Here is a 57,671-nt window from a genome sequence, read left to right on the forward strand (position 1 = left end):
CGGCACCGCACCGCCCCGACTGGCCGTCTGGTCCGACTTCGGCGGCGTCCTCACCCCTCCGCTGAGCCACACCATGGCGAGGTTCTGCGCCGCGGCCGGCCTCGACCAGCAGGGCGTCGCACGCGCGGTGGCCACCGTCACCGCCCGGTACGGCACCACCGACATCATGGAGCCCATCGACACCCCGCTGGTCACCGAGGAGGAGTGGCTCCGCGAGATTGGTGACGTGCTGGAGAGCGAGCACGGCGTCACCCTCCGCCTGACCACGATGGCCGACGCCTGGTTCGACGGCCGGGAGACCAACCACGCCTGGGTGGCGCGGCTGCGCAAACAGCGGGACCGGGGCGCGTTCGTCGGGATGCTGTCCAACATGGTGCCCACCTGGGACCGGCACTGGCGGCGGATGATCGACCCCGCCGGGCTCTTCGACGAGGTGCTGCTGTCGTTCGAGGTGGGCCACCGCAAACCGTCCCCCGGCATGTTCGAACTCGCCGCCGCGCGGGCCGGCGTCCCCGCGGAGCGCTGCGTCCTGGTGGACGACCTCGCGCACAACTGCGCCGGCGCCGAGGCGGCCGGCTGGCGGGCGGTGCTCTTCACCGACGCCGACAGCGCGGGCGCCGAGCTCGACGCCCTGTGGGACGCGGCCGGATGAGCCGGCCGGACCCGATGCCACCAGCAGGCCCGCAGCGACAGCGCAGAAGCAGAAGGAGACGCACATGAGCCGGTCCGTCCTCGTCACCGGTGGCAACCGGGGCATCGGACTCGCCACGGCACGGGTCCTGGCGGCCGAGGGCCACAAGGTCGCCATCACCTACCGCAACGGGGAACCGCCGCCCGGCTTCTTCGCCGTACGGTGCGACGTGACCGACCCGGCCCAGGTCAAGGCCGCCGTGGAGGACGTCACCGTTCAGCAGGGCGCCGTGGAGATCCTGGTGTCCAACGCCGGCATCACCCGCGACCAGCTGCTGATCGGCATGCCGGAAGAGGACTTCCGGGCCGTGATGGAGACCAACTTCCAGGCCGCCGTCGGCGTCACCCGTGAGGTCGTACCGGCGATGATCAAGGCCCGGTGGGGGCGGCTGATCTACATGTCGTCCATCAACAGCATGTCCGGCGCACCCGGCCAGACCAACTACGCCTCCGCGAAGGCCGCGCTGATCGGCTTCGCCCGGTCGCTCGCCATCGAGGTGGGCCGACGCAACATCACCGTGAACGTGGTGGCCCCCGGCATGATCGAGACCGACATGGTCGAGAACGTCACCGACGCCCGCCGGCAGGCCGCCCTCGCCAGGACCGCCCTGGCCCGCACCGGTACGGCCGAAGAGGTCGCCGCCGCCGTGCGCTTCCTGGCCGCCGACGACGCCTCGTACGTGACCGCGGGCGTCATCCCGGTCACCGGCGGACTGGGCGCCGGGCACTGAGCCCGGCCGCCTCCGCCGCCCGCTGACCCACCGTCACACCAACCCGTTCCGCACCTTCCGTTCCGCACCTTTCTTCCACACACTCCTGAGGAGAACCGTCATGAGCGAGGCTCTCGACCTGTCGATGAACATGGGCCTGATCTTCAACGACCTCGACGAGGAGGCCGCCCTGAAGTACGTCGCCCCGGAGTTCGTCGACCACGAGGCGCAGCCCGGCGTGCCGAACGGCCCGCTCGGCTACCTCGGCACCGCCCGCTGGGTGCACAGCGCCTTCGCCGGCGCCACCTGGGAGCACCTGGACAGCTTCTCCGAGGGCGACCGCGCGGTCCTGCGGCTGCGCTTCACCGGCAAGCACACCGGTGACTTCCTCGGGATCGCCCCGACCGGGCGCGACGTGGACGTCGAGCAGACCCACATCTACCGCATCGAGAACGGCAAGGTCGTCGAGCACTGGGGCTTCCGCCAGGACCTGCTGATGCTGACCCAGCTCGGCGCCATCACCCTCAAGCCGCCGACTCCGGCCGCCGCCTGACCCCGGGGACGTCCGCCGCGCGCACCTGTGCGCCGCGGACGTGCGCCGTCGAAACAAACCGACTGACCGACCCGCCCGACCGACCACCGAACGACCCACGAAGGGACCTCTCATGACCGTGCAGAGCATGGAACCGGCCACCGACCTCCGGCTCCGAGTCATCGACATCGTCAACGAGGAGCTGGAGCTGGAGGACGGTGAGCTGACCGAGGACGGCCACTTCATCGAGGACTACGACAGCGACTCCCTCACCCTCATCACCGTCGTGTCCCGAATAGAGAAGGAGCTCGGCCACGTCCTGCCCAAGGAGGAGCTGGAGTCCCTGACCACGCTGCGGGCGCTGCTGGCGGCCGTCGAGGGAATCGCAGCCCCGAATGCCTGAGTCCGCCCCGCGCCGAGTCGTCATCACGGGGCTCGGAGCGGTCAGCCCGGTCGGTATCGGTGTGGACGTCTTCGCCGATGCCGTCCGGGCCGGCCGGGTCGGCATCGGGCCGATCCGCAGCTTCGACGCCACCCCGTTCCACAGCCGCAAGGCCGCCGAGGTCGACGACTTCGACCCGGCCGCCGTGCTGCGCCACCTCGACCCCGAGCGGTGGGGCCGCAGCGCGCTCCTCGCCGCCGCGGCCTCCCGCCTCGCGGTCGAGGACTCCGGAATCGACCCCGACACCCTCTCCGCCGGCCGGTCCGGGTCCATCATGGGCACCACCAGCGGCGAGTCCGCCGTCGCCCAGAGCCTGGGCGGCCAGTGGGTCACCCAGGGCCTCAAGGGTCTGGAGCCCCGCCTGGTGGGCCAGTTGCCGGCCGGTCAGATCGCCGGCGCCGTCAACGCCGAACTCGGCCTGTGCGGCGACGCCCAGACCATTCCCACCGCCTGCTCGGCCAGCAACTACGCGCTGGGCTACGCCTACGACATGGTGCGCTTCGGCGAGGCCGACTTCATGCTGGCCGGCGGCGCCGACTCGGTGAACCGGCTGACCCACGCCGGGTTCTACGCCCTCGGCGCCATGGCCACCGACCTGCCGCAGCCGTTCGACGCGAACCGCTCCGGCATCATCACCGGCGAGGGCGGCGCCGCGCTGCTGCTGGAGCCCCTCGACCACGCGCTGGCCCGCGGTGCCCGGATCTACGCCGAGGTGCTGGGGTACGCCGCCAACTGCGACGCCGACCACATGGTGCACCCGGACGCCGGCTCCATCGCGGCCTGCATCGAGACCGCCCACCGCAACGCCGGCGTCACCCCGGACCAGATCGACTACATCTGCGCCCACGGCACCGGAACCCCGACCAACGACGCCACCGAGGTGCGGGCCGTCCGGCAGGTCTTCGGCGACCGGCTGCCGCCCATCAGCTCCATCAAGTCGATGCTCGGCCACACCATGGGCGCGGCCAGCGGCTTCGGCGCCATCGCCTGCTGCACCGCACTGGAGCAGGGCTTCCTGCCGCCCACCGCGAACCTCGTCGAGACCGACCCCGAACTGGGGCCCGGTGTGGACTGCGTCCCCGGCCGGGGACGGGACGCGCGGCCGGCCATCGTGCAGAACCACGGCTTCGCCTTCGGCGGCAACAACGTCATCACCATCCTCGGGAGGTACACGTGACCACGGCCGCCCCCGTGCGTCCCCTGGCGGTCGTCGGCGCCGGAGTGGTCTCCAGCGCGGGCTACGGACTGGCGGCCCTGGGCGGGCTGCTGGACCGGGAGCCCGCGCCGGTCCCCGACACCGACGCGGACGCGGCGTACCCGCCCCTGCCGGTCCGGCCCGTCGCCGGCTTCAGGGCCGCCGACCACCTGGGCCGCAAGGGCACCAAGAACCTCGACCGGCTGGCCGGGCTCAGCCTGGTCGCCTGCCGGCAGGCGCTCCAGGAGGCCGGGCCGGCGGCGGACGGCGGCCGGCCGGACCGCACCGGCGTGGTGCTCGCCACCAACACCGGTTCCATCGCCGGATACTCCGACCTGCTGTACGAGACGCTCACCCTGGACAAGCCGTATCTCATCAACCCGGGGAAGTTCGCGGGCAGCGTGATGAACTGCAGCGCCGGGCAGATGGCCATCCGGCACGGGCTCAAGGGCCTCAACGCCACGGTGGCCGGCGGGCGCAGCGCCAGCCTCTACGCCTTCCGGCACGCCCGGCTGGCGATGGCGGCCGGGCGTGCCGACCGGCTGCTGGTCGGCGGGGCCGAGGAGCTGAGTGCCCCGGCGGCCTGGGCCTGGCACCACGCCGGGACGCTGCGGCCGGCCGCCTCGGTCGGCGAGGGCAGCGCCGTGTTCGTCCTCTCGGCCGCGGCCGAGGAGCCGGCGCCGGCGGACCTGCTGGCCTGCGAGGTCGGCTTCCAGGGCTGGACCGGGACCACCGGGCGGGCGGGGCGGCGGCAGGGCCTCGCGCAGGGACTGTCCGACGCCATCACGCGGGCGCTGGAGCGCAGCGGGGTGAGCGCCGACGAGGTCGGTGTCGTGTCCCTGGGCGCCACCCACCACGTCGGCCTCGACCGGCTGGAGGAGCGGGCGGTACGGCTGGCGCTCGGCCGGGTGCCGAGGCGGCTGCGGGTCACCGAGGCGCTCGGGGAGACCTACAGCGCCAGCGGTGCCCTCCAGCTCGCCGCGCTCCTCGCGCACTGGCACACCCACCCGCCCCGCCCGGACGGCCCGCCCCCCGTCGGCCTGGTCACCTCCATCGGCCACGACGGCAACACCGGCGCCCTCCTGGTCCGCGCCCGCCCCTGACCGGCGCCCCGCACGCCGACGACGACGGGCCGCGCCCGGCACGGACGTGAGCCCGCACGGACGTGAGCCCGCACGGCCGGCCCCGGCCGGGGCCGGAGGGCGTCGGGGTGCCGCCGCCGTCGGCCGGCCGGGGCGGGCCTCCGCGCGTCGTCGCGGTGGCGCCGGACGGGGCCGGCTCGCCGGCGGGTGCCGGCCGTGCTCGGGTCAGCGGACGGCGGAGTCGTCGTCGCCGCGGTCTGGCGAAGGCGCCGGTCGGCCGTCGGCGGCGGCCGGGCGCCCGCACGTCCCGCGGGCTGTGCCGCATGCGGTGGCGTCGTCGACGCGCCGGAGCGGCCGGGCGCCCGCGGCCTCACCCATGTCCCCCCGGAGCCCCCATGAGCTCCCTTCGGACTTCCCCGGGAGCCCCCGCGGGAGTCCGGGGATCCGCACTACGAGAACAGGATGGTTGACCTGCATGCTGAAGCGGGACGAGTGGGACGCCATTGTCGTCGGGAGCGGCATGGGCGGGCTGGTGTGTGCGGCGTACCTGGCCGTGAGCGGCCGGCGCGTCCTCGTGCTGGAGCAGCACGACGTCGCCGGCGGCAACAGCCATGTCTTCCGGCGCCGCAGAGCGTACGAGTTCGATGTGGGCGTGCACTATCTGGGCGACTGCGGACCCGACGGTGTGCTGCCGGCGATCTTCTCCGGGCTGGGCCTCGGTGACCGGGTGACCTACCGCGAGATGGACCGGGGCGGCTTCGACCGGATCGTGCTGCCCGGCCTGACGGTGGATGTGCCGGTCGGCTGGGAGGCGTACACCCGGCGGCTGACCGAGGCGCTGCCCGGGGAGGCGGAGGGGCTCACCCGGTTCACCGCCGTCTGCGAGGCGGTCGCGCAGGAGACCCGGGGGCTGCTGCTCTCGGACGGTGAGCTGTCCGTGGCCGACCTGATGGCCCGCACGCCCGTGAGCGCCGAGTGGGGGCGCCGTACCCTCGCCGACCTCTTCGACCACTGCGGTCTCGGCCCGCGCGCCCGCACCGTACTGGCCGCCCAGTCGCCCAACTACGGGATCGGCCCGCGCGAGGCCGCCGTCTCCACCCACGCGGCGGTCACCGACCACTACCTGCGGGGCGCCTACTACCCCGAGGGCGGCGGTCAGGTCCTGGCCGCCGCGCTGGTCGAGGCCCTGGAGGCGCACGGCGGGGAGCTGCGGACCAGGAGCCGGGTGGCCCGCATCCTCGTCAAGGACGGCAGGGCCACCGGCGTGGGAATGACCGACGGCGAGGTCCTGCGCGCCCCCCTGGTGGTGTCCAACGCCGACTACTCGAGGACCGTGTTCGACCTCGTCGGCGAGGAGCACTTCGGCCGCCGCGTGGTGAACCGGACCCGCCAGGCCCGGATGGCGCTCCCCCTGGCCACGCTCTACATCGCGCTCGACACCGAACTGCCCGCGCGTCCCAACGCCAACCTCTGGTGGTACCGGGACGACGACATCGAGGGCTACTACGACCGGGTGGCGCGGGAGAGCATCACGCCCGTGCCCTTCCTGTTCGCGTCGTTCGCCTCGCTGAAGGACCCGGGCACCGCCGCCGTCTGCCCGCCGGGCCACAGCAACTTCCAGGTGATGACGCTGTGCCCGCCCTCCTACGAGTACTGGGGTGTGGGCGCCGGCCCCGCGGCCGGTGAGCGCTACCGCCGCAACACGGTCTACCAGCGGCGCAAGGCCGAGCTGACCGAGGCGATGCTCGGCGCGGCCGAGGAGGCGCTGGGGCCGTTCCGCGACCACGTCGTGCACCTGGAGACGGCCACCCCCATCACCCACGAGCGCTACATCCTCGCGACCGGCGGCACCCCCTACGGCCTGGCCCAGTGGGGCGGGGTGGGCAACCGCCCCGACACCCGCACCACCGTCGAGGGCCTGCACATGGTCGGCACCAACACCCGCTACGGCACCGGCATCACCGGCTCCGCCGTCGGCGGGATGGCCTGCGCCGCGCAGATCCTGGGGCGCGGGCTGCTCGCCGAGGTCCACCGGGGCGCGCTGCTCGGCGACCCGGACCTGCTGCCGGCGCGCGGCGCCGACTGGGACCCGCTGGCGGTGTCCCGGGGCGCCGGCCGCCGGAGCGCCCGCGGGCTGGCCCGTATCGGCTGACGCCCCGTGTGCGTGGCGCGCATCCGCCCGGCCGGGGTGACCCGGCCGGGCGTCCGGCGTGCGCGCGTCCGGCGGGGCGCACGCGAAACGGTCCGTGAGCCGGAGATGTCCCTCCCGCTCACGGACCGGTGCCGTCCTGCGTGCCGTGCCCGTCGTGGCTGCCGGGCCCGTCGTGCGTGCCGTACCCGGCGCGCGGGCCCGCTACTTGGGCCGGCCGGTGCCCAGCTGGCCCGCCCAGCCGCCGTCGACCCGCAGCAGCTCGCCGGTGACGTAGGAGGAGTCCGGGCCGGCCAGGAAGGACACCGCGCCGGCGACCTGCTCGGGCGTCGCGAACTCGCGCAGCGGCAGCTGGCGCTTGATGGCGCGGCCGCCGTCCTTCTCCAGCAGCCCGCCGATGAGTTCGGTCGCGGTGAAGCCGGCGAGCACGGCGTTGACCCGCACCTCGAAGCGGGAAAGCTCGATCGCGGCGGCCCGGGTGAACGCGTTCACGGCCCCCTTGGAGGCCGAGTAGTTGGACTGCCCGATCCAGCCGCCCTCGCCCATGACCGAGGAGATGTTGACGATGTTGCCGTCGCGCTGCGACATGAAGTGCCCGGCCACCGCCCGGGTGCAGTGGTAGACGCCGCCGAGGTTGACCTTCAGCACCTCCCACCAGTCCTCGGGGTCCTGGTCGTGGACGAGCCCGTCACGGGCCACCCCGGCGTTGTTCACCAGGATGTGCAGTCCGCCGAGGCCGGCCATGGTCTCCCGCACCAGCCGCGCGGCCTCGTCGGCGTCCGCCACGTCGGCCCGCACGGCGACGGCCCGCCCGCCGCGCGAGGTGATCTCCTCCACCGTGCGCTCGGCCTCGTCCTTGCGGGAACGGTAGTTGACGGCGACCGCGGCGCCGTCGGCCGCGAGGCGGACCGCGACGGCCCGCCCGATGCCCCGGGAGCCGCCGGTGACCAGAGCCACCCGACCTTCGAGCGTCATCAATCGTCTCCTTCTCCAGTCGCGTCGACGAATCCGGCCGATTCATCGAGGGGTGAAACAGAAGGTGAAACAGAAGGGTGAAACAGGGATTGCATCCACGCGGCCGATCAGAATGCGCCGATCCACCGTAGCGAGTTTCCCGGGCGCCGCGGCGTTCCGGCCAATGCCACCTTGGCGAGACCCGTGTTCCTTTCGAGGTATTTCCCCTGGCAGCGGGTGTTCCAGGTGGACTGCCGCGGGCTGCGGGAAATGGTCTGGCCGGTTTTCCCGGGTCGCTGGGAAGGTCGTTTCAGGACGAAATCGAGGGGAGGTACATCGACGATGAGCGGGAAAAGCGAAATGCCGTCCGTGATCATCGGATACGGGCACGCCGGCCGCGATCTGCACCACCGCGCGCTGCGGGACGTCACCGGCGGGCAGCCGCAGGTGATCGCCGTCGACCCCCGGCCCGCCGAGGTGGCGGGCGGGCAGTGGGTGCCGGACGTCAGGAGCGCCGTCACGGCGCTGTGGGCCGGCGGACACCGGGTGGCCGACGCCGTCTTCCATGTGACGGTGCCGCCGGACGCCCACCGGGACTGCCTGGAGCAGCTGGTGTCCGTCGGCGCCCGGCACTTCATCCTGGAGAAGCCGATCGCGGCCACCGTGCAGGAGGCCGCGCACCTGGTGGACGTCGCGGAGGTCACCGGTGCCGTCGTGCTGCCGATGAGCGTCTGGCCGGCCAGCCGGGTCACCGAGGCCGCCGAGGACCTGGTGGCGGCCGGGCGGATCGGTGAGCCGGTCTCGTACCACATGGAGCAGAGCAAGCCCCGGTTCCGCCGTTCGCTGCAGACCCGGGGCCACGCCAGCGCCTTCGAGGTGGAACTGCCGCACCAGCTGCTGCTCGCCCTGCACCTCGCCGGGCCGGTGGCCGAGGTGAGCGCCGCGCGCGGCTGGGACCTGCCGCTGCCGTCCGGGTCGCTGCCCCGGCTGGGCGGCGCCGAGGTCCGGCTGCGGCACGACTCGGGCGCGCTGACCACCCTGTACACCGATCTGTCCTCGCCGGTGCGCCGTCGCCGGCTGCACATCCAGGGCACCGAGGGCACCCTCGTGGCGGACTACCCGGTCTCCGGCGACGACGACTTCGGCCAGGTCCGGATCGCCGGCCGCCCGGTCCACCAGGTCGTCCAGGACGCCCCGCTGACCCGGTTCGTCGCCCAGGCGTACGCCCACTTCCGCGGCGAGGGCCCGGCACCGCACTGCGGGCTCGCCCAGCACCTGGAGTCCATGGAACTGCTCGACACCGCCCGGTCCGCCGCCTTCCCGGACGCCGGCGTCCCGGGCCCGCAGGAGGGCGAACCCTCGGGGCCCGCTCAGGAAGGCAGGGCGGCATGAGTACCGTACTGATCGTCGAGCCCCGCTCCTCCGGGCTCGAACTCGTGGTGCGCGCACGGGAGCTGGGACACACCGTGCTCGTCCTCGCGGCCGGCGCCGCGCACGGTGGCGGCGGCCACATCCACACCGAGGCCGGACGCGAGGCCCGCGCCCGCGCCCACCGGGTGATCAGCGCCGACACGGCCGACCGGGCCGCCGCCCTCGCCCGGATCCGCGCCCTGCACGCCGATACCCCGCTGGACGCGATCCTGCCCGGCTTCGAGCACTACGTGCAGCTCGCCGCCGACGCCGCCGCGGCGCTGGGCCTGCCCGGCATCGACCCGGACGGCGTGGCGCCCCTGCGCCACAAGCACCGCATGCGCCGGGCCCTCGACGCGGCCGGCCTCGACCAGCCCGGCCACCGGGCCGTCTCCTGCGAGCGGTCCGCGGCCGCCGCCTACGCCGAGCTGGGGCCGGTGTGCGTGGTCAAGCCCGTCGACCAGTCGGGCAGCCTCGACGTACGCAAGGTCCGCTCCGCGCGGGAGGCCCGCGAGGCGTTCCGCGGTGCGCGCCGCTCCGGCCGGGCGGGCGGGACGCGCGGCACCGGCCTGGTGCTGGTCGAGGAGTACGTGGAGGGACCCGAGTACAGCGTCGAGGGGTACGTCGAGGACGGCCGGGCGCACGTGCTCGGCATCACCGAGAAACTCCTCGGCGCCGAACCGCACTTCGTCGAGGTCGGGCACATCGTCCCGGCCCAGCTGACCGCGTCCCCGGCCCGCCGGATCGAGTCGTACATCACCCGGGTGCTCGTCGCCGTCGGGCTGCGCATCGGCCCGTTCCACGCCGAGGTGCGGATGTCCGGGCGCGGCCCGCTGCTGATGGAGGTCGCCGCCCGGCTGCCCGGCGACCGCATCCCCGACCTGCTGCGCCTCGCCCGCGGCCACGACCTCTACGAGATCATGCTGCGCTGCTACCTGGGCGTGCCCAACCCGGAGCCGGCCGCGCCCCGCGGCAGCACCCGCGCCGGCATCCGCTACTTCCTGCGGCCCGGCCTGGACAGCTACCGCGAGTTCCGGGTCGACCCCGAGCTGCGGTCCGACCCCCGGGTGCGGGAGATCGGGGTGCTCCTGCCGCCGGGCAGCGCGCTGCCCGACCCCGGCAGCTCGGCGGGCCGGCTCGGCTACGTGCTGGCGTCCGGCGCCTCGTACCGGGAGACGGCGGGGCTGCTGCAACGCGCCGAGGCATCCGTCACGTTCAGCTGACACGCCCCGCCGCGACCGCCCGTTCCCCACCGATCCGGAGTCCGGAGACCCCATGAACCGTCACGTACTGATCATCAACCGCTGGGCCAACTCCTTCGCGGAGTACCACCGCTACCTGGACCACACCACCGACCGCTTCGCCTACCTGACCACCGAGGCCGGGCGCGCGCCGCTCGACGAGCGCCTGGCCGAGGACATCCGGGTGCTGCCCGACCTGGGCGACACCCGGCAGGCCCTGGAGCTGACCGCCGAACTCGTCGCCCGCCACGGCCCGTTCACCCACGTCCTCGCGCTCTCCGAGTTCGACCTGGAACTGGCGGGCGAGATCCGCCGCCGCTTCGGCGTGCCGGGGCGCGGCCCCGACGAGGTCGCCGCCGTGCGGGACAAGGTCGTGATGAAGGGCCGGGTCGCGGCGGCCGGACTGCGGGTGCCCGCCTTCCGGGAGACGCCGACCGCCGCCGCCGTACGGGAGTTCGCCGCGCTGCACGGCCTGCCGTTCGTGCTGAAGCCGCGCGCGGGCGCCGACAGCCAGGGCGTGCACGTGGTGCGCTCCGCCGCGCAGCTCGACGGCCTGCTCCAGGACGACGACACCGTCGACCTGGCCGAGGCGCAGTGCGAGGAGTTCGTCGACGGCGTGCTCTACCAGGTGGACGGGGTGGTGTCGGGCGGTGTGCTGCTCACCTCGCGCTCCTGGCGGTGCGGCGGCAGCTGCCTGGACTTCGCCACGGGTACGGCCTTCAGCTCCGTCGCCAACGACGACCCGGAGTTCGAACGCCGGGTGACCGACTTCGCCGAGCGGGTCTGCGCCGCCCTCGGCATCACCGACGACGTCTTCCACCTGGAGGTGTTCCGCACCCCGCCCGCCGCCGGCGACGACCTGGTGTTCCTGGAGGTCGGGGCGCGGGCCGGCGGGGGACAGGTCCGGTACGTCTGGGACGAGGTGTACGGGGTCGACCTGGTCGCCGCCTCCGCCCTGGTCCAGCTCGGGCAGGAGCCGAGCGTCGCGCCGACGGACCTGTCCGGACCGGTCGCCGGATACCTGATGATGCCCGAACCGCCCGTCCGGCCGGCCGTCGTGGACGCGGTGACCTCGCTGGTGGACCGGGTGCCCGGGATGTACGCGGAGACGCTGCCGCCGCCCGGCGCGGTGCTCAGCGGCAACGGCGGCGCGGTGCACACCGCCGGTGTCTTCCGCTACCGCGCGGCCCGCTCGGCCGACGTCGAGGAGGCGATCCGGCGCACGCTGGCGGCGTACCGCCTCGACTGGCACCCGCTGCACACGGCGCCCGACCCGATCCTGCCGGAGGCCGCCGATGTCCGCGTCTGAGCTGCTCGACGCACCCGCGGCCGAGGCGGAGCCGGAGCGCCACCGGGGACTGTGGCACCACCGGGACTTCCGCCGGCTGTGGGCCGGGCAGACCGTCGCGCTGCTCGGCTCCCGGGTCACCGAACTCGCCCTGCCGGTCACCGCGATCGTGCTGCTGGACGCGGGCCCGGCCCAGCTGGGGCTGCTGAACAGCGCCCAGTACCTGCCGGTGCTGTGCGTCACCCTGCTCGCCGGGGTGCTGGCCGACCGGGTACGGCGCCGCCCGCTGCTGATCACCGCCAACCTCGGGCGGGCCGCGATCCTCACCGCCGTGCCGCTGCTGGCCTGGCTGGGCGGCCTGGGCATCGGGGCGCTGTGCGCGGTCGCGTTCGCCACCGGGGTGCTCACCGCCCTGTTCGACGTGGCCTACCAGGCGTACCTGCCGTCCCTGGTGCGCAAGGAACAGCTGGTCGAGGGCAACAGCAAGCTCCAGGGCAGCCGCTCGGTCGCGGAGACCGCCGGGCAGGGGCTCGGCGGCACGCTGATCCAGCTGCTCACCGCGCCCTTCGCGATCCTGCTGGACTGCTTCGGCTACCTCTTCGCCACCGCCATGCTGCTGCGCATCCGCACCCCCGAGGCCCGGCCCGCCCGCCCGGCCGGCGGCCGCTCCTCGGTGCGGGCGGACGTCGTGGCGGGGCTGCGGATGACGCTGCGCAGCCGGCTCCTGCGCGTGATCATGCTGCACGCGTCCCTGTACAACCTGCTCTGGGACGTCGTCCTGGTCGTCTTCCCGCTGTACGGCCTCCGCGAGCTGGGCCTCGGCCCGGCCGGGCTGGGCCTGGTCATCGCGGCCGGCAGCGTCGGCGCGTTCGGCGGCGCCCTGTCCGCGGGAACCCTCGGCGTACGGCTCGGGACGGGCCGCGCCATGGTCGTCGGCATGGCCGTGGCCTCCGCCGCGACCCTGCTGCTGCCGCTCGCGCCGGGCTCCGGCAGCACCCTCGGGTACGCGCTGCTCGGCACCGGCTACGTCCTCAACGGCTTCGGCATCGCCGTCTTCAACATCCACTCCGTCACCCTGCGCCAGGCCACCGTGCCCACCGAGCTCATCGGCCGGGTCAGCGCCACCTTCCGGTTCGTCACCTGGGCGGTGATCCCGCTGGGCGGGCTGCTCGGCGGCCTCCTCGCGGCGGCCGTCGGCCCCCGCGCCGCCCTCGCCGTGACGGCGGCCGGCCTCACCGCCGGAGCCCTGGCCTTCCTGTGCTCGCGCACGGCCACCCGCTCCTGACCGGCGGTACCGCCACCCCCGCCACCCACCCCTGTGCGAGCATCGGGCTCGTCACCGACCAGGAGGAACGAGGAACACATCGTGTACGTCAAGGTATGCGGCCTGAGCCGGCCGCAGGACGTGGCGGCCGCCGTGGCCGCCGGGGCCGACGCGGTCGGGTTCGTCCTCACCCCGAGCCCCCGGCAGGTCGGCCCGGCCGCCGCCCGCGCCCTGGCCGCCCTGGTTCCGCAGGGCGTCGCCACGGTCGCCGTGTTCCGGGGCGAGCCGGTCGAGGAGGTGCGCCGGGCCGCCGCCGCGGCGGGCGTCGACACCGTCCAGCTGCACGGCGGGGAGCCGCCGGAGGCGTTCGCCGCGCTGCGCGCCGACGGCTTCCGCCTGATCCGCGCCGCGTCACCGGGCGGTCCGGCCCCCCTCGACACCGGCGCCTACGGCGAGGAACTGCTGATCGTCGACTCGCCCGTGCCCGGCTCCGGCGAGCGCTGGGACCCGGCCGCGCTCGGCACCCCGCCCACCGGGTCCTGGCTGCTGGCCGGCGGACTCGGCCCGGACAACGTCGCCGAGGCGGTCACCGTCCTGCGGCCCTGGGGCGTGGACGTGTCCAGCGGCGTCGAACGCTCCCGGGGGGTGAAGGACCCCGCCCTGATCGAACGGTTCGTGACCGCCGCCAAGGCGGCCTCCTGACCACCGCGTTCCCGCGCGGTACTCCCCCCAGGGCACAACCGCCTGTCACCTAAGGCGGATTGAGGGCGCGGCGGTGCGGCCCGCAGTATCGGATGGCCGTCTCCCGGACGCGTACGGGCGCACCCAGGCACGCCTGGTGCACGGCACTTCCGTCCACCGCACCCGCCGAACCACCTGGGGGAAACCATGTGGCTGCCCACGTCCGGGAAGTACCGCGACTTCACCGAGCGCTATCTGACCCTGCACGACCGCTACACCGCCGGTGAGCTCGGCGAAGGCGAGTGGCGGGAGTGGGCCGAGCGGCAGCTGCGCACGGTCGTCGCGCTGGCCCGCGACGGCTCGCCCTTCTACGCCCGCCACCTCGCGGACGTGACCCCCGGCGAGCTGACCCTCGACGGGCTGCGGCGGCTGCCGTTCACCACCAAGGACGACCTGCGCGCGGCCCTGCACGACATCCTCAGCCGCGACCTCGACGAGGCGTGCTTCTACTACGAGACCACCGGCACCACCGGCCCGGCCACCCCGTGCCCCCGCGACGCCCGCGAGGTCATCGCCTCCAACGCGCACGTCACGGAGAGCTGGCGCGACATCTTCACCGACGTCTTCGGCGACCGCGCCCCGCGCGTCGGCATCATGGGCCCCACCGAGGTCCACTCGCTCGGCGACACCCTCGGCGACGTGGCCCGCAACGTCGGCTCGGCGGTCGCCAAGATCTGGCCGTACTCCCCGGTCATCGGCTTCCCCAAGGCCCTGCAGCTGATGCGGGACCTCGCCCTGGACGTGGTCTTCTGCACCCCCAACGTGGCACTGTCCCTCGCCAAGGCCGCCCTCGCCGAAGGGCTCGACCCGCGCCGCGACTTCGCCGTGAAGGTCTTCCTCGTCACCGGCGAGATGTGCACCCCCGACCTCGCCCGACAGATCGACCAGGCGTGGGGCGCCCGCACCTACAACGCCCTCTACGGCGCCCAGGAGACCCTGGTCATCGCCTCCGCCTGCGCCCGCGGCCGGCTCCACCTGGCCCGCCCCAACTACGTCGCCGAGATCGTCGACCCGGACACCGGGGCGTCCCTCGGCGCGTACGGCACCGGCGAACTCGTCGTCACCATGCTGATCGAGGGCGTCAAGCCGCTGATCCGCTACCGCACCGGCGACCTCGTCGAACTGAGCCGCAACGACTGCGGCTGCGGCATCCGGGGACCCGTCGTGCGGGTCGTCGGCCGCACCCGCGACCGGATCGCCCTCGGCGGCCGGCACTTCCAGGCCTGGCAGATCGAGCAGGCCGTCCTGGACGGCGTCGACCACGCCTACGGCTACCAGGTCGTCATCGACCGGGACGAGGCCGGCGACGACGTGCTCACCGTCCGCCTCGACCTGCCCGGCGGCTCCGCGCCCGGCCGGGACGCCGCCCACGCGGCCCGCGTCGCCGGCGCGCTCGGGGTGCGCTGCCGGGTCGAGGCACTGGCCGAGCTGGACCCCGTCACCACGACCGGCGCCTTCGTCAGCTGGAAGGCCGCCCGCATCCACGACCGGCGCGGCCCGCTCGACCACGAGGCCGCCGCCGCCCGCCGGCTCGCCGGAACCCGGGGGCACCGCGCATGACCGAGCCCCTGCCGGCCGGCCCGGCCACCACCCTGTCCGACCCCGACCTGACGCCGTTCCCCATCCTGTGGGAGCCCGCCCGCATCCCGCACTCGCCGCTGCTGCGCCCCGGCACCCTGCGCGTCGGCACCCTCGGCCCCCACGGCACCACCTCGATGGTCGCCCTGGACCGGCTCGCCCGCCGCCTCGCCCACCTCGGCGGACCGGTCGTCGACCCGGTGCCCTACGACTCGTTCGAGGAACTGCTCGCCGCCGTCGGCAGCCGCGGCGGACCCCGCTACGCGCTGGTGCCCGGCGCCGCCGAGTGCGCCACCCGCTTCTTCTGGTCCCCGGCGCTGCGCCTGGACGCCACCTTCTCCACCCCGACCCCCCAGTACGGCATCGCCACCCGCGCCCCCGGCCTGACGGAAGGCGTGCTGCGGCTGGCCACCCTGCACGAGACCCGACGCCTGGTGGAACTCCTCGACGGCGTCGAGGGCGGCCGGGGCGGCTACGAGGTCGCCTGGGTGTCCGCCGAGTCCACCCTGCACGCCGCCCAGCTGGTGGCCGAGGGCCGCGCCGACGCCGCCGTCACCAACGAGCCCGGCCGCGCCGCGCACCGCCTGGTCTTCCAGGCGTCGCGGCCCGGCGTCCCCATGGTGTGGATGGTGTTCGGGCCCGCCGTGCTCGACCGACCCGCCGCCTACGCCACCTCAGGAGCCGACCACCGTGACCGCTGACCGCCGACTGCTGCTGCACGACGTCACCGTCCAGGAGGGCCTGGGCCGCGCCTCGCGGCCGGCCCGCTCCGTCCTGCTGTCCGGCGAGCGCGTCGAGGCCGTCCTGCCGGCCGCCGAGGCGCCCGCCGAGGGCGACTTCGTCCGCTGGGACCTCGCCGGGGCGACCGTCATGCCCGGCATGACCCTCGGCCACACCCACATCGCGTACGTCAACGTCACCAACGGCCGCGAGACCCTGTTCAAGTACCGGGTCCCGGAGGTCGCCCTGCACGCCGCACGGCACGCCGCCGACCTGCTGACCTGCGGCTACACCGCGTTCGTCGGGGCCGGTTCGGTCGCCGGGATCGACATGGCGCTGAAGAACGCCATCGAGGCCGGCGTCATCCCCGGCCCGCGCGTCACCCCGTGCAGCCGCGACCTGATGGTGTCCGGACCGCCCGGACGGCGCAGCCCCGACCTGAAGCAGCGGATGCCCCGCGAGCTGATGCCGGTGGTGGACGTCCTCGGCGACCTGGTGAAGTACACCGAGGAGGAGATCGACGAGGGCGCCGAGATCATCAAGGTGTTCTCCTCGGGCGACGACACCTTCCCCAACGCCCGCTCCGAGGAACTGCTGTTCAGCAGGGAGGAGCTGACGCAGGTGGTGCGGACCGCGCATGCCCGCGGTGCCCGGGTGCGGGCCCACTCCCGCGGGCTGGACGGCATCCGCAACGCGCTCGCCGCGGGCGTCGACGTCATCGACCACGCCACCTACGCCGACGACGCGGCGCTGGAACAGATCGCCGAGCGCGGGGTGTTCGTCGTGCCGAGCCTGTTCCAGCCGGACCGGCTGCTCGCCCTCGGCGAACGGTTCGGCAAGGCCCCCGACTACCTGGAGGCCCTCGACTTCGAGAAGGAGATCGAGAACACCCTGCGCTTCCTGCCGCTCGCCGAGGACCTCGGCCTGAAGATCGTGCCCGGCGACGACTTCGGGTTCGCGTGGACGCCGCACGGCACCTACGCCGACGAGCTGGTGATGTACGCCGAGCGGGCCGGCATCGCGCCCGAGACGGTCATCAAGTGGGCCTGCGCCCACGGCGCCGAGCTGGCCGGGCGCGGCCACGACGCCGGGACGGTGGCGCCGGGCCGCCTCGCCGACCTGGTGGTCTGGGACCGCGACCCGGCGGCCGACCTGCGGGTGCTGCAGGACCGCGGCGCACTGCGGTCGGTGCTGATCGGCGGGCGGCACGCGGCGGGCCCGCTGGCGCCGCCCGTGCGCTGAACGCGCCGCCCCTGTCCTGCGACGGGCTGGTCACCCCGCCAGGGTGAGCAGCCCGTCGCGCTCGTTGCGGGGCAGCGACAGCAGGCGTGCGGTGTCCTCCCGGCCGCCGTGCGGCAGCAGCAGCACCCGCAGCAGGTCGATCATGCGGTCGATCAGGCCGCGCGCCGCGGCCATGCCCTCGTGGTCCTCCTCCGGCGCGAACTGGTCGTGCACGAAGGCGGGGAAGCCGCTGCCGGCCACGATCATCCGGTTGAGCAGCACGTTGTCGATCAGCTGCCCGTACACCCGGTCGTGGCTGTAGCGGCGGCCGGTGACCACCACGCCGGCCACCTTGTTGGCGAGCGGGCGCTCGAAGCGCAGATGCCCCACCCCGGCCCGCTCGATGAAGTTCTGCATGGCGCCCGCCAGCCCGAACCCGTGCACCGGCGCCGCGTACAGCACCCCGTCGGCCCGCACCAGCCGGTCCACCAGCGCCGGGACGTCGTCGTCGACCGCGCACGGCACGGGCCGCACGTTGCAGTCGCCGCACGGCCCGCACGGCGTGATCCGGTACTCGGCGAGCGGGATCACGTCCAGGTGCACGCCGTGCTCGGCGGCCGCCGCCGCCAGCACGCGCAGGACCCGCGCGGTGAGACCGTCCGGCCGCTCCGAGCCGTTGAGCGCGGCTATGGTCGCCCAGGGGATGTCACTGGCCATCGCTGTATCCCTCCAAGGAAGTTGTCGACGAAGGCCGCTCCCGACCTCGTCGTGATGCTCTCGGGGTGGAACTGCACGCCCTCCACCGGCAGCCGGCGGTGCCGCAGCCCCATCACGCAGCCGTCCTCCCGGGCCCGCGCGGTCACCACCAGCGCGTCCGGCGGCGGATCCGCCACGGCCAGCGAGTGGTAGCGGGTGACCTCGGTGCCGCCCGGCAGGCCCGCGAAGACACCGGTGCCGTCGTGGGCGAGGCGGCTGGTCTTGCCGTGCACGGTCCGCGCCGCCCGCTCGATCCGGCCGCCGTAGGCCAGCCCGATCGCCTGGTGCCCGAGGCAGATCCCGAGCAGCGGCACCCGGCCCGCGAACCGGCGCACCAGCTCCACGTGGCCGGAGTCGGCCGGATGCCCGGGACCGGGCCCGAGCACCACCGCGTCCGGGCGGCGGGCGGCCAGCTCGGCGGGGGAGTACGCGTGGGAGGCGACCAGCTCGGTGGCCGCTCCGCGTCCGCGCAGGTAGTGGTCGATGATGTGGACGAAGCTGTCGCGCGCGTCGACGAGCAGGACCCTCACGCCGTCAGCTCCTCGCCCGTCAGGGCGGTGTACACCGCGCCCATCTTGACCAGTGTCTCGCGCCACTCGCCGTCCGCCGTGGAGTCGGCGACCACGCCGGCCGACGCCTGCAGCGCGTACGTCCCCGTCACCGGGTCGTGCACGGCGGTGCGGATGCACAGGGCGAGCGTCGCGGCCCGGCCGCGGACGTCGACCAGGCCGACGGCGCCCGCGTACGCGCCGCGCGGCCGGCCCTCGATGTCCAGGATCAGCTCCATGGCGCGCACCTTCGGCGCGCCCGTCATGGTGCCCGCCGGGAAGGTGGCCGCCAGCGCGGACCACACGTCGGCGCCCTCGGCCATCTCACCGCGGACCGTGGAGACCAGGTGGTGAACCCGGGCGAACCCCTCGACCGCCGTCATCCGCTCGACCGCGACGGTACCCGGCACGGACACCCGGGCCAGGTCGTTGCGGCACAGGTCGACGAGCATGATGTGCTCGGCCCGCTCCTTCTCGTCGGCCCGCAGCGCCGCCACCCGGCGGTCGTCCTCGGCGGGGTCCGCCGAGCGCGCCGCGGTGCCCGCGATGGGCCGCATCACCAGGGACCGGCCCTCCAGCCGGAACAGCAGCTCGGGGCTGGCGCCGAGCAGGGTGCGGCCCGCCCACGGCACCAGGTACATGTACGGCGACGGGTTGGCCCGCCGCAGCCTGCGGTAGGCGTCCAGGGCCGGCAGCGGCGTGGTGACGTCGAGGCGGTGGCCGATCTGGATCTGGTAGACGTCGCCCGCCCCGATGTGCTCCAGACAGCGGCGGACGCGGGCGGTGAACTCCTCCCGGCGCACGGTGTCGCGCACCGCGGTGGGCCGGGGCGCCGTAGGCACCGGGGCCTCCTCGGCCGGCAGCCCGTCCACCAGAGCGGTCAGGTCGGCGCCGAGGGCGCCCGGCCCGCCGAACTCGGCTGCGTCCGCGTACAGCTGACGGGCCTCGCCGGTGTCCAGGTTGTAGCGGACGACGTACCGGAACAGCGTGAGGGCGATCTCCGGGGCGCCGCCCGGGGCGCGGGGCGGCAGCCGCTCCAGGTGCCACGCCGCCTCGTAGCCGAAGACCGCGAGGAACCCGAACGCGTACGAGCCGAGGGGGACGTCCGTCGTCACCGCGAAGCACCGGTCCAGTGCGCGCAGCAGCCGGGGCACGTCACCGGCGGCGTCGCGCACGGCCGTCCGCAACCGGTCGGCGAGCGCGGGCCGCCCGTCCACGGCGGGCCGCCCGTCCCGGACCGTGACCCGGGCCAGGACGTCGGCGCCGACGGCGGCGAACCGGCAGTCCTCGTCGGGGCCGGCCAGGCTCTCGAAGAGGAACACCTGGTCGTCGCCGAGCAGCCGGCGCAGCTCGGTGCACAGGGCGAGCGGGGCGTGCGGGGGCAGAGCGGTCCGCGCCACGGTCACCCGCAGGGGTGCGGTGTCCGCGCGCGGTGGTGCGGGCGCGATGGCGGTCATGGTCATCGTGGACGGTTCCTCTTCGGTCCGAGGGTCGGTTCAGCGGCGTACCGTCAGCCAACCAACACCCCCGGAACACGGGGCAGTCCACTGGCCGGGGGCGGTGCCGTACCACTTCCCCGCCCGGCCGTGACCCGCCGCCCGGCCGGGCCGGCTACACCGGGCCGCCCAGCAGGGCGGCCGCCTCCAGCAGCGCGTCCCGGCAGGTGTCCTCCTCGACGCCGGGCACCGCGCAGGCCAGCAGCAGCACCCGGCGGGTCCCGGGGGTCACCGCCTGGTGGACGCCGTCCCGGTGCGCGAACAGCGACAGCACCCGGGCGTCGTCCGCGAGCACCGGCCGCCCCGCCTCCGGCACCACCGGCCCGTCCGCGCCGAGCGCGGTGAACTCCTCCGTGCCGTCGGCGAGCCGCAGCCGCACCTCGCCGGTCAGCTGGTCCCGGTCGAACAGGCCGAGCGCGACCAGGGTGCGCACCGCGACCGCGTTGACCGCGTCGACGGCCGGGTTGATCCGCGGCCAGGACCCGGCCGGCTTGCCGCGCAGCCCCCGGTCGATCAGCGCCTGCACGGACGGCGGCTGCTTGTCGGGGTGGGAGCCCAGGCGCCGGCTCAGCTCCCGGTAGGCGGCCACGGCCGGCGCCGACCGCACCTCCGACCGGCTGGCGCCGGTCCACCGGGCGTGCGCCTCGGCCCACACGGAGTCGGCCGCGGCGACGCCGCCCGGGGCGATGTCCGCCTCCAGGGTGAGCACCTGCACCCCGGGCATCAGGGCGCGGGCCTCGGGCGAGACGTCGATCTTGCGGAAGGTGGGGGTGCGGCGTACGGCGCCGGTCATCGGGTGCCTCCGGAGAAGGTGAGGGTGTCCGCGGTGTGCAGGTCCAGGTCCTCGGCGGTGAGGACGCGGTCGGTGTCGATGAGGATGTTGTAGTGGTTCGGCGCGTGGCACTCGTCGAATCCGGCCACCCGCCCGATCGGCCCGCCCGGCCCCGTCACCAGGTCGCCCCGCTCGATCACCGTGCCCGCCGGGAACTCCGCGAAGCCGAGGAACCCGACGTGGTCGACGCGGTCCCCGGTGGTGGCGGGCCGGTCGGTGGTGGTGACCAGTTCGTGCACGTCACCGGCGCGCACGCACCGCGACCGCCACGGCGACAGCCGCATCCCGCGGTCGGTGCGCCGGTGGAACAGCAGCTTCACCAGCCGCGCGCCGACCGGGTCCTTGGCCGGCATCCGCAGCCGCTCCTCCTTCGTCCGGCCGACGGCGTACGCCTCCTCGACCAGGTCGACGATGTGCGGGCCGCGGTCGGGCTCGGCCCGGCCGTCCCGTACGACCCGGTGGAAGTCGGCCATGATGCCCGCGTACTCGTGGTCCAGGGACGACTTGAACTCCTGGAAACCGTCGAGCATGTCGGCGCGCAGCTCCCGGCCGTCCTTGAGGTGCACGGTGATGTCCTTGCGCTCGCCGCTCTCCAGGGCCCAGTCCAGGTCGACCCGCACCGGGATGCCGTCCTCGGTGGCCAGCCGCAGCTCGGCGCAGAACTCGACGCCGGCCCGCACGTCGCCGATGGTGGCGTCCTTCAGGGTGAGCGGGCCCAGCACGGTCTCCAGGGCGTCCAGGGCGTTGGGTCCGTTGTCGATGACGCAGCCGCCGCCGCACCGGTCGATGTCCTGGTACCAGCGGTCCGTCCCGGTGTGCTCCTCGATCTTCTCGTCGTAGTGGCCGGTGACGTGCGAGATCAGCGCCCGCTCGGGCAGCCGGGCCGCCAGGTCGAGGACGTGGACGTTGTAGCGGCGGTGGAAGGCGGTGAACAGCGTCGCGCCGTGGGCGTCGGCCAGCGCCGTCAGGGCGTGCGCGTCCTGCGCGGCGACGGTCAGCGGCTTCTCGCAGCACACGTGGACCCCGGCGCGCAGCACGTCCGCCACCACGGGGGCGTGCGCGTGGTTGGGCAGGGTGACCACCACGCCGTCCACCAGGCCGGAGGCGAGCAGTTCGCGGTGGTCGGTGAAGAGGGCGGTGTCCGGGCCGAACCCGGCCAGTTTCCGCTCGTCCAGGTCGCACACGGCGGTCAGCCGCAGCTCCGGGTCGTCCTCGACGGCCCGCAGGAAGAAGGGCGCGATGACGCCCAGTCCGATCACTCCGATACGCATGGTCGTGGGCTCCTTCTGGGATGTGCCGTCGTCCGTCGGGGGAGTGCCGCGGCGGTTCACGCCGCCGCTCGCAGGTCCTGGGCGGCCAGCGCCCCGGGCGCGGTGACCCCGAGCCGTCCGGCGAGCGCGGTCAGGCCCTCCGCGACCGGCAACGGCAGCTCGACGCCCTCGCGCCGCGACCGCTCGTAGCGGGCTGCCTCGGGGGCCCCGGGGTAGGTGACACCCCGCGTCGCGTACGCGGCGGCCGGGGAGTTCGCGACGGTGTCCAGCAGGACGCGGTTCTCGGCGGCGATGTCGTGGGCCGAGCCGAAGGCCGACGGGTCGATCACGATGGCGGTGTGGCCGACGTTGTCGTCGCCGGCGGGCTGCCCCTCGAGCACGCCGGGACGCGGGCCGTACGCGGAGCCGGACAGCGGGCCGCACAGCAGGTCGACCAGGAGGGCGAGGCCGAAGCCCTTGGCGCCGCCGGTCTCCCCGGGCCCGCCGAGCCAGGCGACGTCCGCCTCCTCCGCCATGAACGCGGCCGGGTCCGTGGTCGGCGTGCCGTCGTGCCGCACCAGCCACTCGCGGGGCACCTCCCGGCCCTCCCGGTGGGCGGCCTTGATCTTACCGGTGGCGACCACCGTGGTGCTCATGTCCAGCACGAACGGCACCCCCTCGGTGACCGGTACGGCGGCGCTGATCGGGTTGGTGCCGAGCATCCGCACCGTGCCGCCCAGCGGCGGTGCGACGCCCTGTGCGCCGCAGTTGGTCATCGCCAGCCCGATCAGCCCGGCCGCCGCCGCCTTCTGCGTGTAGTAGCCGGCGCTGCCGAAGTGGGTGCTGTTGCGGACGGCGACCATGCCGATGCCGGTCTGCCGGGCCTTGTCCATCGCGATGTCCATCGCGAGGTCCATGGTGACCAGGCCCAGCCCGCGGTCCCCGTCGAGCAGGGCGGCCCCGGACGTCTCCCGGACCACGCGCGGCGCGGCGTCGGCGGCGATCCGGCCGTCCAGCAGGCGGGGCGCGTAGATGTTCACCAGCCCGTTCGTGCCGTGCGTGGTGAAACCGTGCGCGTCGGCGTACGTGATCACGTCGGCGGCGGTGCCGGCGGCCTGCTCGTCGAGGCCGCACTCGGCGAGGACGGAGCGGACGAAGGAGGACAGGTCGGCGAGGGGGACGCGGACGGTCATGGCGGGTTCCTTCTCTCTACGGACGACGAATGTGTGGGTACGACAGGGAAACGGGGGGAGGAGGCCGGTCAGGCGACGCGGGCCGCGAACGCGTGGACCAGGTCCTTGACGCGCTGCGCGTAGGCGTCCAGGTCGTCGAGGTCCACGAACTCGCCCGGGGTGTGCGCCCCGTTGGCGTCCAGCCGGCCCGGCCCGCAGGCGGCGACGTAGCGGCCGGGGCCCGGCGCCCAGATGGCGTCGCAGGTGAACGCGGAGCCGTCGGCCAGCCCGTCGTGACGGACGAACCCCGCCTCGGACAGCACCAGTTCGGCCTCCGGGTCGCGGTTGCGCAACGTGGGCAGCCCCTGCTTCAGCCAGTCCAGGCGGACCACCCGCCGCCAGTCCCGCACCGTGCGCCGGTTGAACGGGTCGTGGGCGTGCAGCTGGGCGAACTCGGTGCGCGCCTCCTCGATCAGCACCTCCAGCGAGGCGGCGAGCAGCTCCGCCTGCTCGGTCGTCGGGTAGGCGATGTTCAGCAGCAGCCGCCCGTCGCCGTACACCCGGTTGTGGGCGGTGCCGGTGTGCAGGCCCGACACGCAGAGCTTGGCGCCCATGCCGTGGGCGAGCGGGCCGAGCCGGCGGGACAGGAAGTCGGCGAGGAAGCCCAGCAGCACGGTGGCGTTGTGGCCGTCGCCCGGGTGGTCGTCGGTGGAGTCCTCGCCGTGCACCGTGATCAGCGGGGTCATCGCGGCCGTGCAGCCGTCCATGAAGGTGCTGCCGGTGGGCTCGGCGAACACCATCAGGCGGCCGGTGTACCCGGCGTCGACCAGGGCGCGGGTGCCGTACGTGCCCATCGCGCCGCCCTCCTCGCCGGGCACCGAGGCGATCTGCACCTCGACCCGACCGTCCAGGCCCGGGTCCTCGGCGAACGCGGCGGCCACCCCGACGGCTGCGGCGATCCCGGGCCCCTTGTCGTCGACGGCGCCCCGGCCGTGCAGGACCCGCCCCTCCAGACGCGGCGGGACGTGGGGGCCCACCGTGTCCACGTGGAAGTTGACCACCAGGCGCCGCTCCTCCGGCTGCGGCGACCCGAACCCGACGACCACCGAGGGCTGCCCGGCCAGGAAACCGGGCAGATCCCGGCCCGCCGCCTCCCGTACCGGCGCCGGCACCTCGGGCCGCTCCAGCAGCTCCGGCGCGGGGGACTGGTGCAGCACGGTGGTGAAGCCGCGCTCGGCCGCACCGGCCAGGAACACCCGCTGCGCCCGCGCCGCGCCGTCCAGGGGACCGCCCTCCAGGGGCGACACCGAGTCGACGGCCATCAGCTCGGTCAGCCAGTCCACGTCGGCGGCGCTCAGGCCGGTGCCGGTGCGGGCCGTCCGGGTCGACTCAGCCATGGTGGCTCTCCTTCCAGTACAGGGCGCGGGCGGTGGTGTCGACACCGAGCAGCGCGGTGAGGCGGTGGGCGTACTCGCGGTATCCGGCGGCGAGCGCGCCGGGCTCGCCGGTCAGTCCCAGGTGCGGGATGCGGGCCAGGTGCGGCTCCAGGCTGTAGTGGCCGCGGTAACCGTGCTCCTCCAGCAGGCGCACGCACCCGGCCACGTCGGCCGTGCCCTCGCCCGGCATGGTGAACTCGGCGCTCCCGTCGGGCCGTACCACGCCGTCCTTGATGTGCACGTGGTCCACCCACGGCAGCACCCGCCACAGGAAGTCCAGCGCCTCGTAGCCGTAGGCCAGCCCGTTGCCGGTGTCGAACAGCAGGCGCAGCCGGGGGCTCGCCACCTCCTCCAGCATCCGCACCGTGTGCTCGGCGCTCTGCCCGCCCCAGCCCTGGCAGTTCTCGTGCAGCAGGGTCACGCCCAGCCGCTCCGCCTCACGGGCCAGCAGCCGCATCCGGCGCAGCGCCTCCGTACGCCACTCGTCCGGCGGGCGGCCGTCGTTCGGGTACGACATCACCCGCAGCCGGGAGCAGCCGAGCAGGGCCGCCACCTGGGCGGAGCGCTCCAGGACCGCCAGCTCGGCGTCCATGTCGCCGCCGACGGTGGTGGACCAGGAACCCACCGGGGTGTCCACGACCGGCACCCGCAGCCCGGTGACGATGGTGCGCCGCGCCAGGTCGGCCGCGTCACCGGTGGGCAGCTCGTGCAGGCCCCGCCCGTCGACGGTGCGCAACTCGATGGCCTCCATGCCCAGTTCGTGGTGGAGGGCCAGCTGGCCGGTCAGGTCGAGGGCGGCCTCGTCACCGATCCCGCACAGCCGGTCGGGGGTGATCCGGGAGCCGTTCAGCAGGGTCACCGTCGCTCACCGGCCCGCCGCGTAGAAGCGCTGGACGGCGTCCACCACCCGCTCGGCAGCGCCCGGCGCCATGTCCGGGTGCAGCGGCAGCGCCAGGGCCTCCCGGCAGAGCCGCTCGGCGACCGGGAAGTCGCCGGGCGCGTGCCCGAGTCCGGCGAACGCGGGCTGCAGGTGCAGCGGGCGCGGGTAGTAGACGGTGGTCTCGATGCCCTGCCCGGCCAGGTAGGAGCGCAGTTCCTCGCGCTCCCGGGCGCGCACCACGTACGTGTAGACCGAGCGCCCGGCGAAGCCGGCCGGCGGGGGCAGCAGCGCGGGGGCCAGCGGGCGCAGCCCCTCCTCGTACAGCTCGGCGACGGCGCGCCGCCGCTCGGCGAGTTCCGCGAGCCGGGGCAGCTTGCGCAGCAGGAACCCTGCGGTCAGTTCGTCCATGCGGCAGTTGAAGCCGAGCAGTTCGTGGTGGAAGCGGCGGCCGGCGGGCTGGCCGTGGTTGCGCAGCATCCGGGCCACCCGGGCCAGCTCCGGGTCGTCGGTGACGATCATCCCGGCGTCGCCGATGCCGCCGGCCGGTTTGGCCGGGAAGAAGGAGTACACCCCGGCGATGCCGTGCCGGCCCGCGGGCCGGCCGTCGACCTCGGCGCCCAGGGCGACCGCGCTGTCCTCGACCAGGTGCAGTCCGCGCCGGGCGGCCAGGTCGGCGAAGGCGCCCATCCGCGGGGAGCCGGTGAACAGGTAGGCGGGCAGCAGGGCCCGGGTGCGGTCGGTGACGGCGGCCTCGGCGGCGGCCGGGTCGAGCAGCGCCGTCTCGTACTCCACGTCGGCGAAGACGGGGCGGGCGCCGCGCAGGGCGACCGTGGAGGCGGTCGAGACGAAGGAGAACGCCGGGGTGACCACCTCGTCGCCCTCGCCGACGCCGAGCGCGGAGAGGATCACGGTGAGCGCCCCGGTGCCGCTGGCCACGGCGACGGCGTGGGCGGCGCCGGTGAGCCGGACGATCTCCGCCTCCAGGCGCTCCACCCGGGACTTCAGGATGAACTCGTCGCTCTCGGCGACCTCGCGGAAGACCTCCACGACGTCCTCGACCCAGTCGGCGGAGCGGGCAGGCCAGTCGGAGTAGGAGATGGCGGGAGTGGCGGCGGTGGTCACGATGCGGCTCCGGCTCCGTAGAAGGCGTGGATCAGGGCGGCGACACGGTCGGCCTGCTCGTCGGTCAGATCGGGGTACATCGGCAGGGCCACGGCCCGCCGTGCGGCGGCCTCGGCGACCGGCACCGGGTGGCGCGAGCCGGGCAGCGGGGCCAGCAGCGGCTGCTCGGTCAGCGCGCGCGGGTAGTAGGTCTCGGTCCCGACCCCGTGCGCGTCCAGGAACGCGACCAGCTCGTCCCGACGGTCGCACTCGATGAGGTAGACGTAGTAGACCGGATCGCTGGGCGCCTTGGCGGGCGCCTGCCAGGGCGTCGTCACCTTCCCGGCCAGTGGCGCCAGCAGCCGGTCGTAGCGGGCGGCCAGTTCGGCGCGGCGCCCGATCTCCTCGGTCAGCCGCTCCAGCCGGTGCAGCAGGAACGCCGACTGGAGTTCGTCGCAGCGGCTGTTGTAGCCGACCTCGTGGTAGACGTACGCGCCGTCGGTGTCCTGGCCGTGCTGGCGCAGCCGCCGGGCGCGGGCGGCGATCCCGTCGTCGTCGGTGAGCAGCATTCCGGCGTCGCCGAGCGAACCGAGTGTCTTGGTGGGGAAGAAGGACAGCACGCCCCCGCTGCCCCACAGGCCGGCGTGTATCCCGCCCGCGACCATGTCGATGCCCTCGGCGCTGTCCTCCAGCAGCAGCAGCCCGTACCGGTCGGCCAGGTCCTTCAGCGTTTCCATGTCGGCCATCTGCGAGAACAGGTGCACCGGCATGATGGCCCGGGTGCGCTCGGTGATCGCCGCCTCGGCGCGCTCGGGGTCCATGGCGTAGCTGCCCGGCAGGACGTCCACCAGCACCGGCTGCGCGCCCACGTGCAGCACCGCCGACGCGGTCGCGAAGAAGGTGTACGCGGGGACGATCACCTCGTCGCCGGGGCCGATGCCGGCCGCCCGGAGCAGGATCACCAGGGCGTCGGTGCCGTTGGCGACGGCCACCGCGTGCCGGGCGCCGGTGCGCTCGGCGATCGCGGCCTCCAGCTCGGCGGTGACCGGACCGGAGGTGAACCGCCCGGAGGCGGCCACCTCCCGGATCCTCGCCGCCAGTCGGGGCCAGTCGCGGCGGGCGGAGGCGGCGCCGCTGAAGAAGGGCACGGTGGTCTCGGTCATCGGGTGGCCGCCTTCAGGGAGGAGATCAGCTCGCTGGTGGCCCGGCGGCGGCCGGCCGCGTCGCGCGCCGCCCCGATCGCCTGGAGCAGCGCGCTGCCGACGATCACGCCGTCCGCCTTGCCGTGCAGCGCGGCCACGTGCTCCGGGCGGGAGATGCCGAACCCGACGGCCATCGGGGTGTCGCCGGCCGCGCGGACCCGGTCCAGGTAGGCGTCGATGCCCGGGTCGAGCTCCGAGCGCACCCCGGTGACGCCGTTCGCGGCGAGGACGTACAGGAAGCCGCGGGAGGCGGCGGAGGCGGCGGCGACCCGCTCCGGGGAGCTGCCGGGCGCGGTGAAGAACGCCTGGCCCAGGTCGGCGGCCCGGGCGTGCGCCAGCCACTCGGCGCCCTCGCCGACCGGCAGGTCCGGCACGACGAAGCCGTCGGCGCCCGCCGAGCGCGCGTCGTCGTACAGCTGGGTCAGCCCGTAGCGCAGGAACGGGTTGCAGTAGCCCATCAGCACGATCGGCGCCTCCACGCCTGCGGCGCGGGCCTCGGCGACCACGTCGATGGTGGCGGCGGTGGTGGTGCCGGTGTCCAGGGCGGCCTGCCCGGTGGCCTGGATGACGGGTCCGTCGCCCAGCGGGTCGGAGAACGGCACCCCCAGCTCGATCACGTCGGCACCCGCCTCCACGGCGGCCCGGATCAGGCCGACGGTCTCGCCGAGCGAGGGATACCCGGAGGTGAGGTAGGCGACCAGCGTCGTCTCCTCCTTGACCCGGTTGTCGGTGAAGGTCTGTTCGAGGCGCTTCATCGGGAGGTCTCCTCACGCTGCTGCAGGGCGGCCATGGCGGAGGTGAGGTCCTTGTCGCCGCGGCCGGAGAGGTTGACGAGGACGGTGCTGCCGGGCGCCATGCCGCGGGCCGTCTTCAGGGCGCCGGCCACGGCGTGCGCGGACTCCAGCGCGGGGACGATGCCCTCGTGCGCGCTGAGCGCGGCGAAGGCGTCCAGCGCCTCGTCGTCGGAGGCGGAGATGTACTCGACCTTGCCGGTGTCCTTGTAGTACGAGTGCTCGGGGCCGACGCCCGCGTAGTCCAGGCCCGGCGCGATCGAGTGGGTGAGCTGGATCTGCCCGTCGTCGTCCTGGAGCAGATAGGTGCGGGTGCCCTGGAGGACGCCCGGGTCGCCGTAGAGCAGCGGGGCCGCGTGCCCGCCCTGGCCGCCCCTGCCCTCGCCGGCGGCCTGGACGCCGACCAGCCGGACCGGGTCGTCGAGGAAGGCGCTGAACATGCCGGCCGCGTTGGAGCCGCCGCCGACGCAGGCCACCACGGCGTCCGGCAGCCGGTCGTTCTCCGCCAGGAACTGGGCGCGCGCCTCCCGGCCGATCACCGACTGGAAGTTCCGCACGATCGTCGGGAAGGGGTGCGGTCCGACCACCGAGCCGAGCAGGTAGTGCGTGGTGTCGGGGTGCGCGATCCACTCGCGGATCGCCGCGTTGATGGCGTCCTTCAGAGTCGCCGTGCCCAGCTCCACCAGCTCCACCCGGGCGCCGAGCAGCTTCATCCGCTGCACGTTGGGCGCCTGCCGCTCGGCGTCGACCCGGCCCATGTAGACGGTGGCGTCCAGGCCGAGGTAGGCGCAGGCCGCGGCCACGGCCACGCCGTGCTGGCCGGCGCCGGTCTCGGCGATGATGCGCTTCTTGCCCAGCCGGCGGGCCAGCAGCGCCTGCCCGATCGAGTTGTTGATCTTGTGGGCGCCGGTGTGGGTGAGGTCCTCCCGCTTCAGCCACAGCTTGACGCCGTTCTCCGTACGGCCGAGCCGGTGCAGCTCGGTGATGGGCGTGGGCCGCCCCACGAACATCTTCAGCAGCCGGTCGAGCTCCGTGGTGAACTCCGGGTCGAGCAGCGCCTTGTGGTACTCCGCCTCCAGTTCCTCCAGCGGGCCCACCAGGGTCTCCGCGACGAACTGTCCGCCGTACTCGCCGAATCGGCCGTTCACGAGGCCACCTCCAGAATCGGGACCCCGGTGTAGGACCGCAGGCGGGCGGCGGGGTCGGTGCTGCTGAGCAGGGACTCGCCGATCAGCGCGGCGTCGAAGCCGTGCGCGGCGATGCGTTCGATGTCGGCCCGGCCGGACAGGCCGCTCTCGCTGACGGTGAGCACGCCGCGCGGGATGTCGCGGCGCAGCCGGGCCGAGGTGTCCAGGTCCACCGCGAAGGTCTGCAGATCCCGGTTGTTGATGCCGACGACGCGGGCGCCGGCGGCCAGCGCCCGGTCCACCTCCTCCTGGGTGAAGGTCTCCACCAGCGCGTCCAGGCCGAGGCCGTGCGCGGTCTGCACCAGGTCCGTCAGCAGCGCGTCGTCGACGGCGCGGACGATCACCAGGACGGCGTCGGCGCCGCTGTCGTGGGCGAGCCGCACCTGGCGGACGTCGACCAGGAAGTCCTTGAACAGGACCGGCACGGTGACCGCCGGGTGCTCCGCGACGGTGCGCACCAGCTCCGCCGAGCCGCCGAAGTACGGCGTGTCAGCGAGCACGGAGACCGCCGAGGCACCTCCGGCGACGTACCGGCGGGCGGTGGGCACCGCCTGCTCGGGGTCCAGCAGCCGCCCCTTGGACGGCGACTCGGGCTTGACCTCGGCGATCACCGAGACCTCCGGCCCGCCCAGCGCGGCGGCGAACCGGCCCGGCTCGGCGGGGGCGAGCCGGCCGCGCGCGGCGGCGTCGGCCGCGGCCGGGCCGCTCCACGCCGCGCGTTTGGCGGCGACTATCTCATCGAGATGCATGGCCATGACGGCCCTCCGGGTTGCTGTCGGTTCGTACGGGACGTGCGCCGGCGGCGCCTGACGTGGTGCGCGGGGCGGGCGCCTCTCCCCGGACCCGGCCGACCGTGGCGCCCGCGGCCCGAGCGCGGCCGGCGCTCCCGGCGGCGGCCGGTTCGGCGGCGCTCCCGCCCCACCGCGCCAGGTGCTCGGCCGGCGCGGCCGGTTCCGGGGTGTCGCCGCGCTGCGGCGCCCGGGGGCGGGCCGGGCCCTGAGCGCGCCCGGCGCTCCCCGTGGCGGCCGGTTCGGCACCTCCCGTACGCCGCCGCGCCAGACGGTCGGCCAGCACGGCCGGAGTGGCCGGGGCCTGTGCGCGGGTGGTGCCCGGTGCGGGGTGCGGGCCGGGTGCGGGGGTGGCCTGCCCGGCCAGGCGGTCGGTCAGGGCGGCCGGGGCCTGCGCGTGGACGGCGTCGCGGGCGATGCCCACGGCGGTCGCCAGGTCGGGGGCGACCCCGGCCAGCAGCAGAACGGCGGCCGCGTTCAACAGCACCGTGTCCAGCAGCGGCCGCGGAGCCGTACCGGCGAGGACCTGGCGGGCCAGGGCCGCGTTCCGCTCCGGGCCGCCGCCCGCCAGCTCGGCCCGGCCCGCCGGGAGCAGGGGCAACTCGGCCGGGTCGACGGTGAATTCAGTGAGGTCGCCGCCGTCCACCTCGATGACGCGGGCGGGCCCCGCGGTGGTCAGCTCGTCCATGCCGTCGGCACCCAGGACCACCCAGGTCCGCCGGTGGCCGAGCAGCGCCGCGGCCTCGGCCAGCACCTCCTGGTCGCGCCGCGTCGCGGTGCCGATGAGCCGGCCGGTCAGCGGCACCGGGTTGGCGAGCGGCCCGGACAGGTTGAACAGCGTGCGGAAGCCGAGCCGGCGGCGGACCGGCGCGATCCTGCGCAGCGCCGGGTGCAGCGCCGGCGCGAACAGGAACGCGAACCGGTGCTCCGCCAGCTGGGCGGGGATGCGCTCCCCGGCGTCCAGGTCGACACCCAGCGCCTCCAGCAGGTCGGCGCTCCCGCACCGGGAGGTCGCCGCCCGGTTGCCGGCCTTGGCGACCGTCGCCCCGGCCGAGGCCGCGACCAGACCGGCCAGCGTGGAGATGTTCACCGAGTCGCTGCCGTCACCCCCGGTGCCGACGACATCGGCCGCCGGGCCCGTCCAGGCGACCGGCCTGGCCACCGCGAGCACCGCCCGCACCGCCGCGGCCACCAGCACCGGTGTCGCACCGCCGACCGCCACCGCGGTCAGGAAGGCGGCGACGTCCACCGGCTCCGTGGCCTCGTCCAGCAGCTCGGCCACCGCGTCCCGGGCAGCCTCGGGCGACACCGTACGGCCCGCCACCGCGTCCCGGGTGACGGCGGGCAGCGCCCGCGCACCGAGGAGGGCCGCCGTCATCACAGCACCGCCACATTGCTGACCGCCGCGAGCTTGTTGTGGGTGTCGAGGACCAGCGGCGGGATGCCCCACAGCACGTCGTGGTCCAGCCCGGGCACCGGCGTGACCAGCACCGCCGCGTCCTGCTGGGCGAGCTCCACCGCCGACCAGCCCGCCTCGGCGACCGGCTCGCCGTCCACGGTCAGGTCCGGGACCAGCGGGTCGTGGTACGACACCCGGGCGCCGGCGGCGCGCAGCCCGCGGATGACGTCCAGCGCGGGCGCGTTGCGCAGATCGGCGACACCGGACTTGTAACTCACCCCGACGATCAGCACCTTGGCGCCGCGCAGCGCCGAGCCGCGCTCCGCCATCAGCTCGGCCAGCCGCTCGACGACCTGCTGCGGGCGGCGCTCCACCCGCTCGTAGGCGGCGGCCACCAGCTTCATGTCCGTGCCGGCCGCCGCGGCGGCCTCGCGCAGGAACAGCGGGTCCACGGGGATGCACTCGCCGCCGACGCCCGGACCCGGGTAGTGCGGGAGGAAGCCGTACGGCTTGGTGGACGCGGCGTCGATGACCTCGCGGACCGGTATCTCCAGCTCCCGGCACAGGTCCGAAAGCTCCAGCGTGAGGCTGATGTTGACCAGGCGGAAGGTGTTCTCGAACACCTTCGACAGCTCGGCGACCTCCAGCCGCGAGGCCGGCACCACCGTCTCGCAGACCTGCTCGAAGAGCAGCGCCGCGCGGCGGGTGCACTCGTCGGTGAGACCGCCCACCACCTTGGGGGTGTTGGCGAGGTGCCAGCCCGCCGTGTTGGCCGGGTCGACCCGCTCCGGGGCCATCGCGACGTGGAAGTCGACGCCCGGCTGCAGGCCGGTGGCGCCGGCCAGCCGGGCCGCCGCGGCCGCCGTGGTGCCGGGCGGCACCGTGGACTGCAGGACGACCAGCATCCCCCGGCGCAGCAGCGGCGCGATCGAGTCCGTCGCCGACTCCACGTAGTCCAGGTTGGCCTGCTGGTCGCCGGTGACCGGGGTGGGCACGCAGACGATCAGGACGTCCGAGCCGGCCAGCTCGCCGGCCTCGGTGGTGGCGCTCAACCGGTCGGCGACCGCGGCCAGCTCGGCGTCGGCGACGTCCGGCAGGTACGACTCGCCGCGCTCGACCTGACCGACCCGCTCGGCGTCCGTGTCCAGACCGCGGACCGGGAAACCGGCGGCGGCGAACCCGAGACCGAGCGGCAGACCCGTGTAACCGAGTCCGACGATTCCCACCCGCAGCGTGCGGCGTCCGATCCTCTGGTCGAAGAGGGCGGCACCGCCGCGCGGATGAATCTCGGGAGCGAGTACGCCAGTCATTTCAGACATTGGGGTCTCCCCTCGGAGTGCTATAAATAAGGGCCGTTGGCGACTTCAATAAGGCCAGTGGACGAGGGGGGACACCCAGACCACTGCGGGGGAAACGGAGCAGACCAGATGGCCTGGCATCTGTCGGTGCAGGTGGACCGGGACTCCTCCGTACCGCTCACCACGCAGCTGCAGAACGCCATCAAGAGCCGCGTCGAGGACCGGGTCCTGCACCCCGGCGCGCGCCTGCCGTCCAGCCGCCAACTCGCCCAGGACCTGGGGCTTTCCCGCAGCGTGGTGGTCGAGGCGTACGAGCAGCTGATCGCCGAGGGGTACCTGGAGGCGGTCCGCGGCTCCGGCACCCGGGTCGCCGGCAAACTGCCCGAACCGGCCGGCGAGACCTCCCTGCTGGACGAGCGGCCGGCCACCGGGGCGCGCTGGGATCTCCGGGTCGGTATCGCCAACCTGGCGAATTTCCCCCGCCAGGAGTGGCTGAATTCCTATACGAAGGTCCTGCAGAGCGTCGGCCGCGAAGGCATGGACTACCCGCCGGTCTCCGGCATCGCCGAGTTGCGCAACGAACTCGCCGGCTATCTGGGCCGGGTGCGGTCGGTGCGTACCGAGCCCGCGCAGGTGATGGTCACCGCCGGGTTCGCGCAGGGGCTGGCGCTGTTGTCCGACTCCCTCCAGCGGCTCGGCATCCACGAACTCGCCATCGAGGAGCCCGGGCACAACGGGCAGCGCCGGTTCATCCTCGACACCGGGATCACCCCGGTGCCGGTGCCGGTCGACGAGGAGGGCCTGGACGTCGGGGCCCTGCACCGCAGCGGCGCCCGCGCCGTCCTGGTCACCCCGGCGCACCAGTTCCCGACCGGGGTGATGCTGTCACCGGAGCGACGCCGGCAGCTGCTGGCCTGGGCGCGCGAGCGGGACGGCTGGATCATCGAGGACGACTACGACGGCGAGTTCTGGTTCGACCAGCTCGCCCGGCCCGCCGCCCTCCAGGAGGACGATCCCGATCGGGTCGTCTACGCGGGCACCACCAGCAAGGTGCTGGTGCCCGGCCTGCGCCTGGGGTGGCTGGCGATCCCGCCGAAGCTGTACCCGCTGATGGAGCGGGTCCGCTCCCGACAGGACCAGGGCTCCGACACCCTCACCCAGCTGGCGTTCGCCGAGCTGATGCGCAGCGGGCTGCTCGACCGCCATCTGCGCCGGGTCCGCTCCCGCTACCGCTCCCGCCGCGAGGCGCTGGCCGCGGCCGTGAGGGAGTCCCTCCCGGAGGCCCGGCTCAGCGGCTGCGCGGCCGGCCTGCACAGCTACGCGCTGCTGCCGCCCGGTACCGACGAGGCGGCGGTGGTGCACGGCGCGCTGCGCCGTTCCGTCCTGGTGCGCGGCGGCGGACAGTTCCGTTTCAGCGGCCCCGCCGGCCCCCCGGCCCTCCTCCTCGGCTACGGCTCCCTCCCCCTGACCGGCATCTCCGACGCCATCGCCGCCATCGGGTCCTCCTACGAGGAGGCCCGCCGCCCCTGACCCTCACCGGGCCGGCAGGGCGGTCACCGGCCGGGCGCGGAGGCATTGCCGCCGGGGAGGGCCGCCGGTGGCGTTGCGCGGGGAGAAGCGGTCACCGGCCCGGCGCGGGACATTGCTGCGGTGAGACAGGCCGGCCGCCACTCCTGCGATGAGGCAGACCGCCCGTCCCGCCTCTCGTGCCCCCGGCGCCGGGGGCACGGTCGGGCCGGCCCGGTTGCCGCTCGGCGGGGTCGGGGCCGGTGGGGGAGGCGGGCGGCCGCCGCATACCCCGGCCGTCGGTGCCGTCGGTGCCGTCGGTGCCGTCGGTCGGGGTCGGTCGGCGTCGGTCCGGCCGGTGGGTGAGGTGCCCGGCCGTTCGCGGCGCGGCGTGGGCGCCGTCAGCGCATGAGGCGGCCCCGGGGGGCCGCGATCAGCTTCTGGGCCAGGGCCTTGTTCACCGCGTCGATACGGGACACCGCGTCGAGCTTGTCGAAGATGTTGCGCATGTGGCGCTTGACGGTGCCCTCGGTGATGCCGAGCCGCGCCGCGATCTGACGGTTGCTCATGGCCTCGGCGACGCAGGTCAGCACCTCCCGCTCGCGCGGAGACATGGGTCCGCCGTCCTGCTCGCCCGCCTGGTCGCCGCCCGTGGTGAAACCGGAGCGCGGGACCAGGATGGTGACCTGGTCGTCCTCGCGGGCGGCGTTGCGCACCGCGCCGAGCAGCGCCTCGCGCGAGACGCTCTTGTGCAGATAGCCCCGGGCGCCGAGCTGCAGCAGCTCGTGGACGAGCGTCTGGTCGTCGTACATCGTGAGGATGATGATGCGCAGCCCGGGGAACCGTTCCAGCAGCCGGCGCACCGCCGCGCGGGGGGAATGGTCCGGCATCTCCACGTCCAGCAGCACGACGTGCGGCCGGTGCCGCTCCACCAGTTCCACCAGCCCGCGCCCGCTGCTCGCCTCCGCCACGACCCGCAGGTCCGGCTCCGCGTTGAGCAGTTCGGTCAGTGCGGTGCGCAGCAGCGTGTGGTCGTCGGCCGCCAGGATCCGGATCGGCTCACTTCGAGGATTCAACGGAATCACCTGCGAAGTCCATCAGCGGGACGGTGAACGTCACCCGGGTACCGCCGATGTCGGGGCAGCTGGTGAAGAGGATGGTGCCACCGAGGAGTTCGACCCGCTCGGTGGCCGACGCGATGCCGTTGGCCCGGCCTCCCGTGGCCACCGCCGACACGTCGAAACCGCACCCGTCGTCCTCGATCAAGGCGTGCAGGCTGTGCGGCGCGATGTCGACCACCGCGAGAACGTGGTCGGCCCCGGCGTGCGCCAGCGAGTTGCGCAGGCACTCCCGCACCACGACGAACACCTCGTCGAGCACCGGCTGGGTGGCCCATTCCTCGCTGCCGTTCACCTGGATGCGCACTTTGGAGGAGGTGATCTCCATCGACTCCAGGAACGCCGCGAACGACGACTCCAGCGTGCCCTCGCGCTCCGCCCGGCGCAGCTGGGTGACCAGATCGCGGATGATCCCGAGCGACTCCGTCAGGGTGTCCTTGACGGCGCCGATCCGGACCGCGACCTCCTCGGGACTGCTCTCCCGGGTCAACTCGTGCAGTTCCAGCTGGCGCAGGGCGAGACTGACGTGGTTGCCGAGGTGGTCGTGGATCTCCCGGGCGAGCTGCCGCTGCGCCGCCGCGTTGGCCTCGCGCACCGTGTTCAGCAGGAACGTGTCGTGCCCGAGGGCACCCGCCTCCAGCCGCATCCCGATGCCGCGCTGCAGCGCCCGCACCCCCGCCTGGAACCGGTCCAGCTCGGCGGGTTCGGCCACCATCGACTCGGCGAGCGCGTCGAAGACCAGGTCGAAGAGGATGACCCCGGCGCGCAGCGAGTGCACCCCGCCGATGCCCTGGGTGGCCCGTTCCGTGCCCAGACCCTCCACCTGCTGTATCAGGGTGCCGCGCACATCGGCCCAGCCGCGGCGCATGCTCTCGGCACAGTCCTGAATGATCCGCTCCGCCTGCAGGGCACAGGTGTGCCAGGTGGCCTCGTCGGCGGTCAGCGGGCTTTTGATCTCCTCAAGCCGACCACGATAGGCCGCGACGATTTCTTTGGAACGAGCCAGGAGTTCTTCGGCTGTCGAACTTCTCCGGCCGGCTTCCGTAAAGCCCGAATGCACCAACGGGGACCCCCACCCCTCCAGAACCAACCCTGCGATCATCACTGTGTGGTTATGGGATGTCAATGTGAGCAAGCGCCCATCTCGCATCCTGAGCCTGATCCGGACATCGGCCACAGAAATGATCTCACGACGGCGTCAGGAGTACTTGTGGCCACGGACCCTACATATCCGTCAGGGCATCGCACCTCGTGGACGTACCAGTCCGCGGGGTCACCGGACCGGCGGGCCCGCCGGGGCCGGCCGGTGCGCGGCGGCCCGACCGACACCGGATCGCGCAGGCCGGTACCGGCCGCCTTCCCCACCGCCTCGACCGCGGTCCACGTACGGAATCCCGCCACCCGGCTCTGCGGCCCCACCTGCGGCAACCGGCTCCAGTCGAAGGCGGGCCGGACCCGTTCGACGTCCACGCCGACCGTGCCGGGGGCCCGTACGAGGCCCACCAGGGCGGCCGCTCCGGAGTGGGAAAGGCTGAACTCCAACTGTGGCCAAGGGCCGGTCAGCAGCACGGGCCGCCCGGCACCGCAGCCGCCGCACACCTCCGGCTCGGGGCAGCGGCGGGCCCACCGGGGCACGTGCGGGGGGACGCCGAGGTAGCCGGCGAGCAGGGTGCGCAGCGCCAGATGCGCGGAGCGGTAGCGGGTGCGGCCGGCGGGCCGCCGGAACCGCGCCGCTCGCGCGCGCTCATGGGGTGACAGGACCGAGTCGTCGGCGTCGAGCCGGACCCGGTCGAGAGGAACGGACCAGACATGGATCTCCCCGTGCGCGAGCGCCGGTGCGCTCGGACGCGGGGACAGCAGGGTGGGCATGAGGCTTCCCGGGGGTCGAAGTGGACCAGGGCTGCCAACGGCCCGTCACGGGAAGCGGATGCCGGAAACACCGGCGACCGCCGCACCTCAGCCAAGCGCGCGCGGGAAAAGAGGAAGCGGTCCACTTCGACGGCGATCCGGCGTACCAGGAACGGAGCCTCGCATTCGACTCGGATTCCGCCCGGATTCGGCGTGGGGCAAACGGACTTGAGGCCTCCGAAGGGGCGTACCACTTTAGGAGTACGAGTGGCACATTTGCGGAGCAGTCAGGGCGGTTCGCGAACCATAGGCTCCTCGACATGCCGATGGTGACGACATGGCCACTCTCCGTAGGTGCGCCCCGAGACCTGATATCCGGTATTCCCAGAACGGCGCTCGACTGCCTGAGGGAAACCCGTCCCGCCGTACTGGCGGCCTTCCAGCTCCGCTATCTCGCCGGCATCGCGCTCGCGATCGGGTCGGGCCCGATCGCCGGTGCGCGGCCGGTGCTCCAAGGAGTGCTCGGCTCCCTGGCGTGGTTCTGCGCGATCCTCTACACGTACCTCTACAACGGATGCACCGACTACCACGAGGACCGGATCAACGGCTCCACCCGGCCCATCGCCTGCGGCCGGCTGTCCCGCCGTACCGCCCTCGCCGTCGTGCGGTGCGCCGCCTGCGCCGCCCTGGTGTTCGCGGCCGGCGCGGGGCCCGGCCCGCTGCTGCTGTGCGTGGCGCTGCTGGGGCTCGGATACGGGTACTCGGCGCCGCGCACGCTGTGGAAGAACCGGACGCCCGCCGCGATGGCCGTGGTCCTCGGCTCCGGGCTGCTCACCTACTGCGCCGGCCCGCTGGCCGTCGGCGTCTCGCCGACCTCGCCGGCGCTGCTGCTGACGGCGTCCGCGATGTCGTTGTGGATGGCGCTGGTCGGCGCGGTCGTCAAGGACCTGTCCGACATCGCCGGCGACGCCGCCGCCGGCCGCCGCACCTGGGCGGTCACCCTGGGCGAGCGGCGCACCCGTGGCCTGGCCGCGCTGGGCGCGTGCCTGGTGGGCGGTGGCTTCACCGCCGGTGCGGCGCTCTGGGCGCCGCGACTGCTGCCGACCGCCGGTGTCGTGCTCACCGGTGCCGTGGTGCTGGCCGCGGTGGTCCTCACCGCACGTCCCGGCGACTCGCGCGGCCGCCGCCGGCGCCCGTACCGCGTGTTCATGACCACGCAGCACCTGGCCCACCTGTTCCTGCTCGCCCACGCCGTCGCCTGAGCGGAGGGGCCGGTGCCGCCGCACGAGGGGGAAGACGTGCGGCGGCCGTTCGGGAAGAGCCGGCTCCGGCTCCTGCATGCAATTCCTCGCGGAATGGCCGGCGGTCCGTCGATCCGCCGGTGTTCCGTCCGGACTCACGGCGACAAAGCTAGGCGTTCGAAAAGCCGGTCGACAAGGGGGAATCGACCAAGGGGACATGCCCCTCTTCCTTGGGCGTATCCGCCCACCACTCAAGTGGAATGCCGGCCGCCGAAACCGCGATCGTGGTGTTTCATCGTCCGGGAAACCCCGGAAAAGCGGCCCGGACGGTGATATCCGGGAACGGGAAGCGTTCGCCCGCCGCGCGCCGGTCCGTAGGAAGGAGACGGAAGACGATGACGACCCTCCGACTGGCGCTCATGTTCCCCGGCCAGGGAGTGCAGCGCCCCGGCATGGGCCTGCCCTGGACCCGCGGTCACGGCTGGTCCGTGGTGGCGGAGGTCGCCGAGGCGGCCGGCCGGGACGTGGCGGACCTGCTCCTCGACGCGGACGCGGCGACCCTGCGCCGCACCGACAACGCCCAGTTGGCCGTCTTCACCCTCGCCCTGGTGGCCCTGACGGAACTGCGCCACCAGCACCCGCTGGCCACGTTCCCCGGAGCGTGCGCCGGACACGGTGTGGGGGAGTACGCCGCGCTGGTGGCCGCCGGGATACTGGACCCGCAGGACGCGGTACGGCTGCTGCTGGTGCGCGGCGCGGCGATGCGGAGGGCCTGCGAACGGGCCGAGGGCGCGATGACCACTGTGGCCGGCCTGGACCCGGCGCGGGTGGAGCAGGTGGTCGACGACGCCCACGCGCGGGGCGGACAGGCCTGGGTCGCCCACTACGACGGGCCGCGCCAGGCGGTGATCGCCGGCCGGACGGCCGACGTGGCGCGCTGCGCCGAGGCGCTGCTGCGGGCCGGGGCGGCGAAGGCGACGCCGCTGCCGGTGGGCGGGGCCTTCCACACTCCGCTGATGGCCGAGGCGGTCGAGCCGGTCGCCGCCGTCCTGGCCGCCGCACGCTTCATGCCGGGCCACACGGCGGTGGTCGCGGGCGCCGACGCCCGCGCCTACCGGGGCGGCCCGCACTGGGCCGAGCTGCTGCGCCGTCAGATCACCGCGCCGGTCCGCTGGGCGGACACGCTGCGCGCGCTCACCACCGACCTGGTCTGTGACCGCCTGATGGAGATCGGCCCCGGCCGGACCCTCACTGCGCTGGCCGAGGCCACCGTCCCCCGCGTCCCCGGCTCCGCGTTCTCGGACCCGTCACGCTCCGCGGTCCCGACCGCCTGAGCCAGCGCGGCGGGCCACGGCGTGCGCCAGGGGGCGGGACCGGCCGGGGTCCCGTCCCCGTCGCATATGACGGCACGTCATGTCGGTCGCGCTTCCAACCTGTTACGTCCGTGCGGGGCCCCTTGTGCAATTCCTGTGGAAGCCCCAATCTTTCGGCTGACGCACGCACCGCCCCGATTGTCATGGGCATGCCCATCCGGTCCGTCGGGGTCGTGCCGCGCGCACTCCCCACCAGCGCACCACCGATTGAGGAGGATCCCTCAGATGGCAGTGATGCGTTCCAGCAGGCGAAGAATGGCCACGATCAGTGCGGCGGCCACCGCCGTACTCGCCGCGGGTCTCGTCTCCGCCCTCCCCGCCACGGCCGCCCCGCAGGGCACCATCCAGTACGAGGGCGCCGCCGACGCGGTCGCCGACAGCTACATCGTGACGTTCAAGCCCGGCGCCACCCGCGCCGGCACCGCCCAGGCCCAGGCCGTCACCACCAAGTACGGCGCCACGATCGAGCGCACCTACCGCAAGGCGCTCAACGGCTACGCGATCGAGGCGTCCAGGATCGAGGCGAAACGTCTCGCCGCCGACCCGGCCGTCGCCTCCGTCGTCCAGAACCGCCTCTTCCACGTCGACGGCACCCAGCCCAGCCCGCCCTCATGGGGCCTGGACCGCATCGATCAGAAGGCGCTGCCGCTCAACAACTCGTACACCTACCCCGACTCCGCCGGGCAGGGTGTGACCGCCTACGTCATCGACACCGGCGTACGCATCACCCACAGCGACTTCGGCGGCCGGGCCTCCTACGGCTACGACGCCGTCGACAACGACAACACCGCCCAGGACGGCCACGGCCACGGCACGCACGTCGCCGGCACCATCGCGGGCGGCTCCTACGGCGTCGCCAAGAAGGCGAAGATCGTCGGCGTACGGGTGCTGAACAACTCCGGGCAGGGCACCACCGCCCAGGTGGTCGCCGGCATCGACTGGGTCGCCCAGAACGCCGTCAAGCCGGCCGTCGCGAACATGTCGCTCGGCGGTGGTGTGGACAGCACCCTCGACGCGGCGGTCCGCAACGCCGTCGCGGCGGGCGTCACCTTCGCCGTGGCCGCCGGCAACGAGACCGACAACGCCTCCAACCACTCGCCCGCGCGCGTGAGCGAGGCCATCACCGTCGGCGCCACCACCTCGTCCGACTACCGGGCCGGTTACTCCAACTACGGCTCCGTCCTCGACCTGTTCGCGCCCGGCTCGTCCATCACCTCCGCGTGGAACTCCAGCGACACGGCGACCAACACCATCTCCGGCACGTCGATGGCGACCCCGCACGTGGCCGGAGCGGCGGCCCTCTACCTGGCCGACCACCCGACGGCGACCCCGTCCCAGGTGAGCGACGCCCTGGTGGCCGCCGCGACCAGCGGCGTCGTCTCCAGCCCGGGCAGCGGCTCGCCCAACCGCCTGCTGTACGTCGGCGACGGCGGCACGACGCCCCCGCCGCCCACCGGTGACCGCTTCGAGAACACCACCGACTACGCGATCAGCGACAACTCCACGACCAACTCGCCGGTCACCGTCAGTGGTGTCTCCGGCAACGCGCCGTCCGACCTCGCCGTGGAGGTGCACATCGTGCACACCTACATCGGTGACCTGCGGGTCCAGCTGATCGCCCCCGACGGCACGGCGTACACCCTCAAGGCGTACGGGACCGGCGGCAGCAGCGACGACATCGACACCACGTACACCGTCGACGCCTCCTCGGAGAGCGCCGACGGCACGTGGACGCTGCGGGTCAGTGACAACGCCTGGCTGGACACCGGCCGCATCGACGCCTGGGCGCTGCAGTTCTGACGCGCGGCCGCGCCCGCTGACACTCACCCGGCGCCCGGGGGCTGCTCCTCCGGGTCGGGGGACTCGTCCTCGCGGCAGGGCCTGGGGTCGGTGACCCCTCCTGCCGCGAGGGCGAGTTCGGCCCTTTTTGTGAGCATTCATTCAACTTCGTAGGCGTTCAGGTCCAGGGCGGCTGCCACGGGAGGAGGACCGGCAGCGGTCGCACCCCGGCGCGTGGCGGCTGGGTGGCCGGCGCGGCGACCGCCCGGATCGTCGTGTTCGCGACCCGCATACCCGCCCCACGCGTCACACGCTTACCATGCGCCCTGTCGTCTGTCGCAGGTCGCACACCAGTTCCGGCGCATCGGTTCCGGTACGCCCGTCTCCGCGGCAGTGCCCACCGCTGTTCGAACCAGGAGCCCGGTACCGGTGTCCATACCCCCGCCCGCCGACCCCCAGCAGCCGGAGGACCCGTTCCGGGCGCCGCAGTCGCAGCCGCAGGGGCCGTCGTGCAGTCCGGCCCCTCCGCCCCCGGGAGCGGCCTACCCGCCGCCCGGCGGCCCCGGCCCCGGTCCCTACGGGGCGCCGGCGCCTTACCAGCCCTGGGCGCAGGGTTACACCCCGTTCAACCGGCGGCCGGCGGTCAACGGCGTCGCCATCGCCGCACTCGTCCTCGGCGTGATGTGTTTCCTGCCCGCCGTGGGACTGGTCCTCGGCGTGATCGCGCTGGTGCAGATCCGCAGGCGCGGCGAGCGCGGCAGGCCGATGGCGATCACGGGGGCGGTGCTGTCGGCGCTCGGCCTGGCGCTGTGGGTCGTCTCGCTGTCCACCGGGGTGGCCTCCGACGCCTGGGCGGGCTTCAAGGAGGGCTTCCGCGACGGATCGGTCACGGCCCTGCAGCAGGGCGACTGCTTCGACGTGCCCGGCGGCGGCAAGAACTTCGACGACTACGTGGACTACGTCGACGAGGTGCCCTGCTCCCGCCGGCACGACGCCGAGGTGTTCGCCGTCGTCCCGCTCGACCAGTCCGCCTACCCGGGCAGGAGCGGGGTGTGGGAGATCGGTGACGACAAGTGCTCGGAGCTGAGCGCCGCCTACGCCATGGACCCCTGGGCGGTCCCCGAGAACGTCGAGGTCTCCTACCTGTGGCCCACCAGCGACAGCTGGGAGTACGGCGACCACGAGATCACCTGCGTCTTCACCTCCGGCTCCGAAGCGGACGCGCTCACCGGCTCGCTGCGCGCCGACGCGACCACCCTCGACGCCGACCAGATGCTCTTCCTGGCCACGATGGCCAAGGTCGACGACGTGCTCGCGGAGGAGCCCGAGGACCTCGCCGAGGACGACCTGAAGGTCAACCAGGAGTGGGCCCGGGACATGCAGGGCAGGATGGCGGCGGAGGCGGAGGTGCTGCGCGCGCGTACCTGGCCGTCGGCGGTCCAGGGATCCGTCGACGCCCTGATCGAGGACATGGGGGACGCCGCCGCGGAGTGGGGCAAGGCCGCCGGCGCGCGCGGAGTCGACAGCTTCTACGAGCACTACGACACCGCCTACGGGTACGTGGACGGCGACACGACGGTCGAGGTCCGCAAGGCGCTCGGTCTGGCCACCACCCCGCCCTACGGCGGCGGCTTCGGCGGTGGCTCGGGTGGCGGGGACTCCGGGGACTCGGAGGACCGCCTCGACGTGTGAGTGCGCCTGCTTAAACGCTGGCCGGGGCACAAGTCATCACATCGAGTGATTCCCTGGCCTTTGCTTGCACGGCCCAACCCACGGTTGCCACGCTGTTGCTGTCTGTACAACCTGATGGGAGCGGCCAGTGACATTCGGTGAGCAGCCGGCGTACCTGCGGGTCGCGGGTGATCTCCGCAAGAAGATCGTCGACGGTTCACTGCCCCCGCACACCCGCCTCCCGTCGCAGGCCCGGATCCGCGAGGAGTACGGCGTCTCCGACACCGTCGCGCTGGAGGCCCGCAAGGTACTGATGGCCGAGGGGCTGGTCGAGGGCCGCTCCGGGTCCGGGACGTACGTCCGGGAGCGGCCCGTGCCGCGCCGCGTCGCGCGGTCCGGGTTCCGCCCGGCGGGCGGCGCCACCCCCTTCCGGCAGGAGCAGGCCGACGCCGAGGCGCGCGGCACCTGGGAGTCCGGCAGCGAGCAGACTCCGGCGAGCGTCCAGATCGCCGAGCGGCTCGGTATCGAACCGGGTGATCGTGTCATGTGCACGAAATACGTGTTCCGGGAGGCCGGCGAGGCGATGATGCTCTCCACCTCCTGGGAGCCCCTCTCCGTCACCGGCCGTACACCCGTGATGCTGCCCGAGGAGGGCCCGCTCGGCGGCATGGGCGTCGTCGAGCGCATGCGCGCCATCGACGTGATCGTGGACAACGTCACCGAGGAGGTCGGGGCCCGTCCCGGCCTCGCCGAGGAACTCCTCGCCCTGGGAGGCGTCCCGGGTCACGTCGTGCTCGTCGTCCAGCGCACCTATTACGCCTCCGGGCGCGCGGTGGAGACCGCCGACGTGGTGATCCCGGCGGACCGGTACCGGGTGGCATACCACCTGCCCGTGAGATGAGAGCGGGTGGCACGGCCGGACCCGTCCGCGCGGCGCGTACGCCGCGCACAGGCGCACGACCTTCGGGGCGGCCGCCTCCGCCGAACGGTGCCTCACCGTCCTCTTCCAGCCGGTGGATTCCAGTCGTTTCCGACGGTTCCCGCAGGTCGCCCGCACTCTGCCCGGCACGCCCCCGACCGGAGGCGTCTCCCTCGGTGCACGGCGCGTTTCCTCCCGTGCGCCCCCTGCGTTCTGGCTGGTTGCGTACCTCTTCGTGAAAAGGCGTGTTCGGTGCGTAAAGGTAAGGCGTACGCTCGGGCATATGCGGATTGCGGTTTCCTTAGACGGCGGGGTGCGGGCTACTTCCGAGCGGGCCGGAGCAGGGAGGGGGCGAGGGGCGCAATGAGTGACGGCACCTCACTTCCCTGGCTCGTCATACGCCAGGACGACAACGGCAATCGCTACCGCGTGGGCCGCTACGCGACCCGTGCCGAGGCCCAGAAGATCGCGGACAGCCTCGACCGCCGTGGCCACAAACAGCTCTACTGGGTCGAACGGATGGGCCAGACCCGAGCGGGCGCCCAGAACGCGGACAACACCCGCAACTGACGGAGCGGACCGCGGCCTGACCCCGACTCACCGGTGACCGATCACCGGTGCCCGATCGCCGGCGCGGCCGACCGGCGGGCGACCGATCGCCGCGCTGCCGATCACGCATGGCCCGCCGAGGCCGACCGCGCTCCGGGCGGTGACCGCGCTCCCGGCGGCCCCCGGCTCGCCCGGCTTGACCGCTCGCCCGACCCGACCCTTCGGCCCCCGGCCGGCGGGGCCGAGGCGGCGCCCGGGACGGCCCGGCCCGGCCGTCCCGTAGGCTCCGGCTCCATGACGGAACGCATCGTGGTGGTGGGGGCCGCCCTGTTCGACGGGGGCCGACTGCTCGCGGCGCGCCGCAGCGCACCCGCCGACCTCGCGGGCCGCTGGGAGCTGCCCGGTGGAAAGGTGGAGCCCGGCGAGCGGCCCGAGGCGGCCCTGGAGCGTGAGCTGCGGGAGGAACTGGGCGTCGACGCCGAGGCCGTTGAGCGGGTCCCCGGTCAGTGGCCGCTGCGGGAGCCCTACGTCCTGTGGGCCTGGACCGCCCGGCTGCGCCCCGGCTCCGCCGCCCCGCAGCCCCTGGAGGACCACGACGCACTGCGCTGGCTCACCCGCGACCGGATCTGGGACGTCGACTGGCTCGACCAGGACGTACCCGCCGTCCGCCGGGTCGCCGACCGGTGGGACCACGGGGAGCACGCCGAACTCCGGGCCGCACGGCAGGCGCACCCCCCGAGGCGATAGGACGCTCCGGCCGGCGGACCAGCGGGGCTCGCCATGCGCCGTTCGTGCCACGGTGCGCCCTGTGGCGCGGTACTCGCCTCGCTATACCGGGTATGTGGCCATTAACCCCACGAAATCGGACATGGGGGCGCCTCGTAGGCCCAGGAAGTGATCGGCGTGAGCGACACCGAAGGCGACCGCGCCGAGTGGAGCTTCCCCGCGGACCCCGGCGCCGTACGCACCGCCCGGGCCGTCGTCCGCCGCCAGCTGGGCACCTGGCACCTGGACGGGGTCAGCGACACCGCCGCCCTGCTGGTCAGCGAACTCGTCACCAACGCGCTGCGGCACGCCACCGGCCCCATCGGCGTCCGCCTGATCCGCCCGGCGCCCCGGTCCGGACTCGGGGACATCCTGCTGGTCGAGGTCTCCGACCCGCTGCCGGAGCCGCCCCGCGAGCGCGAGGCCCGGCCGGACGACGAGAGCGGACGCGGACTCCAACTCGTGGCGTCCGCCTCCCGCCGCTGGGGCAGCCGGCTCGATGACACCGGGAAGACGGTGTGGTTCGAGCTCGTCCTGCCGGGCTGAAATCCCGCTCCCGCACGGCCCGATCGGGGCGGACGCGGCCCGACTCTCCGCCGGGTCGCCGCACTCCGCCGGCACTCCGCCGACCACACGTGTCCGAGTGTGTGATTCGACGACGTGTCTGCTGGTTAGAAGAGTGGAAGTGTTCTGGCAGGACGGTCCAAAAAACGCCTGGACCGTGCTGTGATCGTGAACACCGTGTCGTGCGGCGCCGTAGTGCTGGATACTGCGGGCAGCCGCCTCCGGTGACCGGTGCCGGACGCGGTGAGCTGGAGGGGACGGTTCGCGTGAGCGAGATACCAGCGAAGGCCACGGAGTCCGAGGACTCGTCGGAGGGCGCGAGGGCGAAGTCCGCGGGCGGACCCGCGGCCGAGGCCGCGCGCGCGTTCGCCGCCGACGGGACGACACCCGGTGAGGCCGTCTGGCAGAGCAGTCCGCCCGGCTCGATCTACGACTACATCAAGGTCGCGTCCTTCTCCATCGGCGCCGACGGTCTGGTCGACCAGTGGAGCCTGCGCGCCGAGCAGATCTTCGGTGTCCCGGCCGAACGGGCCGTCGGCATGGACCCCATCGAGGCGTTCGTCGACCCCGACCTGCGCGACCGCGGCCAGCGCAAGATGGCCGAGATCCTCGACGGACGGGAGTGGACCGGCGTCGTCCCCTTCCGGGTGCCCGACACCGTCGGCGGCGGGCGCGGCGAGGAAGGCCTTGCCGAGGTCTACGTCATGCCGACCCGTACCCAGGACGGCGACCACGCCGCCGTGTGCATCGTCGTCGACGTGCGCACCCTACGCAGCATCGAGACCGACCTGGCCGCCTCGCAGGCCATTTTCGGTCAATCTCCGTTCGGGTTCCTGCTGATCGACCCCGACCTCAGAGTCCGCCGGGCCAACCGGCGGTTCGCCTCCATCTTCGGCGGCACTCCCGACGACCACCGCGGCAGGGGCGTCCACGACTATCTGCCCCGGTCCGAGGCCGAACGCGTCTCGGCGGTGCTGCGCAGAGTGCTGGAGACGGGCGACTCCGTCACGGACATGCACGTCACCGGGTACGTACCCGGCTCCGACGAACGCCGCCACTGGTCCATCAACCTCTACCGCGTGCACAGCGGCAGCGGCCGTCCCATCGGTATCGCCTGGCTGGGCCTCGACATCACCGCCCGCCGCGCCGCCGCCCGCGAGGCCGCCGCCGCACGGCGCAATCTCGCCCTTCTCAACGAGGCGGGCGCCCGCATAGGGAACAGCCTCGACCTGGAGACCACCGCCCGCGAACTCCTCGGCGTCGTCGTCCCCGGCTTCTGCGACCTCGCCACCGTCGACCTCTACCAAGGTCTGCTCGCCGGCGACGAGACCCCGCCCGGACTCGCCGACGGCAGCGCCGAGGTGCGCCGGGTCGCCTTCTCCTCCGCCGTCTCCGACGTGCCCCTCGCCGGCGCCGACACCCCCGTCCCGGTCGGCGCCGTGCACCACTTCCCCTTCAACTCGCCCTCCGCCGCGGCCCTGCGCACCGCGCGCCCGCAGACCGTCCCCGGCGAGGACGGCGGCCTGGTGCAGTCCACGCTCGCCGTGCCGATGGTCGCCCACGACACCGTCGTGGGACTGGCGCGGTTCTCCCGGACCAAGGGAAGCGAGCCGTTCGGCGACCGCGACCGGGACCTGGCGGTGGAGCTGGCCGCGCGGGCCGCCGTGTGCATCGACAACGCCCGGCTGTACCGGCGCGAGCACGAGCGGGCGCTGATACTGCAACGGTCCCTGCTGCCGCCGGGTGACCCGGTCGCCTCCGGCCTGGACATCGCCTGCCGCTACCTGCCCGGGAACGTCTCCACCGGGCGGCCCAGCGAGGTCGGCGGCGACTGGTTCGACGTCATCGAACTGCCCGGCCACCGCACGGCGCTCGTGGTGGGCGACGTGATGGGCCGCGGCCTGCGCGCCGCGGTGGCCATGGGCGAACTCCGCACCGCCGTACGCACCCTGGCGCTGCTGGACCTGGAACCGGCCGAGGTGCTGTCCGCGCTGGACGAGATCGCCCGCGGGCTGGGCACCCCCGGCGGCGTCCAGCAGGCCACCCGGGCGGCCCGCCGCCCCCGCGAGGCCGACCTCTCGGAGGTGTACCTGGCGACCTGCGTGTACGCCGTCTACGACTCCGTCACCCGCCGCTGCACCTTCGCCAACGCCGGCCATCTCCCGCCGGTCCTGGTCGAACCCGGCGAACCGGCGCTGATGCTGGACGTGCCGCCCGGCATGCCGCTCGGCGTCGGCGGGGAACCCTTCGAGGAGGTGGAGGTCGAACTCCCCGAGGGCGCGCTGCTCGCCCTCTACACCGACGGCCTGGTCGAGTCCCGCGACCACCCCCTCGACGAGGGCCTGCAAGCGTTCGTCGGGGCGCTCACCGACCCCGCCCGCCCGCTGGAGGACGTCTGCGACCACGTCCTCAACACCCTCGACACCCACCACGGCGAGGACGACATCGCCCTGCTGATGGCCCGCGTCCAGGGACTGCCCGCCGACTCGGTCGGCGACTGGACCCTGCCGCGCGAGCCGCGCAGCGTGGGCCGTGCCCGCGAGTACGCCCGTGCCCAACTGCTCAGCTGGGACATGGACGCGCTCGTCGACACCACCGAACTCCTCGTCAGCGAACTCGTCACCAACGCCCTGCGCTACGGCGAGGGCGACATCCGCCTGCGGCTCCTGCTGGACCGCACCCTGGTCTGCGAGGTCTGGGACGCCGGCCTCGTCCAGCCGCGCCGCCGCCGCGCCCGCGACACCGACGAGGGCGGCCGCGGCCTCCAGCTCGTCGGCCTCCTCTCCGCGGCCTGGGGCTCCCGCCGCACCCCCCGCGGCAAGACGGTCTGGTTCGAACTCCCCCTGCCCGACGGCGAGACGGGCCTGACGGATCCGGCGGAGGCGCTGCTGAGTCTGTTCTGACGGCAAGGGCCGGGACCGGACGCCGGGCCCGCAGATGCAGCAGGGCCGTGCTGGACATGAAGCCTCGGCTCAACTCGCCGTTTCAGGACGCAACAAGAGCCTTTTCGGGAGCCTCGCCGCCCCGAACCCATGCCAGGGCAACCTTCCCGGCTGCGGCCCCGTAGAGGACGAGGTCGTCGCCCGAGACCGCCCCTACAGCGAGCCGCCGCTTGTCATCCTTCGGCCGGCGTTCTCGATGAACCGTGCCGCTTCGATCTCCGAGATCGTGACGTGATCGATCTAGTTGTGCCCGAGCTCGTAGCGTCGCAGGTACTCGGTCGGCTCCCAGCGGAGGTTCCGGGTGAAGGCTTCGTCGTACGTCCGGTCCTCGTCGGTTCGACGCCGCACGATGCCTCGCGGGCTGCTGCGTGGGAAGCCCCCGTGCCGCGTCGGGGCCGTACGCCCGGGCCCAGGCCGCCGAGCGACGCAGCTACTCCCGTATGAGCAACGCACGCGAATTCGCATGCTCATACGCGGCCGAGTCGTCACCCCAGTCGATGACCCGGATCCGGTCGAGCCGCGCACGTGAACGATCCTCGATCACTTCAGGTCCCACCGTGACACAGCTTCAGGACTGCACCAGCAGCTTATCGGGAGCCGTGCCGTCGCGAAGCCATGCCACAGCGACCTTCCTGGCCACCGCCCGGTACAGCATGTCCTCCGCTCCGTCTTCGGCGGAAGTCGTCTCGGAATCCTTGTCGAGTAGCAGAATGCGCTCCCGGCCGGAAATATCCGTGTACCTGTACCGAACTTGGTGATCGTCTTCCTGGATCTTTTCGATCTGCGCGTACAAAGCCATCGGTTACTTTTCCCACGTATAACTCTCGCGCCCGGGTGGTGCCACGTTGCTCGCCCAGTCCGCGACCTCTGTCGCTGCGGCGTGCGCCTCAGCATACGTGGAGCCTGGATGGGTCTGGTAATACCGGTGTTCCGCGAGTTAATGCTCGAGCAAGAGCAGGTCGGACTCATTGTGCTTGCCCGACCTCAGTCGAATCCAGGCCTCCGCCATGTCGGGGTTCGGGTCATAACGCGCATCTCAGGGGAAGCGTCTTCCCTGACCTTGCCGGATACACCGGCGTAGGTGGCAAGAATGTCCCCTAATTCGGCGGAATGGGCTGTCGATCCCGACCCTCAAACAAATATTGATACAAATCGCGCAGGTACTCGTACAAGTCATCCTCATTGTCGAACTCAATGTCCGTGAGGTGCTCATAATCTGCGGGTGATATTTCCCTCGTCCTCAACGCTGTCTCCAGTCCCGTTCGGACACCGTTGACATACTCCTCCTTGAAGGCATGCAACGTGGGCCGAAGGTAGCCCGTGGTGTCATAGGCCTGTTCCGCATTCAGGTATACCTTGATGAATTTTTCGAGTTCTCGATTCACAGATTCAACCTCGGTCACGGGTGACGGCCTGGTGCAGGATTGGCGTACATGGTTATGAGCTTCCAGTCGCCATCCTCCATGCGATAGACCGGCCGGATGCCACCGCCCTCGAAGTCTACGGGCAGGAACTCGTTCAGGTTCGCCGGGTTTCGATAGAACCCGGTGAAGCGCTTGTGGCCTTCGGGCCCGAGCAGGTCTTCGATCGGCACATCCGCGTCCGGGGGCTCACCGGTACGCGCAATCTCATCGCGGAAGTACTGGTCGGCCCGCACCATGTCTTCGGCGTTGTCGAACCTGGTGGCGTATGGCCCCACGCGGTGCGTGCCGCCGTGTACCCCGTCGACTGTCGTACCCGTGAGTGGATCGACGTTGTTCTCCGACTTCACATGCCCTGCATTGGCCGAGTTCGGGCCGTACATCTGCGGGTTGCCCGAGGCATCGAGCTTCGCCGTGCCCAACCGGTCCTGCAGCGCTTGCTCGTCCGGATACAAGTGGCGTCCAGGCGCATGTCCTTCCCCGCCCTGCCTGTCGTCAAGTTCCTTGATGCGGTCATCGACGAACTGTGCATCGAGCGGCGGTTCCGTCCCACCCGTTGATGGCTCCGACGGCGATGCGGAACCTTCAACGGGTGATTCCGTTGTCGGCCCATTCGGCTCGGACACGTTCACCTGGTCATGCCCACCGCCGACTCCAGGGCCGTCAGTCTGACCGGCGGTGTCGCCGTGACCGGTCGAAGTCTCGCCGCCCTGGCCTTCGCCTGTGCCATCGGCCTGGCCATGTGCTGGGCCGTCTGTGTGGCCAGCGGTGTTGTTGGTCGGCGATCTGTGGCCGACCGACGGACCGGGACCGTGCTCGTGAGCCGATCCACCGGGCAGTTGGTCGCCCAAACCGGTGCCGGGGCTCGGCAGGTCGCCGCCGGCGTGGACGGTGGGCAGGTCGCTGCCCGCGTGGGCGCCGGGGCTCGTGGGGACGTCCTCGCCGAGTCGGCCCACGTCGTCCAGGCTGCTGCCCAGGTTGACGTGCTGCACGGCCTCGGCGGCAGGCGGGGCCGCGCCTGCCATGGCCGGTTCCTTGACCGGGGCATCGACCCGGGGCAGGTCCGAGCCGGCCGGAGGGGTGTCCGTGCCGGGCCGGCCGGCCGCCTCGCCCGGGGCGTCGGGGGCCTTCTGCAGGACGTTGCCCCGCTCGTCGAGGAGGTTGCCGGCCGGGTCGTAGTACCGCGCCGGCGCGCCCTCCTCGGTGGGCAGCTTGACCGAACCCTCCGGCACCGCCGGCACATCGTCGGGCAGCTTGATGTTCCCGTCGGGCAGTTTCGTCGCGCCCTCCGGGACCGCCGTGCCCTCGGGCAGGTGCACCGTGCCGTCGGGCAGCTTGAACGCACCCTCGGGCAGCGTGATCGCGTCATCCGGCAGCTTCGGGATCTCGATGTTGCCGACGCCCTTGAGCGCGGCGCTGATGTCACCGATCTTCGACAGACCCGCGCCCGCGCCCTTGGCGACATACGTCATCGGGTCGATGACCTTGCCCGCCTTGCCCGCCGCGGAGAGCACCTTGGCGACCGCGCCCGCCTTGCCCGCACCCGAGACCCCGGCACCGGCGCCGCCCGTGAACACGGTCGTCAGCACGTTGAAGGTGACCGCTCCGGCCGCCCGGCCCGGGTTCTTGCCCCACTCGTCCCACGCCACCAGCGCCTTGCCGGTCTCCTTCATCGCCGTACGTGAGTCACGGATCCAGGACGGCAGCTTGTCATCCGGCAGGGCCCAGAACATCGTGCCCACACCCGGGATCGCGCTGATCGCCAGACCGGTCGCGAGCTGCGCCAGGCCCTTCCACGCCTGGCCCATCGCCTCCCAGCCGCCGAAGCCCACCAGCGTGCCCAGGCCCTTGATCGTGCCCCAGATCCCGTCCACGATCAGGCCGTCCCAGACAAAGGACTTGATCCAGTGACCGGCCTCGTACCAGTGGTGCCGCTCCTCCACCGGGTCACCCCAGGGAACTCCCCCTGCCCGACGGCGAGACGGGCCTGACGGATCCGGCGGAGGCGCTGCTGAGTCTGTTCTGACCCAGGGCCCCGGTACAGGCCCCAGGGCTCCGGCGCGAGAGACGTATGCGCCGTGACCCCGGCACTGGGTCCCTCAGGAGGAACCCTTGCCAGTCGGCCGGGTCATGCCGTCCCGGGTCCTCTCGGCAGGTTCAGTACTCGATCTCGCCGATCCAGGCGTACTCCAGAAGAGCCCTGGGCAGGTACTCGGACTCGACCTCGACGGAAATGCCCTGGTCCCGGGCGAGGCAGGCCATCGCCAGCGGTCCGAGGGCGACGAGCCCGTCGGCGTGGTTCGCGCGATCTTCGTCGGCGGTCCAGTACGCCTTGTGCCAGCGCACCGCGTCAGCCAGCGCCTTGTTGAACTCCGCGGCGTCTCGGCGGATGACGCGGTAGAACACGATCAGAGGCGGATAAAGGACCTTTGCCATCAAGTCGGCGTCGGCGTACCGCAGAGCCTCCGGGGAGGTTCCGTCGACTGCCGCGACGAGCTTGTCGCCGACATCTTGACGACCGAGCCAGAAGCTCTGCAGCGTCTCTACCCAGGGGTAGATGTACTCGTCGAACACCGCTCCGGAGTCACGCAGCAACGAAACGGGTACCTCGGCCAACTGGCGCAGTCGATCGTTGTCGCGGCAGATCATCGCGAGGTAGAAGGAAGTCACCCAGGTTCCCGCGTTCAGATGGGACTCGGGGCCGGTCGCGGGGAGTGTGCGCTCCCGGTCCTTGACCCGGCAGGTTACGCGAGTGCCCTCCGGGGCCACGGCGGCGGCAAAGAGCGCGGACCCGGTTTGCATGGCCGTCACCCAAGCCTCCCACGTCTCGAACTTCACGGCCTGTGGGTCAACGGCACAGCGTTGTTGCGCCAGGGTGAGTGCCGTGCTCAGTGCCTGGGGACGCAGCACCGCCGAGTCGGCGAACTCGTCGAGAATCCAGTCCGCGGTCTCGCCGAGAGCGTCGAGGGTGTCCGGCACGTCGTCCGTGGAGTACTTGTGTCGGGGAACGGTCGTGACCACAGCGGCCCTCCTCCGGCCCGTGGACGAACTGGTCGCTGCCGTCAAAGGTTCCCACCCCGAGGTCGCGACGATCAGGCCCACGAGTTCCGGGCGCTGCAGCCGGTTTGCCCGGAGCGCGCCCACCAGTGGTACGTGTACTCGACGTACGAGCCTTCGGGTGAGCGCAGGCGGTCGAGGGGGAGCCGGCAGCCGCTGGGGCATCCGTTTCCGGTCGCGGCAGACGATGGCGAGCCGGCTTCCGGCATCGGCGTACTGAGAGCGCCGTCGATCATCCCGGGCGCCTCTTCCAGACGCTCGATGGAGGCGATCACGTGTCGTACTCGCCGACCCAGGAGCGCTTCAGCAGGGCCCTCGGGATGTACTCGGACTCCACCTCGACGGGAAGGTCGGCGTCGTACGCCATGCAGGCGATGGCGAGGGGGCCGAGGGCCACGAGGCCCTCGCCGCTCCGGGAGCGTGCCTCGTTGGCCGTCCAGTACTCCTTGTGCCAGGTGAGAGCGTCGACCAGCGCCGTGTTGAACTGCTCGGCCTCCCGGCGCAGGTAGCGGTGGAAGAGCTCGATCGGCGGGTAGAGGATCTTGAGCATCAACTCCGGACCGGCGATCTGCGCGGCCTCGGGCGCCGTGCCGTCGATCGCGGTCACCAGGGTGTCCCAGGCGGCCTGCCGGCCGAACCAGAGATGTTGAAGTGTCTCTACCCAGGCGTAGATGTAATCGTCGAATTCCGCGCCGGATTCACGCAGGAAGGCGACCGGTACCTGCGCCAGCCGATCGACCCGGTCGTTCTCCCGGCAGATCACCGCCAGGTAGAAGGAGGTCAGCCAGTTCCCGGCGTGCAGATAGTCCTGGGGGCCGGTCACGGGAAGGTTCTTCACCTCGCCCGTGCTGCCGATCCGGCACGGCACGGGGCCCTCAGCGGCTGTTCCCGCGGCGAACAGTCCGCTACCGACCTGCATGGCGGTGACCCATGCCTCCCAGCTCGGGAACTCCCCTGCCGTCGGGTCCGTCAGACAGCGCCATTTCGCCAGAGTGAGGGAAGCCGTCAGCGCGTCGTAACGGTCGTCCTCCGACGTCTCGATGTGGTCGAGGACGTCCTTCGTGCTCTTGGCGATCGGCGCGATGAGTTCAGCTGCGTTGTCGGTGCGGAATGCATGGCGGGGGATGCGGGTGACCACTTGCTCTCCTCGGTCAGATCTTCAAATGCTCCATGACGGCACCGGCGTAGGCGTGACCCGGGTTGTCCACCGCCTTCACCAGAACGTACTGCACCTTGCCGTCCCGCAGCGCGGCCCGGATGTCCGCGGCGATCTCAGCGTCTCTTCCACCCCGACTGGTCATTTCCGCGAGGATGGTGCGTACGTAGGGCTTTGTGCCCTGCTTGACCCGCATGCCCTGGGCTCCCCCGTCATGGGCTGCGGGGTCCGACGGGTCAGGGTCGGCCTTGCCCTGGCGCCAGTCCAGGTCGCCCGACGGGGCCTTGGCCTCCACGATGAGGTAGTTGCCGTCGTCGCCGAGCTTGTACACATCATCGAACATGTTGGCGCCGTTCGGCGTCTTCGGGAGTTCGAGGCGCTCGGCGGTCGGGAACTCCTTCGGGATGACGTGGTGCCGTGCTGCAGCTTCACCGAGTTGCTCGGACAGCTTGCTGTTGTTGGGAACCCCGGGGAGGTGCTTGTCGTAAGCCTGCTGTGCCCTGGCCAGGGCCTCCGCGTTGGCGGCCGACGGCGTTTCCTCGAATGCCCGCTCGGCATTGAGCAGGTCAACGGACAGCCTGCGGTTCCGAGCCGCCTCGTCGAGCTTCGGAACGTTGTGCTCAGGGACTGTCTCCGGGCCGAGAGGAGTCGGCTTGAACTTCGTCTCCGAGGGTCCGCTCGGCAGGTCGTGTTTGGCGATCCAGTTGTTGTTGGCGTCTTTCTTCAGTATGGGCAGCTCGGCCCCGTCGACGATGCGTTCGGCGTTCTTGCGTCGGCCGATCTCGTCGTAATGTTCCTGGAACCATGCCGGGTCGTTGTTGGCCTTCCAGACGTGCCCTTCCTGGATCTGCTTGCGTTCTGCGGCGGAGAGTTCCTGGGCACCGTTGTGATCGCTACGGCTGGACGCCTCATCAGATGCGTGGTCGGGCGTGGTCGTGTCGTCCGCGTGGTCCAGCGCGTCGTCGCCCAGTCCGTCCATTTGGTCCAAGGCGTCGTCGCCGAGGCCCCCCAGGTCGTCCGAGGCGCCCCCTGTGGGCGGTTCGGCGCCGCCGTGGCCCGGCAGGGAGGTGTCGCCGGTGCCGCCCGGGACGTCGCGGGCGGGGGTTGCGGCATCGTCGGCATGACCGCCGGGCAGGTGGTCGCCGCCCGTGCGGGGGCCGGGGACCGCGTTGTCCGTGCCCGTGGGGAGGCGCTCGTCCAGGCTGTTGGTCGGCAGGTGGTCGCCGACGCCGCCGCCGGGGAGGTTGTCGCCCAGGCCGATGCCGGTGCCCGGCAGGTCGCCGCCGGCGTGGACGGCAGGGGACGTGGGGACGTCCTCGCCGAGTCGGCCCACGTCGTCCAGGCTGCTGCCCAGGTTGACGTGCTGCACGGGCTCGGGAGTGTGCGCGGCCGCGCCCGCCATCGCCGGTTCCCTCACCGGCGAGTCGACCCGGGGCAGGTCCGAACCGGCAGGCGGAGTACCCGTGCCGGGCCGGCCCGCCGCGTCGCCCGGGGCGTCGGGGGCCTTCTGCAGGACATTGCCCCGCTCGTCGAGGAGGTTGCCGGCCGGGTCGTAGTACCGCGCCGGAGCGCCCTCGTCCGTGGGCAGCTTGACCGAGCCCTCCGGCACCGCCGGCACATCGTCGGGCAGCTTGATGTTCCCGTCGGGCAGTTTCGTCGCGCCCTCCGGGACCGCCGTGCCCTCGGGCAGGTGCACCGTGCCGTCGGGCAGCTTGAACGCACCCTCGGGCAGCGTGATCGCGTTGTCCGGCAGCTTCGGGATCTCGATGTTGCCGACGCCCTTGAGCGCGGCGCTGATGTCACCGATCTTCGACAGACCCGCGCCCGCGCCCTTGGCGACATACGTCATCGGGTCGATGACCTTGCCTGCCTTGCCCGCAGCCGAGAGCACCTTGGCGACCGCGCCCGCCTTGCCCGCACCCGAGACCCCGGCGCCCGCGCCGCCCGTGAACACGGTCGTCAGCACGTTGAAGGTGACGGCGCCGGCGGCGCGGCCGGGGTTCTTGCCCCACTCGTCCCACGCCACCAGCGCCTTGCCGGTCTCCTTCATCGCCGTACGTGAGTCACGGATCCAGGACGGCAGCTTGTCGTCCGGCAGCAGCCAGAACGCCGTCCCCACACCCGGAATGGCGCTGATCGCCAGGCCGGTGGCGAGCTGGGCGAGGCCCTTCCACGCCTGGCCCATCGCCTCCCAGCCACCGAAGCCCACCAGCGTGCCCAGGCCCTTGATCGTGCCCCAGATCCCGTCCACGATCAGGCCGTCCCAGACAAAGGACTTGATCCAGTGCCCGGCCTCGTACCAGTGGTGCCGCTCCTCCACCGGGTCACCCCAGGGAAGCTTGGCGTTCTTCATGTCCTCGGCGTTGAAGCCGTACTGGTCCTTGCGCTCCGACCCGTCCCCCGCCACCA

The 57,671-nt window shown here is 73.1% G+C and carries 50 protein-coding genes (2 of these 50 only partly in view); 25 read left to right on the forward strand and 25 right to left on the reverse strand.

What is annotated here, in order from left to right:
- The 7 genes from ACSLTV_RS22610 to ACSLTV_RS22640 form a co-directional block, all read left to right on the forward strand.
- Positions 1–652, forward strand: the 3' portion of a protein-coding gene (locus ACSLTV_RS22610) for an HAD family hydrolase (RefSeq protein ID WP_435612775.1). 17 nt of this gene lie to the left of the window's left edge; 652 of the gene's 669 nt are visible here — the last part of the coding sequence; the start codon falls outside the window, past its left edge; it ends in the stop codon at positions 650–652.
- Positions 653–716: 64 nt separating this feature from the next.
- Complete coding sequence (locus tag ACSLTV_RS22615) at positions 717–1,421, forward strand: SDR family oxidoreductase (protein WP_432134813.1); 705 nt, start codon at positions 717–719, stop codon at positions 1,419–1,421.
- Positions 1,422–1,521: 100 nt separating this feature from the next.
- Positions 1,522–1,953, forward strand: a complete 432-nt coding sequence (locus tag ACSLTV_RS22620) for an ester cyclase (protein WP_432134814.1) — start codon at positions 1,522–1,524, stop codon at positions 1,951–1,953.
- Between the two features lie 112 nt (positions 1,954–2,065).
- Positions 2,066–2,335 carry an acyl carrier protein gene (locus tag ACSLTV_RS22625; protein WP_432134815.1) on the forward strand — a complete coding sequence of 90 codons (270 nt, stop codon included), beginning with the start codon at positions 2,066–2,068 and terminating at the stop codon, positions 2,333–2,335.
- Entirely contained in the window at positions 2,328–3,551 is a 1,224-nt protein-coding gene (locus tag ACSLTV_RS22630) for a beta-ketoacyl-[acyl-carrier-protein] synthase family protein (RefSeq protein WP_432157464.1), read from the forward strand. The genes ACSLTV_RS22625 and ACSLTV_RS22630 overlap by 8 nt, the downstream gene beginning before the upstream one ends.
- Positions 3,548–4,672 carry a beta-ketoacyl synthase N-terminal-like domain-containing protein gene (locus ACSLTV_RS22635; RefSeq protein ID WP_435612776.1) on the forward strand — a complete coding sequence of 375 codons (1,125 nt, stop codon included), beginning with the start codon at positions 3,548–3,550 and terminating at the stop codon, positions 4,670–4,672. The genes ACSLTV_RS22630 and ACSLTV_RS22635 overlap by 4 nt, the downstream gene beginning before the upstream one ends.
- Positions 4,673–5,126: 454 nt before the next feature.
- Positions 5,127–6,803 (forward strand): phytoene desaturase family protein, encoded by a 1,677-nt coding sequence (locus tag ACSLTV_RS22640; protein WP_435612777.1) that lies wholly within the window; start codon positions 5,127–5,129, stop codon positions 6,801–6,803.
- Positions 6,804–7,004: 201 nt separating this feature from the next.
- On the opposite strand, the gene ACSLTV_RS22645 is transcribed toward ACSLTV_RS22640, so the two are convergent.
- Positions 7,005–7,775 (reverse strand): 3-oxoacyl-ACP reductase family protein, encoded by a 771-nt coding sequence (locus tag ACSLTV_RS22645; RefSeq protein WP_432134819.1) that lies wholly within the window; start codon positions 7,773–7,775, stop codon positions 7,005–7,007.
- A 339-nt stretch (positions 7,776–8,114) separates the two neighbouring features.
- Between ACSLTV_RS22645 and ACSLTV_RS22650 the strand changes: the two genes are divergently transcribed.
- The 8 genes from ACSLTV_RS22650 (at position 8,115) to ACSLTV_RS22685 (ending at position 17,238) form a co-directional block, all read left to right on the forward strand.
- Positions 8,115–9,146 carry a Gfo/Idh/MocA family oxidoreductase gene (locus ACSLTV_RS22650; RefSeq protein WP_432134820.1) on the forward strand — a complete coding sequence of 344 codons (1,032 nt, stop codon included), beginning with the start codon at positions 8,115–8,117 and terminating at the stop codon, positions 9,144–9,146.
- Complete coding sequence (locus ACSLTV_RS22655) at positions 9,143–10,387, forward strand: ATP-grasp domain-containing protein (RefSeq protein ID WP_435612778.1); 1,245 nt, start codon at positions 9,143–9,145, stop codon at positions 10,385–10,387. The genes ACSLTV_RS22650 and ACSLTV_RS22655 overlap by 4 nt, the downstream gene beginning before the upstream one ends.
- 52 nt (positions 10,388–10,439) lie before the next feature.
- Positions 10,440–11,714, forward strand: coding sequence for an ATP-grasp domain-containing protein (locus tag ACSLTV_RS22660; RefSeq protein ID WP_432134822.1), 1,275 nt, complete (start codon positions 10,440–10,442; stop codon positions 11,712–11,714).
- Positions 11,701–12,978 (forward strand): MFS transporter, encoded by a 1,278-nt coding sequence (locus ACSLTV_RS22665; RefSeq protein ID WP_435612779.1) that lies wholly within the window; start codon positions 11,701–11,703, stop codon positions 12,976–12,978. The genes ACSLTV_RS22660 and ACSLTV_RS22665 overlap by 14 nt, the downstream gene beginning before the upstream one ends.
- Positions 12,979–13,059: 81 nt before the next feature.
- Positions 13,060–13,659: a phosphoribosylanthranilate isomerase gene (locus ACSLTV_RS22670; protein ID WP_432134824.1), complete on the forward strand. Its 600-nt coding sequence runs from the start codon at positions 13,060–13,062 to the stop codon at positions 13,657–13,659.
- Between the two features lie 186 nt (positions 13,660–13,845).
- Positions 13,846–15,258, forward strand: coding sequence for a phenylacetate--CoA ligase family protein (locus ACSLTV_RS22675; protein WP_432157459.1), 1,413 nt, complete (start codon positions 13,846–13,848; stop codon positions 15,256–15,258).
- Entirely contained in the window at positions 15,255–15,977 is a 723-nt protein-coding gene (locus ACSLTV_RS22680) for a hypothetical protein (protein WP_432134826.1), read from the forward strand. The genes ACSLTV_RS22675 and ACSLTV_RS22680 overlap by 4 nt, the downstream gene beginning before the upstream one ends.
- Positions 15,967–17,238: an amidohydrolase family protein gene (locus tag ACSLTV_RS22685; protein ID WP_432134827.1), complete on the forward strand. Its 1,272-nt coding sequence runs from the start codon at positions 15,967–15,969 to the stop codon at positions 17,236–17,238. Before ACSLTV_RS22680 ends, ACSLTV_RS22685 begins: the two co-directional genes overlap by 11 nt.
- A 30-nt stretch (positions 17,239–17,268) precedes the next feature.
- On the opposite strand, the gene ACSLTV_RS22690 is transcribed toward ACSLTV_RS22685, so the two are convergent.
- The 15 genes from ACSLTV_RS22690 to ACSLTV_RS22760 all read right to left on the reverse strand — a co-directional run bounded on the left by ACSLTV_RS22690 (position 17,269) and on the right by ACSLTV_RS22760 (position 33,374).
- The gene (locus ACSLTV_RS22690) at positions 17,269–17,934 is read right to left on the reverse strand and encodes a flavodoxin family protein (protein WP_435612780.1); all 666 of its coding nucleotides are present in this window, start codon (positions 17,932–17,934) and stop codon (positions 17,269–17,271) included.
- Positions 17,904–18,503: an anthranilate synthase component II gene (locus ACSLTV_RS22695; RefSeq protein ID WP_435612781.1), complete on the reverse strand. Its 600-nt coding sequence runs from the start codon at positions 18,501–18,503 to the stop codon at positions 17,904–17,906. The genes ACSLTV_RS22690 and ACSLTV_RS22695 overlap by 31 nt, the downstream gene beginning before the upstream one ends.
- The gene (locus ACSLTV_RS22700; RefSeq protein WP_435612782.1) at positions 18,500–19,984 is read right to left on the reverse strand and encodes an anthranilate synthase component I family protein; all 1,485 of its coding nucleotides are present in this window, start codon (positions 19,982–19,984) and stop codon (positions 18,500–18,502) included. The genes ACSLTV_RS22695 and ACSLTV_RS22700 overlap by 4 nt, the downstream gene beginning before the upstream one ends.
- 148 nt (positions 19,985–20,132) lie before the next feature.
- Positions 20,133–20,810 carry a phenylalanine--tRNA ligase beta subunit-related protein gene (locus tag ACSLTV_RS22705; RefSeq protein ID WP_435612783.1) on the reverse strand — a complete coding sequence of 226 codons (678 nt, stop codon included), beginning with the start codon at positions 20,808–20,810 and terminating at the stop codon, positions 20,133–20,135.
- The gene (locus ACSLTV_RS22710; RefSeq protein ID WP_435612784.1) at positions 20,807–22,120 is read right to left on the reverse strand and encodes a Gfo/Idh/MocA family protein; all 1,314 of its coding nucleotides are present in this window, start codon (positions 22,118–22,120) and stop codon (positions 20,807–20,809) included. Before ACSLTV_RS22710 ends, ACSLTV_RS22705 begins: the two co-directional genes overlap by 4 nt.
- Before the next feature lie 56 nt (positions 22,121–22,176).
- Positions 22,177–23,292 (reverse strand): Ldh family oxidoreductase, encoded by a 1,116-nt coding sequence (locus tag ACSLTV_RS22715; protein WP_435612785.1) that lies wholly within the window; start codon positions 23,290–23,292, stop codon positions 22,177–22,179.
- A 68-nt stretch (positions 23,293–23,360) separates the two neighbouring features.
- The gene (locus ACSLTV_RS22720) at positions 23,361–24,668 is read right to left on the reverse strand and encodes a M20/M25/M40 family metallo-hydrolase (protein ID WP_432134834.1); all 1,308 of its coding nucleotides are present in this window, start codon (positions 24,666–24,668) and stop codon (positions 23,361–23,363) included.
- Positions 24,661–25,566, reverse strand: coding sequence for a sugar phosphate isomerase/epimerase family protein (locus tag ACSLTV_RS22725; protein ID WP_432134835.1), 906 nt, complete (start codon positions 25,564–25,566; stop codon positions 24,661–24,663). The genes ACSLTV_RS22720 and ACSLTV_RS22725 overlap by 8 nt, the downstream gene beginning before the upstream one ends.
- A gap of 6 nt (positions 25,567–25,572) precedes the next feature.
- Complete coding sequence (locus ACSLTV_RS22730) at positions 25,573–26,709, reverse strand: DegT/DnrJ/EryC1/StrS family aminotransferase (protein WP_435612786.1); 1,137 nt, start codon at positions 26,707–26,709, stop codon at positions 25,573–25,575.
- Complete coding sequence (locus ACSLTV_RS22735; RefSeq protein ID WP_432157452.1) at positions 26,706–27,851, reverse strand: DegT/DnrJ/EryC1/StrS family aminotransferase; 1,146 nt, start codon at positions 27,849–27,851, stop codon at positions 26,706–26,708. The genes ACSLTV_RS22730 and ACSLTV_RS22735 overlap by 4 nt, the downstream gene beginning before the upstream one ends.
- Positions 27,848–28,645, reverse strand: coding sequence for a tryptophan synthase subunit alpha (trpA, locus tag ACSLTV_RS22740; RefSeq protein WP_432139890.1), 798 nt, complete (start codon positions 28,643–28,645; stop codon positions 27,848–27,850). The genes ACSLTV_RS22735 and trpA overlap by 4 nt, the downstream gene beginning before the upstream one ends.
- Complete coding sequence (gene trpB / locus ACSLTV_RS22745) at positions 28,642–29,829, reverse strand: tryptophan synthase subunit beta (protein WP_432139891.1); 1,188 nt, start codon at positions 29,827–29,829, stop codon at positions 28,642–28,644. Before trpB ends, trpA begins: the two co-directional genes overlap by 4 nt.
- Positions 29,826–30,623, reverse strand: coding sequence for an indole-3-glycerol phosphate synthase TrpC (locus tag ACSLTV_RS22750; RefSeq protein ID WP_432157450.1), 798 nt, complete (start codon positions 30,621–30,623; stop codon positions 29,826–29,828). The genes trpB and ACSLTV_RS22750 overlap by 4 nt, the downstream gene beginning before the upstream one ends.
- Entirely contained in the window at positions 30,604–32,034 is a 1,431-nt protein-coding gene (trpD, locus tag ACSLTV_RS22755; protein ID WP_435612787.1) for an anthranilate phosphoribosyltransferase, read from the reverse strand. The genes ACSLTV_RS22750 and trpD overlap by 20 nt, the downstream gene beginning before the upstream one ends.
- A complete protein-coding gene (locus tag ACSLTV_RS22760; protein WP_435612788.1) occupies positions 32,034–33,374 on the reverse strand; it encodes a nucleotide sugar dehydrogenase in 1,341 nt (446 codons plus the stop codon). The genes trpD and ACSLTV_RS22760 overlap by 1 nt, the downstream gene beginning before the upstream one ends.
- A gap of 108 nt (positions 33,375–33,482) precedes the next feature.
- Between ACSLTV_RS22760 and ACSLTV_RS22765 the strand changes: the two genes are divergently transcribed.
- Positions 33,483–34,883, forward strand: coding sequence for a PLP-dependent aminotransferase family protein (locus tag ACSLTV_RS22765; protein WP_435612789.1), 1,401 nt, complete (start codon positions 33,483–33,485; stop codon positions 34,881–34,883).
- 377 nt (positions 34,884–35,260) lie between these two features.
- On the opposite strand, the gene ACSLTV_RS22770 is transcribed toward ACSLTV_RS22765, so the two are convergent.
- The 3 genes from ACSLTV_RS22770 to ACSLTV_RS22780 all read right to left on the reverse strand — a co-directional run bounded on the left by ACSLTV_RS22770 (position 35,261) and on the right by ACSLTV_RS22780 (position 37,846).
- Positions 35,261–35,935: a response regulator gene (locus ACSLTV_RS22770; protein WP_432139896.1), complete on the reverse strand. Its 675-nt coding sequence runs from the start codon at positions 35,933–35,935 to the stop codon at positions 35,261–35,263.
- A complete protein-coding gene (locus tag ACSLTV_RS22775) occupies positions 35,919–36,845 on the reverse strand; it encodes a sensor histidine kinase (RefSeq protein ID WP_435612790.1) in 927 nt (308 codons plus the stop codon). Before ACSLTV_RS22775 ends, ACSLTV_RS22770 begins: the two co-directional genes overlap by 17 nt.
- A 254-nt stretch (positions 36,846–37,099) precedes the next feature.
- Positions 37,100–37,846: a 4'-phosphopantetheinyl transferase family protein gene (locus tag ACSLTV_RS22780; RefSeq protein ID WP_432139898.1), complete on the reverse strand. Its 747-nt coding sequence runs from the start codon at positions 37,844–37,846 to the stop codon at positions 37,100–37,102.
- Between the two features lie 299 nt (positions 37,847–38,145).
- On the opposite strand from ACSLTV_RS22780, the gene ACSLTV_RS22785 reads away from it, so the two are divergent.
- From ACSLTV_RS22785 to ACSLTV_RS22825, 9 genes are all read left to right on the forward strand, one after another.
- Positions 38,146–39,087 carry a UbiA family prenyltransferase gene (locus ACSLTV_RS22785; RefSeq protein ID WP_432139899.1) on the forward strand — a complete coding sequence of 314 codons (942 nt, stop codon included), beginning with the start codon at positions 38,146–38,148 and terminating at the stop codon, positions 39,085–39,087.
- A 374-nt stretch (positions 39,088–39,461) separates the two neighbouring features.
- The gene (locus ACSLTV_RS22790) at positions 39,462–40,400 is read left to right on the forward strand and encodes an ACP S-malonyltransferase (RefSeq protein WP_432139900.1); all 939 of its coding nucleotides are present in this window, start codon (positions 39,462–39,464) and stop codon (positions 40,398–40,400) included.
- Between the two features lie 264 nt (positions 40,401–40,664).
- Entirely contained in the window at positions 40,665–42,239 is a 1,575-nt protein-coding gene (locus ACSLTV_RS22795; protein WP_432139901.1) for a S8 family peptidase, read from the forward strand.
- A gap of 408 nt (positions 42,240–42,647) precedes the next feature.
- Positions 42,648–43,910, forward strand: coding sequence for a DUF4190 domain-containing protein (locus tag ACSLTV_RS22800; RefSeq protein WP_435612791.1), 1,263 nt, complete (start codon positions 42,648–42,650; stop codon positions 43,908–43,910).
- A 127-nt stretch (positions 43,911–44,037) separates the two neighbouring features.
- The gene (locus tag ACSLTV_RS22805; RefSeq protein WP_432139903.1) at positions 44,038–44,790 is read left to right on the forward strand and encodes a GntR family transcriptional regulator; all 753 of its coding nucleotides are present in this window, start codon (positions 44,038–44,040) and stop codon (positions 44,788–44,790) included.
- 381 nt (positions 44,791–45,171) lie between these two features.
- Positions 45,172–45,378 (forward strand): SPOR domain-containing protein, encoded by a 207-nt coding sequence (locus tag ACSLTV_RS22810; RefSeq protein ID WP_432139904.1) that lies wholly within the window; start codon positions 45,172–45,174, stop codon positions 45,376–45,378.
- Between the two features lie 273 nt (positions 45,379–45,651).
- On the forward strand, positions 45,652–46,104 hold the full coding sequence (locus tag ACSLTV_RS22815; protein ID WP_432139905.1) for a (deoxy)nucleoside triphosphate pyrophosphohydrolase: 453 nt from the start codon (positions 45,652–45,654) through the stop codon (positions 46,102–46,104).
- A 156-nt stretch (positions 46,105–46,260) separates the two neighbouring features.
- Positions 46,261–46,668, forward strand: a complete 408-nt coding sequence (locus tag ACSLTV_RS22820) for an ATP-binding protein (RefSeq protein ID WP_432139906.1) — start codon at positions 46,261–46,263, stop codon at positions 46,666–46,668.
- Between the two features lie 284 nt (positions 46,669–46,952).
- Positions 46,953–49,589, forward strand: coding sequence for a SpoIIE family protein phosphatase (locus ACSLTV_RS22825; RefSeq protein ID WP_432139907.1), 2,637 nt, complete (start codon positions 46,953–46,955; stop codon positions 49,587–49,589).
- Positions 49,590–50,196: 607 nt separating this feature from the next.
- On the opposite strand, the gene ACSLTV_RS22830 is transcribed toward ACSLTV_RS22825, so the two are convergent.
- The 6 genes from ACSLTV_RS22830 to ACSLTV_RS22855 all read right to left on the reverse strand — a co-directional run.
- Positions 50,197–50,427, reverse strand: coding sequence for a hypothetical protein (locus ACSLTV_RS22830; protein ID WP_432159241.1), 231 nt, complete (start codon positions 50,425–50,427; stop codon positions 50,197–50,199).
- Positions 50,428–50,725: 298 nt separating this feature from the next.
- Positions 50,726–51,031 carry a hypothetical protein gene (locus ACSLTV_RS22835; RefSeq protein ID WP_432138679.1) on the reverse strand — a complete coding sequence of 102 codons (306 nt, stop codon included), beginning with the start codon at positions 51,029–51,031 and terminating at the stop codon, positions 50,726–50,728.
- The gene (locus tag ACSLTV_RS22840) at positions 51,028–52,992 is read right to left on the reverse strand and encodes a hypothetical protein (RefSeq protein WP_435612792.1); all 1,965 of its coding nucleotides are present in this window, start codon (positions 52,990–52,992) and stop codon (positions 51,028–51,030) included. The genes ACSLTV_RS22835 and ACSLTV_RS22840 overlap by 4 nt, the downstream gene beginning before the upstream one ends.
- A 214-nt stretch (positions 52,993–53,206) precedes the next feature.
- On the reverse strand, positions 53,207–54,070 hold the full coding sequence (locus ACSLTV_RS22845) for an immunity 49 family protein (RefSeq protein WP_432157705.1): 864 nt from the start codon (positions 54,068–54,070) through the stop codon (positions 53,207–53,209).
- 307 nt (positions 54,071–54,377) lie between these two features.
- Positions 54,378–55,244 (reverse strand): immunity 49 family protein, encoded by an 867-nt coding sequence (locus tag ACSLTV_RS22850; RefSeq protein ID WP_435612793.1) that lies wholly within the window; start codon positions 55,242–55,244, stop codon positions 54,378–54,380.
- Between the two features lie 13 nt (positions 55,245–55,257).
- Positions 55,258–57,671: the 3' portion of a hypothetical protein gene (locus ACSLTV_RS22855; protein WP_435612794.1), read on the reverse strand. 478 nt of this gene lie beyond the right edge of the window; the window shows 2,414 of its 2,892 coding nt (coding positions 479–2,892); the start codon falls outside the window, past its right edge; the stop codon is at positions 55,258–55,260.

The organism is Streptomyces sp. bgisy159 (assembly GCF_965341775.1).
Classification (GTDB): Bacteria; Actinomycetota; Actinomycetes; order Streptomycetales; family Streptomycetaceae; genus Streptomyces.

Coding starts and splice junctions, on each gene's coding strand:
- ACSLTV_RS22615 (WP_432134813.1), top strand. CDS start 717: ATGAGCCGGTCCGTCCTCGTCACCGGTGGCAACCGGGGCATCGGACTC.
- ACSLTV_RS22620 (WP_432134814.1), top strand. CDS start 1,522: ATGAGCGAGGCTCTCGACCTGTCGATGAACATGGGCCTGATCTTCAAC.
- ACSLTV_RS22625 (WP_432134815.1), top strand. CDS start 2,066: ATGACCGTGCAGAGCATGGAACCGGCCACCGACCTCCGGCTCCGAGTC.
- ACSLTV_RS22630 (WP_432157464.1), top strand. CDS start 2,328: ATGCCTGAGTCCGCCCCGCGCCGAGTCGTCATCACGGGGCTCGGAGCG.
- ACSLTV_RS22640 (WP_435612777.1), top strand. CDS start 5,127: ATGCTGAAGCGGGACGAGTGGGACGCCATTGTCGTCGGGAGCGGCATG.
- ACSLTV_RS22645 (WP_432134819.1), bottom strand. CDS start 7,775: ATGACGCTCGAAGGTCGGGTGGCTCTGGTCACCGGCGGCTCCCGGGGC.
- ACSLTV_RS22650 (WP_432134820.1), top strand. CDS start 8,115: ATGCCGTCCGTGATCATCGGATACGGGCACGCCGGCCGCGATCTGCAC.
- ACSLTV_RS22655 (WP_435612778.1), top strand. CDS start 9,143: ATGAGTACCGTACTGATCGTCGAGCCCCGCTCCTCCGGGCTCGAACTC.
- ACSLTV_RS22660 (WP_432134822.1), top strand. CDS start 10,440: ATGAACCGTCACGTACTGATCATCAACCGCTGGGCCAACTCCTTCGCG.
- ACSLTV_RS22665 (WP_435612779.1), top strand. CDS start 11,701: ATGTCCGCGTCTGAGCTGCTCGACGCACCCGCGGCCGAGGCGGAGCCG.
- ACSLTV_RS22675 (WP_432157459.1), top strand. CDS start 13,846: ATGTGGCTGCCCACGTCCGGGAAGTACCGCGACTTCACCGAGCGCTAT.
- ACSLTV_RS22680 (WP_432134826.1), top strand. CDS start 15,255: ATGACCGAGCCCCTGCCGGCCGGCCCGGCCACCACCCTGTCCGACCCC.
- ACSLTV_RS22690 (WP_435612780.1), bottom strand. CDS start 17,934: ATGGCCAGTGACATCCCCTGGGCGACCATAGCCGCGCTCAACGGCTCG.
- ACSLTV_RS22700 (WP_435612782.1), bottom strand. CDS start 19,984: ATGACCATGACCGCCATCGCGCCCGCACCACCGCGCGCGGACACCGCA.
- ACSLTV_RS22705 (WP_435612783.1), bottom strand. CDS start 20,810: ATGACCGGCGCCGTACGCCGCACCCCCACCTTCCGCAAGATCGACGTC.
- ACSLTV_RS22710 (WP_435612784.1), bottom strand. CDS start 22,120: ATGCGTATCGGAGTGATCGGACTGGGCGTCATCGCGCCCTTCTTCCTG.
- ACSLTV_RS22715 (WP_435612785.1), bottom strand. CDS start 23,292: ATGACCGTCCGCGTCCCCCTCGCCGACCTGTCCTCCTTCGTCCGCTCC.
- ACSLTV_RS22720 (WP_432134834.1), bottom strand. CDS start 24,668: ATGGCTGAGTCGACCCGGACGGCCCGCACCGGCACCGGCCTGAGCGCC.
- ACSLTV_RS22735 (WP_432157452.1), bottom strand. CDS start 27,851: ATGACCGAGACCACCGTGCCCTTCTTCAGCGGCGCCGCCTCCGCCCGC.
- trpA (WP_432139890.1), bottom strand. CDS start 28,645: ATGAAGCGCCTCGAACAGACCTTCACCGACAACCGGGTCAAGGAGGAG.
- ACSLTV_RS22750 (WP_432157450.1), bottom strand. CDS start 30,623: ATGGCCATGCATCTCGATGAGATAGTCGCCGCCAAACGCGCGGCGTGG.
- trpD (WP_435612787.1), bottom strand. CDS start 32,034: ATGACGGCGGCCCTCCTCGGTGCGCGGGCGCTGCCCGCCGTCACCCGG.
- ACSLTV_RS22760 (WP_435612788.1), bottom strand. CDS start 33,374: ATGTCTGAAATGACTGGCGTACTCGCTCCCGAGATTCATCCGCGCGGC.
- ACSLTV_RS22765 (WP_435612789.1), top strand. CDS start 33,483: ATGGCCTGGCATCTGTCGGTGCAGGTGGACCGGGACTCCTCCGTACCG.
- ACSLTV_RS22775 (WP_435612790.1), bottom strand. CDS start 36,845: ATGCGCCGCGGCTGGGCCGATGTGCGCGGCACCCTGATACAGCAGGTG.
- ACSLTV_RS22780 (WP_432139898.1), bottom strand. CDS start 37,846: ATGCCCACCCTGCTGTCCCCGCGTCCGAGCGCACCGGCGCTCGCGCAC.
- ACSLTV_RS22785 (WP_432139899.1), top strand. CDS start 38,146: ATGCCGATGGTGACGACATGGCCACTCTCCGTAGGTGCGCCCCGAGAC.
- ACSLTV_RS22790 (WP_432139900.1), top strand. CDS start 39,462: ATGACGACCCTCCGACTGGCGCTCATGTTCCCCGGCCAGGGAGTGCAG.
- ACSLTV_RS22795 (WP_432139901.1), top strand. CDS start 40,665: ATGGCAGTGATGCGTTCCAGCAGGCGAAGAATGGCCACGATCAGTGCG.
- ACSLTV_RS22810 (WP_432139904.1), top strand. CDS start 45,172: ATGAGTGACGGCACCTCACTTCCCTGGCTCGTCATACGCCAGGACGAC.
- ACSLTV_RS22815 (WP_432139905.1), top strand. CDS start 45,652: ATGACGGAACGCATCGTGGTGGTGGGGGCCGCCCTGTTCGACGGGGGC.
- ACSLTV_RS22830 (WP_432159241.1), bottom strand. CDS start 50,427: ATGGCTTTGTACGCGCAGATCGAAAAGATCCAGGAAGACGATCACCAA.